The sequence below is a fragment of the Nocardia sp. NPDC059236 genome (genome assembly GCF_042754085.1).
Lineage (GTDB): Bacteria > Actinomycetota > Actinomycetes > Mycobacteriales > Mycobacteriaceae > Nocardia.
Map to the genome: position 1 here is coordinate 731,938 of NZ_JBHZAF010000001.1, position 49,016 is coordinate 780,953.

Consider the following 49,016-nt stretch of genomic DNA (forward strand, 5'->3'; position numbering starts at 1 on the left):
AGCACGCACCTGATGACTCCACTTGAGATCCTCGACTTGCCGATGCAGGACAACGACGCTGACGCCGAAACCATCCGCGGATACCTTCTCGCGCTGTTGCGGGAGCTGTGGGCGGATGGTGAGGCTTTCGGCGGGAAGCGGCCGTTTGGCAACTCGGGCTGGGAATACGAACTGTATGAACCGCTCGCGCGTGCTGGTCTGATCGAGGCGACGTTCGATGAGGACGGCTACTTCGACACCTGCGACGACCAGGCCGGTCACGAGCTGATCGCACAGGCAATCACCGCGCTCGGCACGACCGGGCAGGCCGCATGAGCCGCAAGACCTTCCCCGAGATCCCGTTCAACACTGTCACCGGGCACATGGACGCATTCCCCGGCCGACTCAGCGAATGGCGCCGGAACGAACCGTTCACGGCCAGCCTGCGCATCGTCGGCACTGTGCGCGGCCAGTCCGCTGCCCGCTACATCGCTGAGGACATCGAAACCGGGCGCCAGTACCCGATGTTCATGACCGAGATGCTCGCGATCATCCAGCTCGCCACCATCGACCGCGGCGTCATCGCCGGCACGTGGATCGGCTGTAAACGCGGCGCCAACTACGGCATCCGCCTCAAGTCACAGGAGATCGCGGCATGACCGTCGATGTTGTCAACCACCCCGTTCATTACGGCACGGGCCGATTCACGTGTGAATGCATCGCGATCACACGGCACCTGACCTTCAACGCCGGCAACGCCTTCAAATACGTGTGGCGCCACCAGGAGAAGAACGGGCTCGAAGACCTCCGCAAGGCCGCCGTCTACCTGCGATGGTCGATCGAAGACCAGGAGGAACTGAGCCGCGGCGCAGCCTTGCCCGGTCTCGACGGCTTCGTGCAGGACCTGATCAGCGTGCACGTGCTGCCTTTTGCGGTCGGGCCGTACGAGCCGTTGATCGACATCGCCAAGTCGAACTTCGGTGAAGCGCTGCGCCGCGTCGAGTCTGCGATCCGCGCGTACGAGGTGCAGGCCGCGTGAGCGATTACCGAGCTGAACTGGCCGCCCGAGCCCTGGCCTGGATGAAAGCCAATGATGGTGGCGGCCTTTGCGTGTGGTGGCCGGCGGGCTCGAAACCAGGCGATCCCAATGACGACAGCCGACCGATCATGGCAGTCAACTGGGACAACGGTGGCGTCGGCGAGCTCGGCGTTTTCTACAACAAGAGCAATGCGGCCGCCATGCAGACCATCTGCGACATCTTCAACTGGGCCTTGGACGAACTCGTGCCCAGCGAGCGCGGCTGGTACGGCGAACGCACCTACCTGGAGGAACAAGCATGAGCGACAACGATGTTCGCACGGTCTCCACCCTCGACGAGTGGATCGAACTCACCCCTCTCCAACGCATGGGGCAACAGGTTTGGGCAACTGGCGACCTTGCCGCCCAGGTGCGTGAGCGCCTCGGCGAGACCAGTGACGACCCTGTACGGATCATTTGCTGCTTCGACCTCACCAGGCTCGAATTCGTTCTCAGCCTCGCCTGTGGCCAGCCAGGCACCGATGTCAAAGACATTGCGGTCGCGATGAACACCATCGACGACATCGAACCGGCACGTGCCTGGCTCGAAAACCGGGAACCCGACCCGGAACTCATCAAGCACCTGCCTGTACCGGAACCGATCACCAAGACACTCGCCGAAGCCTTGACCGACGCGATCGCCATCGGCGGTCGGAACCTGTGGGAAGCGATCGAACTGGGGATCTGCCCGGAGCGGGGCATGTGGACCGAATGCAGCGCTGCCCGCCCGCCCGCCGGCATGTACGCGCTGTGGGAGAAAGCCGCAGACCTGGTCTACCCGCTCATCGGCGTGGACGAAACGCAGTTCGAAGACGACTACGACCGGTACTACGCGTATCGGTGCTTCCCCGACCTCGAGGCGTGGTGGGACCGCGACCCTGACGAGGTGATGGCCGTGCTACGCCAAGCGGCAGCTCTCACCTCACAGGGTGACAGCACCGTCGAAGGGCAGGCGGCGTGATCGAGAAGACTGTGTCGACCATCGACGAATGGCTCGACTACGCGGATTACCGATTCGGTCCGAAAGCGGACGCAATAGGTCAACTGGCAGAACAGATCCGTGCACGCTTCGGCGCTAACAAGCACGCCGCGGTCACCTTGTACGAAGCGCGCGCCGATCCCAGCGGCATCGAACTCGTCATCGACTGCTCAGGCCACGAGAAGAGCTTCCTTCTTGCCGATTTCGAACCCAGTGACTACGCCGAGTGGCTGGATGAACCGCGCCGATGGGCCGAAGCCGAACGACGGCGAGCCGCGGAACTCAAGGCAGCGGCCGAGGCGGCCGAAGCCCGCGACCAAGCCCAAATCGACGCCATCACGGGGGCACTCGCCGCCGTGGAAGCCGAAGGCTACCGAAACGACCGCGACTGGCACGACAAGCTCATGGACCGGCTGGGAGTGAAGCACTGAGCCTCGACGAATGGATCGCAGACATGGACGAAAGAGAAAACCAATGAGCATCTTCACCCGCGCGCCAAAGCGTTCCACCGCGAACCTGGCCGCCGAAATCGCAGCAGCACCACGTGCCGTGACCCTGACGAAAGGGTCCGGACCCGCCACGCACCGCGACACCGTCGCCGCTGCCGGCGTCAACCTGGTCAAGAAATTCGACAAAGCCGGAATCAGCCTGTCCAAGGCCGGACTCGACGGCATCCGAGCCGAAGCCGTTCTGATCCTCGACCACTCCGGCTCGATGCGCGGCGGCTACCGCAACGGCATGGTGCAGACCCTCGTCGACCGCGCCCTGGCCTTCGCGTTGCAGATCGACGGCGACGGGAAAATCCCCGTCATCCCGTTCGATTCGCAGCTGTGGCCGACCGTCGAAGTGACCCTGTCCAACTACGCCGACATCGTGAACCGGCAGATCTACCGGCCCAACGACATGGGCGGCACCTACCTCGCGCGGGCACTGAATGCCGTGCTGGACATGGCCAAGACCGCCACGTCCCCGCTGTACGTGGTGATCGTGACCGACGACGATCCGACGGATCGGTCCAAAGTCGTTGCGACGCTGAAGGAACTGAAACGCTACGCGGTGTTCGTCAAGGTACTCACCCTCGTTCCCGCGCCGTTCTGGGACCAAATGGACGACCTCGAGATCCCAGGTTTGATCGACAACCTCGACGCGAAGCGGGTCGCCGACCCAGCCAGCATGAGCGATCTGGCATTCGCGGACGTCATGGTCGACGAGTGGCGGACCTGGGTCGACGCCGCAACAGCGGCAGGCATCCTGCAGTGAACTCAGAGGAGACCCGCGACGAAATCCGGGACAAGGCGATCGACCGGCTCGCACGCTGGAAGTACGAAGCATGGCGGAAAGCCGTCAACGACATGCCACCAATCCGCGGCTGCGAACCCTCACCCGGCCCGCTGTCGTACGACGAAGCACCCGAGCACGACTACACGCGGCGTGCGTACCGGCGAGAAGCCGCGAAAACCGTCGACGCCCTGGGCGATCTCCTGCCGACCGGGCAGGAGCTCCGGGAACTTGAGGACGGTTACGTCGGTCAGAGCATCAGCGCCACAGGCGTTGTCACGTCGGTAGCCAAGCCCTGCACTCGGCTGCAGCGGTACGTGACCGAATGGAAGAACGCGGTATGAACGCAGCCGAGATTCGTGTGCTGGCCATCGAGCGGTTGGCCGTCGCCCAGTTCACCAGCGACGAAGACGAATTCGCGACCCCTGCCGCACCCGCGCGGACCTGGGCGCGCGTTCCGGAGATCGTTCGCGAGCGCTACCGGAGCGACGCCGCGAAGCTTACGGACGCCATCGGTGACATGCTGCCGACCGGGGTCGAGGAGTCCGGCGGCTACGAGGTTTTCAACTTCCAGGGGGATGTCGTCCGCCGAACTCCGAAGCAGCGCAGATGGACCCACGACTGGCAGACCATCGAAAGTGACGCCGCTTGACCCGACACCTCTACCTCGGCGGAGTGCCAGGCTTACGCGCTGGCGACCTCTTCCAACCGCGCCACCGGCGCCGGCGGAACCAGGCCACACAGCACGCCGACCGCGTGTTCGCGACCCCGGACCGCTTGTACGCCAAGCACTATGCGCAGATCTGGAACGGTGATCTGTACCGCGTCGAATTCGTGGGGGAGTGGCAGCCGTCCGTCGAAGACCCGATCGAGTCGTTTCACGCACCCGCAGCGCGCGTAACCGAGGTCATCGACCGCGGCGTGGTCCTCAACCTGGCCGAGCGACGACACCTCTCCCGGAGATGGGAAGCCGCTGAAGAAGAAGCCGCTGCGTGACTTGTTCAGGAAATCCCGGAGCTCCGTACTGCGCGGAAACCAGCAATAGCCCGAACACCGAAGCGTCAGCATGATCTTTCGGCTCCTCGTCACTGGCAGCCGCAACTGGAACGACTGGCACGCCGTCGACCACGCCTTCACCGGAGTACTCGTCCAGCTGCCAGCCGGCTCCACACTCGTTGTCGTCCACGGCAACTGCCCAGACGGCCGACCACGGCGCCCACCCGGACTCGACGCCATCGCCGACCGATGGGCACGTTCCCCGATCATCGCTGCCCGCCACCCCGAATACACGATCATCGCCGAGCCGCACCCCGCCGACTGGGAACGCGACTGCGACAGCGATTGTCGGCACCAGCCGCGGCGGAAGAACGGGCGCTTGTACTGCCCGATGGCCGGCAACCTCCGCAACCAGGACATGGTGGACCTTGGCGCGGACGGGTGTCTCGGCTTCCCACTCCCTGGTTCCCGCGGCACGCGCGACTGCATGAGACGCGCGCGTGCCGCAGGGATCCGAGTAAACGAAATCCACCTCGATGGAGCCAGCCCAACAGCGCAATGAGATGTGGGTTTCTGGCCAGCGCTGGACTCAGCCTTTGTACGTTGTCTTGGACCGCTTGACTTCTACGTCCAAGAAGCCTCTCTGGCCGAGCAACTGTCGGAGAGCTTCCTCTCTCAGGTCCTGGTCCGACCCCGGCCCCACCGTGATTGACCTGATGGCGGACGGGATGACGGTGAGATCATCGACTGGCTGCGGCCTGATCAACCGAATGTAAGGGGTGATTCCGCCGGTTGGTCCTGGCCTGAACCGAAGCGGCGTGTAGAACGTCGGCCTAGACGCAACAATCCGCCATTCGTCCTCTTCGGCGAAGGCTTCATGTTTGAACTGTGCGAGGGAGCTCAGCATGTTGAACAGCGCAGAATCGGGTTCGCCTTCAACGATCAACTTTGCGGCTTCCCGAAGCTTCTCGTCGTCGAGACCGTAGTTCACCTGGACCAACGGGGATCCAATGGCATGTCCGACTACCGCGTCCCCTGCACGGAGTGCTGGCACCAGGAGATACTCAAGGGCACGTGAATCGAACTCGATCGAGTAGCCACCACCGTTTGCCCCGTATCCGCGCCATTGGCTGAGCAAGTCGCCATCCGTGCAGAAGCACGTCACATAGGCCGCCTGCGAGTGCGTCGTGTATGTGACGTCCTCCGTTGTGAAGTCGCCCTCGCGGATACGTTCCGCAACGTGCTGCAGTATCTCTTTCCGCGGCTCGTCGTCGGCCAGATCATCGAGCTGTTCAATAACTGCAGAACCGAGCTCTTTGGCTGCGAAGGTCAGCTCTGCTGAGTCATTCAGGTACCGGGCATCGGTTGCCCACAGGGAGAAGGACCGGACCGACGTCGTCTCGATGGCCAATCCAAGGTCATCTGTGTTTGTCAACGGCTCAAGGATCCCGAGCAAACCGGCCGCAGTTGTGTAGTGGTACAAGGAATCTGGCACGTTAAGAGACTCTACGCGCGAGTGGTGACGCGGTTGGCGTTCCGCTGGTTGCGGCGGGTCGCCTGGCTACCGTCCAAGCCAGAATGGACTGGTAACGCCGACGGGATCTTCGCGAGATGGGTTACGATCCCGATGATCTGAACGTCCAGCTCGACCTCGCCTGAATCAGGTGCTTGCTGTAGCGGAAAGTGCAGGCCGGCGGTGTCCCGCGGATGCTGGGCGGTCGCACTGAATAGTGCGTGTGCTGGACATCACGACCACCGCCCAGCCGCCTGCTCAGTGCGCCGAAGATTCGCTGAACTCATCGTCGCCGAATGGTGAGGTCTCACAGTACATCTCCACGGGCTCACCAGTGAGCACCTCGTAACGGGCAGTGGTTCCGGCGAGCTCAGGTGGGAGCTGACTGTTCGGGCGGAACCGCTTCACGTGAACGACGAGCAGCGTTCGGATGCTCAGGTGCGGCGGATAGTACGACAACTCATCTCCAACTGCGATGTCAGCATCAACATCCAGGCAGACCGCCCCGTTCAGATGGTCTGCCGCCTCAACGATGAACTCGGCGACAGTGCCGTCGTCACGCTTCCGTGTAACCGTCATCGGGATCATCGGTGCTCGCCCGCAGTACAACTCCATCTCGCCTACCACCTCGCATCGCTGGAATGTTGCCCTTACACCGGACCCTACCGACAGGGGGCGACAAGGTGCGTTCTAACATTCGCTGTCAACCAAACTGAGGCGATCAGTGCGGGCGATTACCCCCGAACGAGCCCCGAACCGACGCACGCGGTTCGGGGCTCGATTGGTCTCTGCGTCCAGATCAAATGTTCAGATGCGGTGATGGTTGTCCTCATCGCCTTCGCTACGGCCGAGCAATCGCTGCCTCTCTGCAAGCAATGCACGCTGAGCCTGCATCCGGCGGTAATCGTCAATGACTTCTTGGTCCTCGCGGCGCTGAGCGCGAATGCGGTTTCGATCTGACTGGCGCTCACGCCATCTAACAGGATCGGAACGCCGTTCAGAGACTTCTCTAGCGCAGCGCTCACAAACCTCGGAACCCCCGCCGCGGAAGACCGTTGGCAGCACGACCGACACCAACCGACCGCACATGGCTCGCTCACGAGGACCGTCTTCGACAAAGAAGATCTCCCGAGACTGCATCAACTGATTGAGATGACGGGCTCTTGACCATGATGGAAGGACAGCATGAACCTCTCCAGGTTCGTCCGGAATTTCCGGCTCATGGTGGCCAAGCGTCGGGTGCCGAACGAAGTTGTAACGTTCAACTGCTGCGCGCGGCTCGTCGAATTTCAATCAGTCCAGCCTTCCACGAGTTGGTCCTTCTCTTCCGATGATCGACGATACGAGCGGTCGCTGACATCTTCGGCTTCAGCGCTGGCTTTCGGTCCTGAGCTGGGCCATGATGCCAGCCTCCTCTTCAACATTCGTTCCTTCCGCTGCTCGGGCGTCGGCTCCACCCAGAGGTGCCACTTCACCTCGGATGACCATTGCTGGTAATGCCCCCTTTCGTCGATCCCGCACCAGCGGCAGGCATTCGGCGCCGGCACCTGGTCAGCCATCTCGCTGCCCTGGCTTGTGGTCGGCATTCGGGCGCACCTGCACGACGTGGTACATGACCACCGAATCAATTCGCTCGCCCCGAACACCATCCTGCTCGGCCAGGTACTCCCACTCGACATCGTGGACGCCGATGTAGCTGCCGTGCTTGTGGAACCGCCAGCCGCCCTGTCGCGGCTGATCCTCCCGGCGAACCTCCGTGAACACGACGATCAGATCCCGCGGATCGGTGAACACCCACGCCAGATACGGATGCGCGAGTATCTGTTCAGCCGAGTCCCCGACCCCGTACTCGTCAGGCGGGCAACCAGTCACGTCGAACGGCGGCTCCTCGGCCCCGGATTTGATCGCGGCGAACCGCTCCTGATACCACTCGCGCTTTTCACGCGAGCAGAACCAGTCATCGAATTCGAACTCCGGCCACTGAAACGCCGCCCACCCAAGGTGGCCTTCGTAGCAGCCAGCGAACCCACGGATCGGGTCCAACGCTGTTCCCTCGAACGGCTCCGGCAGCGTCCGGCCTTCGGGAAGATTGATCAAGGTCATTGCCCGTCACGTTCCTTTCGTTCTCGCTCATGCTTCGGTTGCCGTTCGCGCCGCTTGGACGGGATCGGCTGTGCCGCATTCGATCTGCGGATCTCGTGCCGACGTCGCCAGGCGGTGAGATCTGGTCGTTCAGGCTCGGACGTCGTCACGACACGTCACGCGTTCCGATGCTTTCCGCTGCTCCGCCAGGCGCTGGCTTCGCCGGAGGACCGCGAGCCGCTGTCGAGGGCTCAGCCGTTTCCAGGCCCGCCACTTCATGTCTGGAAAGTTCCACGGGTCACGATGCGTTTGTCCACTGCTCACTGGTCATCTCCGAACGGGATGCGCTGCACGAGATATTGGGCCACCCAGTCCTTCCCGCGCGGGGACGCGACCACAAGCTCCGCGTCTTCATAACGGAACAGCAGGGCGGGGTCCTGCTTCTTTACCCACTTCTTGGCGCTCGCCTTCGTCGGCAATGCACGCAACGGCATGTCTTCCTCGTAGCCCGAACGCAGCACCAGCCATACGTGCTTCATCGGGCATCGGGGGCTGCGAACTCGATGGTCAGCCGCAGCTGAAGGGCAGTCGCGACGCGGTCCAGGGTCACGACACTCGGCACGACGCCACCTGCTTCGAGACGGCTGATCGCGTTCTGCTTCATTCCCGACTTCAGTGCGAGCTCGGATTGCGTCCACCCGAGTGACTGGCGTGCTGACCGGACTTGCTCACCGAGCTGGTAGGCGAGTTCGGCTGCGCGATAAGCGGTCTGATATGTGGGGTCTGCCCGGTGGCTCATTCACGACTCTTTCGTGGAGTAGGGGAGTGCGGGCCGGTTCAGTGCGCGGGGGACGTCGTTGGCCCTCGCTCGTTCACGCCGTTGTGCCCGTGAAACGGCCCGCAGGCGCAACGATAGCAATGCACGGCATGCAGTGCAATGGACTGTATGCAGGAAATTTCGAGGTCGGTCCACGTTGTGAGGGTGTCGCACCCTCGCGCTGACCAGTTGATGACGGTTCGGTAACGGCACAGTGCGAGCTATTGAATCCAGCGCAATGCATTGCATAGTGTGAAGTTCATCAAACACCGGCTGGCACCGGGAACCTCAACCGAAAGCGAAACGATGCGAAACCCCACCCACCTCGACCCCTCGCAGTACTGCGAGATGTACGAGAACCGCTACAGCGACGCCGGCCAGCACTGCGGCCACGAAGAGTGCGACACCAGCTGCGAATTCATCTACACCGAAGCCGACTTCGCGAACGAGGTGGCGGCATGATCGACCCCGACACCTTCCAGGTCCGCAGCGTCCTCGACATCCCCGACTGGGCGCCCCGCTTCACCGGCATCGTCGACCGGGAAGCCAAGGAGTTCCGCGATCACCCGGTCTGCGACTGCTGCGACATGTTCGGAGCCGTCTACGTCGAATTCACGGTCGACGACCCCGAGGACGGCTGGATCGTCACCGACGCCATGTTCTGCGCCGAACACGCCTCCGACGAGGTGCGCTGCATCCTCGACCGCGAAGACCGCTCCATCGACCACGACACCGACGTCACCGTCAACTACTGGGCCATCCAGTACGGAGCATTCTCCGCGGCTGAGGCTCGGGCGGTGGCGGCATGAACATCAATGAGCTTCGCGGATTGCTCGGGCTGCCCGACGATGACAAGTACTTCGCCGAAATCGATGTAGACGGATCCGATTTCGCGTATTCGGAGTGCTGCATTGGCGAACCTCACCCCGCGTGCGTCCACATCGACTGGTGGAGTATCGACTACGACCGCGACACCGATGCGGCTCGTTGGGGCAGTCACGAACAGGACGCGTTCTGCTGGGAGCATGCCATCGAGTTCCTCGCCGACATCGTCGAAGAGACCGCGCCGTTCATGTGGGAGTACCTCTACCAGCCTTGGGGTGTCGAACCTGACGACCCCATGGTGAAGGTGGTCGTCAGCCGCACCACCATGCCCCAGCTCGTGGATTCGGTGCCCGCGTGATCACCCGCGAAGACCCCGCGGAGCGCGTCACCTACTTCGGTGACGCGCCCGTGGTAGACCGCGAAGGCTACTCGGTCGAAATCGGCTGCCCCGACAAGGAATCGAGCCTCTGCCTCCTGCGAGTAGCCGCCAACGCGAACGGCCCTGGCCCGAAGCTCCGCGTCGACCTGGCCGCCGGCGGAGTTCGTGAAGTGCTGTCCCGACTGGTCGCGTGGGAAGCCGATCACGACGCCGAGTTCATCCGGCAGATCGCAATCCGCGCCATCGAATGGCTCCGCACCCACGACCAGGACGCGTTCGCCGGCCTCACCCACTACATGCAGTCCTGCCTCACCGAAGGAGCTACGCGATGACCGAGACTGTCACCGAGACAACGCGATACGCGATCGAACTGCCGACCGGCGTGCTGGTGGACGACCTGGGCAGCTGGGACAGAGCGGGCGGTGTCCACAGCATGCTTCCCAATGGGCAATCCGCCTACCTGTGGGATGCGCCCGATGTCGCGCGGTCAGTCCGGATGCAGCTTTCAACCGACCTGACCGGCTACGGCCTCCAGACGCACTTCATGCAGAACTCGCGTGTCGTCGAGGTCCGTGTCCGCACCACTCTGGAGATCCGCCCGGTCGTCGAGGATCACGTCGCGGACGACGGAATCGCGGACGCACCGATCCTCGATGAAGCTGCGCCCGATTCCTCGTTCCTGGCGGCCCGCGTGCGGAGCTTGATCAGCGTCCTACAGGAGGGGGAGTGGCGCCAGCCCGGCGGCCCGATTGATGTGCAGGCGCTGATCGGCGAGCTTCAGCGAATGGTGGGAGACGATGAGCCCATCATGGAGGCCCACGTCGTCGGCCTGACGGAGCCGCGCACCTGGAGCAGCGTGACCGACATCCCGGTCGGCACCCGGTTCTATGACTACGTGCCCAACAACGTCTATGAGCGGCGCGAAACCGATTGCCTCCATCTCGCCAGCGGCTCGATGTATCGGCTCGCCGCTTTCAAGGACGAGCTGAACATCTACACCGAGGTTCTGCCCGAGACCGTCGAGCCGCGCACCTGGCAGACGGTGGCGGAGATCCCGTTTGGCGTTCGGTTCGTTTCCGCTGAGCATCGGGATGGTCCATACAGCTGGATTCGGTTCAGTCTGCACAGCTTCCGCGAGTACATCGACGGAACCGAGAGTTTCGTCGCCGGCATCGACCTGGATCAGCGTTACGGCAACGGCTTCGTGGAGGTGCTGTCGTGAAGCGAGTCTCCGTGTACCGCACGCCGATAGGGGAGTGGGCCGTCTTCAAACACACCGCCCCCGACGCATGGGAATGCCTCGACACCTTCCCGACCTGGCCCGAAGCCCTCGGATACGGCAACCGCATCAGCGCCACCGAACGCGCCCGCTACCGCTGGTGACCCCATAGACCTTCCGGACTGACCGCCGCGACCCACACCGTGACCCGCGCGGACGGCAGCCGTGAAGGAGGAGCGCGGCGCCTGGGATGACCCGCTCTGCCAGGCGCCGCCCCTACCAACCACTTTCACTCGCCCCAGGAGGCACCCAATGATCGAGAACACCACCAGCCGCGACTCCCTGGTCCATCTGCTCGGCGCGATGGCCGACGGCACCGACAAATACATCACCGACATGGAGGCCGCCGGCCAGCAGCAGATCGTCAGCAGCTCCCAGCTTCCGAAGAAGGGACCGTGGCCTGAAGCGGAAGCGTTGGGCTTCATCCGCGGTGACGACGTCCCGGGCGATGACCTGTTCGTATTCGCGACCCTGCCGGACGGCTGGAAGAAGGTCGCCACCGACCACGCCATGCACTCGAAGATCGTGGACGAGCGGGAAGTCGAACGCGTCAGCGTCTTCTATAAGGCCGCGTTCTACGACCGCCGCGCCGACTTCCACATCGTCAACGTCGGATACCAGCTGGCCTCGGATGCGATCTGGGGCGACGGAGCGGTCAAACTCCCCGCCAGCTGGTCGAAGCTGACGGACAACGAGCGCGCCGACTACGCCAACGCATTGGCACGCGGCCTGGCCGACGAGCACGACCATCGCCCGTGGATCACAGGCGCCGCAATCCAGGACTCGGACGAGAAGATCCGCCGTATCGAGGCGCTCCTTGTGCTCATTCCCACTCAGTGCCAGCCCGCGGCAGACCGCGGCTAACCGAGACTAGGTGAACCCCAATGCAACACAACATTCCCCTCATGCGCCGCGTCCACCAGCAGGCGACCGAGAACCCTGAAACCTTCGACCAGTCGAAATGGGCGAACTGCGTTGCCGGCTGGGCGATCCGGCTGAACGGCGGCTACGCGTTCAAACGTGAGCCCGGGAACCTGCGTGACGCCACTGAGGTCGTCAACTTCACCACTCATGAGGTCGAAGACGTCGAGACCGTCGCGGCCCGACTGCTCGGGCTGTGGGCTGAAGAAGCCGCGGGCCTGTTCGCCGCCAGCAACCGGGATGCCCTCGCCTGGCTGGAAGACATTCTCGCCGCGCACGATTCCCGCGACGCTGACCTGGTGAGCGAGGTTGCCGCATGAACCGGCGCGGTGACCACAACTACGGATACGGCAGCCGCCACTACGAACTCCTCGAAGACCTCGCCGAGAAAGCCGACTGGACCGGGCCGAAGGGCAGCGCCGAAGCCAAGAAGGCGCTCGAGGGCTACGTCGAGGGCTTGCATTCGTTGGCTCAGCTCCGCGCCCACGAGGCTGCCGACCAGGATCATTACCTCGAATCCCGTGGCGTCAAAGCCGAACAGGTGCACGCGGAACAGCTTTCAACCGCCGCCGCCTAACCCTCCTGCCGCGCAGCGAACCCGCTGCGCGGCAGATCCATATCTCGCGAGCCGTGCATATGCAGTGCAATGTAGACAATGCAATGCAAGCGATACTATGATCAACACGTGGCCAGCGAACCGGGGGAGAACGCTCAGCCGCCCCTCAACGCTTCACTCCTGAACCACCCGGAGAACGCCATGAAACCGTCGAAACCCTTCGCCCGCATACTCGGCGCAATCGCCGCCATCCCGCTCGTACTCGTCGGCTCGCTACTCGCCCCGATCATCGCTGTGGTTCGCGAATGACCCTCAGAATCAACGACGTCTGGGCCGACGCCGTCTGCCGGCAGCCCTACTACCAGCAGTGGATGCGGAAACGTCGCGCGTCGATGTGGGACTACTACGTCGACGGTGAAACGCAGAAGCAAAAGGACGATCGGCACTTCAAAGCCCGCAATCTCTGCTTCTCGTGCCCGCTGCGAACCGAATGCGATGAGCGTCACGACGAGTTGGTTCGCGCGAAAGGGGAGCGGGTTCCCGGGATTTGGGGTGGGCGGATTTACGTCGACCGGGACCGCGACGACCTTGCCGAAGCCGTATGAGTGACAGGGATTCGACCATGTCGATATATGCATCACACGATGTTGCGCGCGTGTCGTGCGACGAAACCTACGACGAAACCTACGACAGCAGGTGCGACGAATGATGCGACACTACGTCCCCAGTCCCGGTGAGATCGCCGAACACCGCACCGCCGTGCTGGACCGCTACCAGGGCGGCGAACCCGATGCCTGAATTCACCTACGTCTTTAAGCAGTACGCCAGCCACGTTGTCACCGTCGAAGCCGAATCTCGAGAGGCAGGCGAGGACGCCGCGTGGGACCGACTGCCCCCCAGCCTGTGCAACCAGTGCGCCCACGAGTTCGAGATGGCCGGCGATTGGGAGCTGGACGAGGAAGCGACCAAGGAGGCCACCGATGGCGAGTAACCACAACCCTCTGCCCGTACCCGAGCCGTTGACCGACGACCGCCTGCGCCAGCTCCGCGACGACGCGAACGTGTGCGCCAACGCCAACGAGCGGTCCATGGCCGACGAACTGCTCACCGCCCGTACCGCACTCGGCAACCTGCGGCAGACCATGCACCAAAGCCAGGTCATCTGGGACGCCCAGCACCAGCAGGTGTCCGACGAGCGCGACACCGCCCGCGCCGAACTCCAGCAGCTGCACAACGACACCCAGCAGCATTACACCGCCATCGCGGCCAAGCAGCAGCGGTACTCCCGCGACCATGACATCTACCGGGGCGCGCTTCGTGACGCCGCGCGCATGCTCGCCGATCTCGGAGTCACCAACCCGCCGCCGCGCTTCGCCGAAGCGCTTGCCCTCCAGGAGATTCCACGATGACCGGCGACCATCCGGGCATTCATGTCGACGCCCCGAACGTAGTGCTGTACAGCAAGCCGGGCTGCGGCCAGTGTGTCGCTACCTCGAAAGCGCTTGTGGCTCGGGGGATCCCGTTCGTGAAACGTGATGTGAGCAGCGACGCGAACGCTGCTGAACGTGTGCGGAACCTGGGCTATCAGTCCCTGCCCGTCATCGTCGCGGGCGACATGCACTGGTCCGGGTTCCAGCTCACCAAGATCGATCAGCTCGCCAACGCGCTGCGGAACTGGACTCCCAGCGCACCCGTAGAGGAGGCCGACCATGCCTGACCGCACTATCACCACCGACACCGGATCGATCGTGACTCTCACCGAACGGGACGGCGACATCGTGGTGCTGCTCGACCACCCGAACGCACCAGCCGATATGCGCGGCGTCGAGGCAGGGCGAGTCATCGACGGTGGATTCCAGCCCGCGCTGTTCGCGCCGTGGGGGCTCACGCCGCCGACCCTGCGCGCGCTCGCCGATCTCATCGAGGAGAACACCGATGCGTGACGAAGGAACCGATTTCGAGGCGGCCATGTCTGCGCTCGGCGCGGTGTGGAAGTCGCGGCGGCAGGTGCAGGAGCAGGTTGCGCAGTTCCGTCGCGCCTGCAAGACGCTGGGCGTCATCATCGAGCGCCAGTGCCGGGCTGCCCTGGACGCTACCGGTTTGCACGACATCATCGACGAGACCGGTGACGGTGACTGGCAGGTGGTGTGGGAACGCGTCGCCGAGCTGGGGGCAGATCTCGCCAAGGCCCGCGCGCGCATCGCCGAGCTGGAGGCGCGGCAAAAGCCGATCGGGTACGCAGTCGCGGTATACCCGGGTGCCAACCTTCCCCCGTTGATCGAAGACGTGCACCCGACCCTTGAGAGCGCCGAGGGAGAGGCCGCCGAGCTGCGAAAGATTGACAGTTCCGCCGTCGATCGCCGCGTCTACGGGCTGCGGGAGGTGAACAACCGTGCCTGACAACACGATCCGGGCTCTTCTCGAAGACGCCTGGGATGACGGCAACGCCGCGGGCCTGGATGGCTGGGTCGGTCCGGGGCGCGGCACCGAGCCGGTTGATGAGGACGCGATCCTCCGGCGTGGACGAGCGACGAAGAACGCGCTGGCAAATCTGGAGGGGTGGCGTCCACCCGCCCGCGTCATTGACACCACCGAGATCGAGGCGATGCCGACCGGCACTCTCCTCCGGTCCGCAGATGGCGACGTCGCCTCTGTGGACCACGGAGGCGACGGTGAATGGCTCGGTCACAACACCAAGGTCCATTTCCTTGGCTTTGTGACGCGTTGGTCGGAGTGCGTCATGCATTTGCCGGCCGACCAGTGGACCGTGCTGTGGCAGCCGGAGGTGAACGACCATGCCTGAACGCATCCAACGCAAACGCACCGCTGGATGGCGCTCACCCGAAGGGGCTGTGTACGTCGGTCGCCCGACGAAATGGGGCAACCCATTCACGCTCGGCGGCTCGAACGGGCTCGCGTGCGTGCCCGGTGCGGTCACCGGTGCCGACTGGGAGTACGAAGACCGGATCTCCGCAGCGGGGATGCGTCACGACTACTTCCACGGCGGCGACCGCGTCACCCGTTGCGAGATCCGCAATCTGACTCGCGCCGAGGCGGTTGCCTTGTACCGAGAGGTCCTCACACGCGACGCCGTGCACCTGCGCGACGCCCGATGGATCCGCCTCGAGCACCGCGGCCAGCCCGTCACGATCGAGGACGTCCGCACCGAGCTGGCCGGCCGCGACCTCGTCTGCTGGTGCCCGCTCGATCAGCCCTGCCACGCCGACGTGCTGCTGAAGATCGCCAACGCTGAGCCGGAGGTGAGCGGCCGTGGCTGAACCTCTCGCGAGCATGGTCGGTCCCGTCGTGGCTGGCATGTGGGGATGCGTCGGCTGGCGTGCCATCGGCGAATCCATCCGTACCGAACTCGACGCGTCAGAGGTGACGAACCGATGACGCGCACTCACAACACGAACCGCCAGTGGGTGATGTTGTGCGACGAAATCGGCTGCCCCACAACGAGCGAGGCATTCCCGAAAGAACCACCGCTTGACTGGTTCATGGACCGCGGCTGGTTCATCGCCGAGAAGTTCGGCGACGTGTGCCCCATGTGCTTGGCGAAAGGCGTTCAGCCGAAGGTGGAGCCGTATCGGCGGGTGAGTGACCGATGAGCACTGCGACGAAAACCATGCACGGGTACATCGTGCTGGTTCGGGGTCTCGAAACGAAGAACGAGTGGGAGGCCGCCTACACCCTCGTCTTCACCAACAAGAAGAAGGCTCAGCGCGAGCTCGCTCTGTGCCGTCGCAATAGCAGGCACGAGTACCGGCTGGGCGTCGTGACGTGGGAGGCGAGCGCCTGATGCCTGAGTTGGTTTCCCACCACCGCCCGCGAGCGCGCAAGGCCCATCAGTGCATGATGTGCGCCCGCCGCATCGACCCAGGCGAGGTCTATCACCGCCAGTTCGGCAGGGACGGTGGGGACGTCTGGACGTGGAAAGAGTGCCAGCACTGCACGGCCGCGACGAAAATCCTCGGACTCTGGCAACTGCATTCGTACGAAGAAGGCATCGGCCCCATCGATTTCGAGGAGTACGAGCCAGGCACGGCCGAGCAGGTCCGGCTGATCGCTGGCTGGCGCGCGCAATGGCGGCACGAGGACGGATCGCTGTGGGAGGTGCCAGAAGGTGTCGAATGACTGACGCTCACCGCCTCACCGAAGTCCGGCCAGCAGGCGGCAACTACATCGCCTACTGCCTGTGCGGGCACCACGAAAGCCACAGCGACCGTGGCAAAGCCGCCGCCACCCTCTACCTCCACGTCATCAACTCCGGCCGACCCGAATGCCCCACACCGCATAAAACCCACTACCCCAGCCGGATCCACGCCGAAAACGCGATCCGACATTTCTGGGCCAAACCCGGTGCCGGCCACCGCCCGGTCCGCGCCTACGAGTGCCCGAGCGGGAAGCACTGGCACACCTCGAAGCAGCCGACGAATGAAAGGAGAGCCGCCTGATGGCCACGCAAATCGCGCCCGATATCGACAGCATCGAACACCTCGACCACGAAATGGGGTGCGACAGCCCAGCCCACGATGGCGTGCCGCCGCCCGCCGACTATTGGGTGGATGTTCACAACGGCTGCTCGGAACATCTGCTGTGCGCGGGCTGTGTCCAGTCGGTGCAGAACTATCTGGAGGACGAGCTGCGTAACGGCATGGACACGCGATGCAACTACTGCGACGGCTTGGTGCGCTCGTTCACCGAGTTGTACACGCGGGTGGTGCCGCTGTGACCGCGCTACCCGAGCTGCCAGACCCGTTGTGCGGCAGCCTGGTCCACCTCTTCGGGCCGTGCGGTCCGGCACCGAAAGCCGACTACTGGGCGAACTGGCACAACTGCTCAGAGAACTTCACCTGCGCCGCATGCCTCCAACTCGTGCAGGCCGAGTTCGAACGGAAAGCCGCAGGCAACACCGTCACGTGCCCCAAGTGCCGGCGCGAGTTCCACACCTTCAACGACTTCGTGAAATGGCAGCAACTATGACCAGCTACGACACCGTGATCGGACTCGACCTATCGCTCACCGCTACCGGCATCGCTGTCTCCACACCCGGACTGGCGCCGTGGTGCGCAGTCATCGAATCCACCGGCAAAAAGCGCGATTCATGGGCGACGCGATACAAGCGGCTCGGCGCCATCGCCTACCGCATCCTGCCCGTCATCCCGGAAAGCGCACTCGTAGTTATTGAAGCGCCCTCCTACGGATCGGTCGCCGGATCCCAGCACGACCGGTCCGGACTGTGGTGGATGATGTACGACCTCCTCGCCGGCACCACCCGCACCGTGCTGCCAGTCGAACCAACCATCCGCGCCAAATACGCGACCGGTAAAGGCAACGCAGGCAAAGACGCCGTGCTCGCTGCCGCGGTGCGCCGCTACCCGCACATCGACATCAACACCAACGACGAGGCCGACGCCGTGATCCTGATGGCGATCGGACACCGCATCATCGGCGCACCAATCGACGACCCGATGCCCGCCGCGAACCTCGCTGCGCTGGACAAGCTGTCGCTCCTGGAAGGCATCAAACGTGCCGCCTGACAATCATGACTACGAAGCTGAACACCGCGAAGCCCGCAAGAACCTGACCGAAGTCGAAAAGGACGCCGTCCGTGACACATTCGCCCTCCTTCGCGCCGCGCGGGACAGTGACGAATCCGGTGCACGTGTTATCGCGGAGAACGCCCGGCCGGTAGCGACTCTGACCTGCCTGGCCGCGCTGACGGTGTCGATCGCGAAGTTCGCAGGCTTCGACATTGACGACTTCATCGAGTGGGGTTTCGGCAGCATCAACGAAGTCGAGGACGCTGCATGACCAGCCAGAAGGAAGCGTGGGACCTCGTCCGCCGCGCCAAGAAGATCGGCTGGGAATACGTCGGACGCTCAGGAAAAGGCCACCACCGCCTCAGATGGCCAGCCACAGGGCAAGTCCTGTCTGTGCCCTCCAGTCCGAGCTTCCCGGTCTTCAACGCCGAATCAGACCTGGCCCGTATATCCGGACCCCTGAAACCGCGGACCGGAAAACGCAAGCACCCCAACCGAATCAAAGAGAAGAAGTGAGCGAAACCAATGGCTGACCTGTTGAAGGTGGCAGTCGTCATCTGGGAAGACCGGAATTTCGACACCGATATCGACGTGTTCCTCGACGCTGACCAAGCCGTTGCATATGCGCGTGAAAAGGCCCGCAAGTACGGCCGGCACGGCGACCTCGACGAAACCCTCACACCCGCCATGGTCGAAGAGGGCTGGCTGTACCGCGGCCGCTACTCCTGCGAAGGCGACAACATCCGCGTCGTCACCCGAAAGGTCAAGGAATGAACCCGCACAGCACAAGCGAATTCGCCGCGATCCGCGACTACTACGACAACCACAGCATGGCCGACGAGATCGCCAACAACTACCTGTGGCCCGTCGACCCGACCAGCAGCAACCCCCACAGCAGCCCCCGCAACGCGCTCACCGCGGCGCACAACACAGTGCTCCTCGGCCAGGTCGGATCCGGGCTGCACGGCGTCACCACCGGCGGCGACGACCGCGACGAGATGGGCGTCTGCATCGAGCCACCCAGCATGACCATCCCGGTCACCACGAACGGCCAGGCGCTGTTCGAGCAGTACATCTACCGCAGCCAGCCCGAAGGCGTACGGTCCGGCGCCGGCGACCTCGACCTCACCGTGTACAGCCTGCGGAAGTGGTCGGCCCTGGCTGCACAGGGCAACCCGACCGTTTTGCTGCTGGCCTTCATCCCGGAGCAGGAGATCGTCATCGACAGCGACATCGGCGCCGACCTTCAATCCCGCCGGCATATGTGGCTGTCACGGGAAGTAGCGCACCGGTTCGCCGGTTATCTCGTCAGCCAGCGTGACCAGCTGCTCGGCGTCAAGTCGAAGAAGCACACCAACCGGCCAGAGCTGGTCGAACAGTACGGATTCGATTCAAAATTCGCCTACCACATGGTCCGGCTTGGTCTCCAGGGCGTGGAGTTGCTGACCACCGGCCGCATCACCCTGCCCATCCCGGAGCCTGACCGCACCTGGCTTCAAGAGCTGCGCCGCGGCGAACACACCAAGGACGAGGCGCTCGACCGCGCCGCCCATCTGCTCGCAGAGCTCAATCACCTCGCCGTGCACGCGGACCTTCCCGAGCACCCCGACCGCGCGGCCATCAATCGGTGGCTGACCGACACCTACCAGCAGTGGTGGGAGACCAACAACCTCTTGGGGGGATCCAATGGATGACGTCACTCCGTATCAGGCCCGCTTGTTCAAGGCCGTCCTGTTCGGCGAACGCCATGCCCGTATGCGCGCGAATCGAGCGGTAGTGCGCCTGTGGAGGTCTCGCCGCTTGTGGCAGTCCCGTGCGCTCGGCAGCGAGTCCGAGCTGGGGGTGATTCGGCGGCGCCGAGACACCAATCGAGACAAGCGCGTGGCACAGTCCCGTCTGCTCGACCACGTGTGGAGGTCCCGCCGCGGCTGGCAGGCGGAAGCACTGGAGAGCGCCCGTCGCCTGAAACTGATCGAAGACCTGTGCTTGGCGGAGCAGGCGAAGCGGCAGTCCCCAGTAGTGCCGATCAGCAGCGACATCGTGCTGTACGCCTGCGACCCATCGTTCTTCTCGAAGCCGGACGGTTGGGACGAAAGGATCGCGCTGATTCAACGCGCATCCAAACGCGGCGGGCCAGAAGAACTTTCAGTGTGACCGATCAAGGCTAGGAGAATCGAAATGGGCCACAGCCCGAGCGCTGACCTGTATTGGGGTTACGACCTCGGCGACATGACAGACCACGACACGTGGGAGTCCCTCGCGCCCCGATGGTGGCAGGAATCAGGGGACTGGAAAGACGAACTCGCGCGCCGTCTGGGCTGGGAACATGCGGAGCTGCCTGACGACTATCCAGCACGATCGGACCACCAAGACCTCTCATTCATCGACTGGCGAGTTTTCGTCACCGAGTATGAACAGAACTCGGAGGCATACCAGGTCTACGCCGCTAATCGGAATCACCGTGCTGCGTTGCTTGCGAGCGTGCCCGTCGAGCTGGATCAGTACGGCTACTCCGAAGGTGACCCGACGTGGGCGGTACGCGTGAAAGCATCCGTGCAGCGCGTCAGCGATTGGGGATCGATCCAGCTGGCGCCGCTGGAGTTAGCGCCAGAGTGGTCGGAGCATCTCGCGCGGTTCATCGAGGTTCTTGAACTGCAGGTTCCCGACGGTGGACCTGCCTGGCACATGAATTGCTCGTACGGATAGTTCAGCAACTCAAAGCGCGGCAACGTTATTGCGTTGTCGCGCTTTCTGGTTTGACCCCGCCGATAGCCTCTGATCAACATCGGCAAGGAGTCGGCAAATTGAAGTTGAACAGCGAAAGCAGCGACTTCGGTGAACAGCGTCCCGACCTGTTCTGCAACCTGAAACGCACCACGGCGGTCTTCTCCGATGACTACGACTCGGAGGACGAACCTGATGAACCGGATTGCAATTAGCTGCGCCCTCGCGGTGGTGGTGGCGTGGCTTCTGGGCGCGCCGGCGCTCCTTCGCTGGCTCACCGCCGGCGGTGAAGGAATCGACGATGCGTAGCCGCTCCCAGATGCAGCACATCCACTGTGTTTCCCACGGATGCGAAATGTGGTCAGGGCCGCCACTCGTCGATTCCGACATTCGCGCCCTCATGAACGTTCATGCGTTGCAGCACTTCAACCGGCCGATCACACCCGCCGACCTCGGATTCGGCGACAACCCAGGGAGCGCAGAATGAGCTTCGTCGACATCGTGACATTACTGTTGGCCATCGCGATCCTGGCGTGCAGCGGACTCACGGTCTACTACCTCCGACGCGCTGACCGAGCGCGGAACGCACCGAAAAGCATCGCCACGCCGTCGATCTCGCTGAACGCGTCCGTTGACGAAGTTGCCAAGATCGCCGCCAAGATCGAGAAGACACGGAGAGAGGCACACATTGCACGCTGACCGCACGATTTACGCCTACGACACCGAATTCGTTGAGAACGGCAAGACGATCGAGCTGATCTCCATCGGCATCGTCGGCCAGGATGGGCGCGAATACTACGCGGTCAACTCGGAGGCACCCTGGGACGCCATCCGCAACGATAACTGGCTCTGCAGTCACGTCGTATCCACGCTGCCGCTGATCGGCGGCCAGCCTCTTAAGCCCTCCACGCTTACAGGCTTCCGGTGGTCCTTCGCCATCGACAAGACGTCGACCCTCGTGAAACCCAAGTGGGTGATTGCAAACGAGGTGCGCGAATTCCTGACCGGCTCAGCGCAACCTGAACTGTGGGCCGACCATTCGGCCTACGACCACGTCGCCCTCTGCCAACTCTGGGGATCCATGATCCACCTTCCCGCTGGCATACCGATGTGGACCCACGACCTTCAGCAGGCACTCGAACTCACACCCGAGTTTGTGCCGCCCGAGCAGACCGAAGGCCAACACAACGCGCTCGAAGACGCACGACACGTGATGCGCGTCCTGAAGGCGCGAGAGGTGTACCTCCACGGATGACCGAAGCGACAAGCGAACTACTCGCCGGCGCCCAGGCCGCTCTCGCTGATGCTGTGCACGCGCTCATCGGACTGCGCCCCGACACCGTCGAACGTGACCACGGCCCGGAGCGCATCGTCCGCGGCAGCCTCTACACCGAACTCCTCGAAGCCCGACACGGCGAACGGATCGAGGACACGTTCATCCGGCCCGCTCCGGCATCGACCGCGCCCGGCTGGACGGACGCGATCTCGCTCGTCATCCGGATCGATCAACGCGTAGCAGTGTGGTGGCCCGAAATCCCCGCCGAGCCAGCGTCTCTCCCGCTCACCGCGCGTCGGCTGTATGCGCTTGTCGACTACAAGTGGCGGCCGCAAGACGTGGGGGAGTTGCGGCGGATGGAGCGTGAGGTCCTGGCGTGGGTGGAGCGTGCCCGCGTGCTGCTGCCGACCGAGGTGACGCACATGTGGGAACTGCGGGCGGCCTGCCCAGCGTGTGGCGAGACGATGATCCATGCTGACGACGGGTCGGGGGAGCAGGTGCGGCGGTATGTGTTGCAGGCTGACCGGTCTTCGGCGCGCTGCATCGCATGCGAAACCACGTGGGCGCCTGAGCATTTCCAGATGCTCGCCGAGCTGATTGGCGCCGGTCTGCCTGAGGGTGTGTTGGAGTAGACACGCGCGAGTTGCATGCATTGCATCTAGTAGTGTAGAGTGCACTAAGCATCGAATCCCGGTGCGAAAGCGGACGGATACTTCACTTCCAATGAAACCCGCCGTCCACGACCTGACCTCGGGATACAACTTCACAGGGCGCTGGTCCGATAGAAGTGGGTTACTTCGCATTGGGAGCCGGTGGTTGCGGGTTCGAATCCCGTCACACGACACGGTCGGGTGTAGCTCAATGGCAGAGCACCGTAAACGTCACCTACTTCGCCCTTGATGTCAGCGCCTCCTGTGATGCCTCCCAAGGCAACCCGGGACGATCCGGGAGAACTTCAGAACGGGTGCTGGTCCGAAGACGTGGGTTACTTCTTTGGATGAAACTCCCAGCTACAACTGGGAGCCGCGGTTCGAACCCGCAAATACCTACCTCAACTTGATGTCAGCACCCTAATCTGACTGCCTCCCAACACAAGCCAGGAACCGTTGGGAGGCATTTTCGTGTCGAAATACAACACCACCCGCGTGCGCGCAGCGAATACCGCAGTCGGCCCGATCAAGACGAAGGCCGGCAAAAAGCCGATCACCACCCATGAAGGCGGCGAAGGCGCCCGCCGAGACAACCGCTCTGAGCTGTACTTGCTCGCGGTGTCGAACATGGTGGGCGAGGCGACCACCTACGAAGACGCGCTCACGCGAGATGACCGCTACCGCGCCCTGATCCGCAAGATGGCCGTCAAGGATGGCGAATGGACGCGCGGACTGCTGTGGTGGCTGCGAGGTCCTGAAGCGAACCTGCGCTCGGCATCTCTGGTCGGAGCGGCCGAGTACGTGAAAGCGCGCATCGACGCCGGAATCCACGGCGGCAACCGGGAAGTCATCCGGTCTGTGCTGCAGCGTGCCGACGAACCGGGGGAGATGCTCGCGTACTGGACCTCGAACTACGGGCGCCGACTTCCCAAACCTGTGATCCGCGGTGTGGCCGATGCGGTGCAGCGCCTGTACAGCGAGTACGCGATGCTGAAGTACGACACTGCTAGCCACGGTTGGCGATTCGCCGATGTCATCGACCTCGTCCACCCGTTCTCGAACGACAAGCAGCAGGGCGATCTGTACGAGCATGCCCTCGACCGCCGCCACAACCGCGCCAAAGATATCCCCGCGTCGCTGCTGATGGTGCGCGACAACGCTGCCCTGCGCGCGTTGGGCCCGAAGCGGGCTGAGGAGTTCCTGTTCGGTGTCCACGACCTCCACGGCAGCGCGGCTGATGCTCTCAACGCGGCGGGCATGACGTGGGAGGCGCTGCCGTCACTGCTCGGTGGCGCGTGGACGGCGAAGCGGTGGGAGGCGATCATCCCGTCGATGGGCTACATGGCCCTCCTACGTAACCTCCGGAACTTCGACGAAGCGAAGGTGTCAAACGCGCTCGCCGCTGCGGTAGCAGCCAAGCTTGCCGACCCGGCCGAGGTTGCGAAGAGCCGTCAGTTGCCTATGCGCTATTTGTCGGCCTATAACGCGGCGCCGTCGTTGCGGTGGGCGTGGGCGCTGGAGCAGGCGCTCGATGCGTCGCTTGCGAACATCTCTGCCTTGCACGGCCGTACGTTGATCATGATCGACACCAGCGGCTCGATGGACGAGACGTTCTCGAAGGACGGCACTCTCCAGCGGTGGGACGCGGCAACCGTATTCGGTCTCGCTGTCGCGCGCCGCGCCGCAAACGCTGACGTCGTGTCCTACTCGGCCGCGTTCCGCGGGTACGCGCCCGGCCCGAAGGGATACGGGTACTACGACATTCCGCTGTCGAAGACCTTTCCCACGAAGGACGGCGAATCACTGCTCAAGGCTGTCGAGCGGTGGAAGGCCGGCGGCTACTTCCTCGGCGGCGGCACCGACACCGCTGGTGCTCTGCGCGCGCACTTTAAAGGCCACGACCGCGTCATTATCCTGACCGATGAGCAGACGCACGCGACTGGCAACGTGGGCCGCGCGCTGCCCGAGAAGACACCGCTGTACACGTGGAACCTCGCGGGCTACAAGGCAGGGCATGCGGCGAGCGGCCCGTACCGGCACACGATCGGCGGCCTCAGCGACGCGAGCTTCAAGCTGATTCCGCTACTCGAAGCCGGACACGACGGAGCCTGGCCGTGGCTGATGGCCAGCGAGGTAGCAGCGTGATCTCACTCTGGTGGTCCTTCGCGCTGACGACGATCGGCGTGACTGGACTCATCCTCGTCTACCGCTCGCAATCGCTGGTAGGCCCGTGTATCGGGCTCGCAGTCCAAGCGCTCTGGATCGCGTACGCCATCGCCACGCGGCAATGGTGGTTCCTGCTGTCCGCCTTCACCTACGGCGGGGCGAACATCTATGGGCTCATCAAGCGTCGGCAATCCGGAGCGAGGGGAGCATGACGTTCTCCGGACGAATCCGACAAGACCTCCAGTGCTACCTGGACAAGAAGGTCGGCGATGAGGTCGTATTCAAACTCCACCACGGCGAACCCGGCCCAGGTCTCGACCAAAATCTGCTCTTCGGCACTGGACTGCCTCGGACATACCGATTCTCGGAAGGCGGGACGGTTGTGTGGCATTTTCCGATCCTCGATCCCGTGCCACCCCGCCGTGTTCCCATTGCGCGCCGATGGTGGCAACTCCGGCGGCGATACAAGGAGGTCCATCAGACCCCAACGGTCAAGATTTACGCCGTGAGCATGTGGTCAGCTGGTAAGCCGCTCATGACAGTCGAGACCGAACCTTCTGGCCGCTACACCATGCAAGCAGGTAGCAGGTTCGATTTGACGCCGAATGGGAAGCCGGCGATCTGGTGATCCGCGAGAACCGATTCGCGCTGTCCCGCAATTCAAATCTGGCGAGGAGCCCGCGTGATCACTGTTCGTGAAGACGTCAAACTCACCCCGAAGCAAGCCCAGCTGGCCTCAGCCATCGACGACGGGCTGAAAGCGGGCCGCTGGGAATGGATTTCCGGCGGCCACTACATTCTGTTGCGGCACGGCCAAGTCGTAGACACCCCCGACTACCTGCGCCGCTACCACGACGAACCCACCATGGAACGGCTGTTGTTCCTCGCGATCACCACAGGTCGCAAATGGAGCATTACGCTCACTAACTCGCCGGCGCCAAACGCCCAATCCCAGGACTCGACGATCTCGATGACAAAAGCCCTCGCAGTGTTGGCGAACCCGCGCAGCGTGTGGGGCGAGGAGTGAGTCGTGTCCAAGTCCGTTCGGTGCGCGGCATCTACGGGCACACACAAGGTTGGGCGGTCCTGCTCACGTTGCCGGACGGGCGTACGCACGAGTACGCGTTCGTGGGTACGTGGGCGCGCGCGATGGACATTGCAGACGGCCTGGTCCGTGACCTCGCCCTGGAGGCGGCGTGAACTGGAAGCCGAACGATGTGTTCTGGGACGGCATCTGGGATCTGGTCGCCAAGTACGACATCGCCGTCACCAACAACGAATCCAAGCCCGGCCTGCCGCACATCGGCGAGTTCGGACAGGACGTTCTGCGCCTTGTCCCGCTCGTCGAGCCAATGGCCTCTGGAGGAACCAGTGAAGATCGTCAGCAAGGCTGAGCTGATGACGATGCCGAAAGGCACGCCGTTCAAGGCCTGCCCCGGCAGAGGAAGCGGCTGGCCGCAATCGCTCGACATCTTCGCTGGACCTTGCGGATATATCGACGACTTCTACTATCGCAGCACCGACACACCTGACGCCCGCAGCTCGGAGGAGCTCTTCGAACGTGAGCGCGCTATGGATACGACCGGGGTCTCCTACCCCGTCGACCTGGACGTAGACCGCGAGGGCTACTACGACCCCGACACCCGCTACCTGGTTTGGGAACCCGATGACGTGCGCCGCATCGTCCACCTGCTGCTCGGCGGCGACAAGGATGAACAGGACGACCGTGACTGACTGGTCGGCACGTTATGAGCGAGATCCCTGCTGGCGCAGTGTTGTTCACACTCGGCTAGCATCTCTTGGATGCAGAGTGCGCCAGTTTGGCTTAGCTACGCATCGCCGGCCGTTTCGTTGCTGGCTCTCTTCGTTGCCTCGGCTACCTACCTGAGGGCAGGGCCGCGGGTGCGGGTCTCCGCGTCGATTCCGAGACGCCAGCGCTACGAAGATGGCAGGGCCGAAGCGACGGTCATCGTTCGAAACGCGGGCCTAGCCCCTGTGCAGGTCGTCGGAATCCGACTGTGCTTCCTGGTGCCCCCGATGAACCCCGCCGTGATACCTGCCTTGGTCTTTACAGATGAAGATCGATACTCCGGGCCGGAACTTCGGTCGACGCTGGCCGCGGGACATCAAGAGACTTGGAAACTCGAGATCCGAAATGCGCTCAAGCGTGCCAAATCCGATGCGCTAGGACCTCTGCGAGAGACGCTTGAAGAAATGAAAAAGGGAGGTATTGTTGCCTTTATCTTTTTCTTTCGCAGTGTGATTCGTCTGCGGAGTTTCCTGGCCGTTTTCCGTGGCCACATCGGTGCCGTGATGGTGGTCGAACTTGGCAACGGCACCCAGGTCGTAGCGCCGATGAGATGGCTGACGTGGCAGCTCTACAAAGCTGCCCGCACGAGTCCGCAGGAGTCTCCAGTTGAGGCGCAGCGTGAGGTCGAACCTCCTACGATGTGATTTGCCCATCGTCTGGAAGACGTTCTGACTCTACTTGTTTCATCGGCAGATGCTTCGTCAGGTCGACAGGGTTGGGGGTCAATCCGAGCTCGTTGAGCGCGCTGATTGCAAGCAATCGATCCCGCAGATCATCGTCCTTGATCTTGTCGATCTTGACGGCCGCACGGTCATTCGCTTGGTCCTTCTTCTCTTGCTCGCGCGCTTGCTCCCTCTGCTGCCTGTCGTAGGCCAGGTCCTCTTTCAGGTCCTCGTGGACCTGTTTGACTTGTTCCTTCGCATGTTGGCGAGCCTTGTTCGCTTGAACGGAGAAGGCGCCGCCGCAGGTGGTTATGATCACTCCGGAGAGGCCCGTGACGACACCCGTGTAATTGACACGTTGCTCACCAACGTGCCTCAACGCCATCGATGCCCCGAGAAGCAAGATGACCGCGCCCGCTGTGGTGATGATCATGCTCAGCGCGAACGTGATGGTCGACTGCCACAGTGAGTGATTCAGAAAGCGGAAAGAGAACTGAAGCTTCTGTGCCGCAGCATCTACGGGAGGTTTGGGCCGCCGGAGCAGGGCTGCCAGCGACGATAGGAAGCCGGGGCCGCGAAAGTAGTTGACCTGATAGCCGGAGCTCCCAACGATCACCGCATGTCGAGGCTCCTGTGCCGGGAGCGGCTGGTCCGCTCGGTCATTCGGCAGGTCGTCCATGGCTTCCCCCCGTGGCGTTCGAGTTGTAGGAATCCTAGGCCGAAGCATTGCCCTCGGGGGAGATTTCACCTCGACAGTGCAATCCACTGCACTGTATTCTGTGTAGCGTGAATGTCGATTCTCCTGTAAACGCGAACTACGCCGCCGTGGTCGACCTCGAAGCCGTAAGGGCAGCAGCGTGACTGAGGAGTGGCGGCCGGTCGTTGGATGGGAACACCTTTACGAGGTCTCGAGCGAAGGGCAGGTGCGGTCCTGCGACAGGACCGTGATCTTTCGTGATGGCAGGCGCCGTCCATATCGTGGGCAGATTCTGAAGCCAGCCATCATGATCGGCGGCTATCTCGCTGTCTCCCTGCAGCACAGCGGGCGAGCACTCAAGCGGAACGTGCACCTCTTGGTCTGCGCGGCGTTCCATGGCCCTCGTCCCGATGGCAAGGTTGCTCGACACTTGGATGGGAATCCGCGGAACAATCGGGCGGCCAACCTGACATGGGGCACACAGGCCGAGAACATCTCTGATCAAGTGCTGCATGGCACCCATCCACACGCGCGGAAGGCTGCTTGTCCCCGCAACCATCCCCTGGAAGAACCCAATCTGGTTCCCTCGGCAATGAGGTTCGCAGAACGCAGGGGAGGCTCCCACCGTGCGTGTTTGGCATGCTCCCGGGCCAATTCCTACGTGTACTACCACAAGGACCTGATGCCTGACCTGGACCGCATCGCAGATTCCTACTACGAACGCATCATTCGTGATGCCGAGACCAAGGCGGCCTGATGACGAAGTGCAAGGAGATCAATCCGCAATGACTCTCACAACTGTTTCTGTCGCTACAGCGGACTTCGGATATTTAGAAGTCGTCGGCGAAATGTTCGGCGACTATCTCGCAATCACTCCCGAAGTCGGGAAGGTCAACGGCGGCGATAAACCCGTATTCACTGGGAAGATGACCATCGTCCACGTCCCATCTGGACGATCCATCCAACTTCCCGGCCCTATCCGCGAACTCGCCACCAGGCTTGCTGAAGCCCCGATCGACTGGTCGGCAACCGCACTGACACTCGGTGAGGAAGAGCAAGCGGTCCTGCGCGAGATTGTCGCCGAGCTCACCGAGCCCGCCGCAGCAACCATCACACAGGTCATCTGATGGCGAAATGCACTGAGTGCAACCAGGTCCTGTCTCTGGGTGCGGTGGTCGACGCTGGCCGTCTGGAGGCGCATCGCCTCTGGAAGCACCCGACCGCTACCGACATCGCTGTCGTCCAGCACGAGATCGGCGCGCTCGGCACACAGCTGCAGCTGGCATTCGATCGCGGCGACTGGCCGGAGATGCGCGAGATCCTGAACACCCTGCACGAACGTGTCCTGCGCGCGATGACGTACGCGGACCTCGAAGCGACGAAAGCGGCGGCCTGAATGACGATCTGGACAGATGTCGCGGAATTCGGAAAGGCGTTCGGCGTCGCGATGCTCGACACGCCAGGCTGGCCGGCGGACGAGGACGTCGACCTCGCGCTGCGGTTGATCGCCGAGGAGGTCGCTGAACTGTGCTCCGGCCTTGAGTCGCGGGACATGGTAGCGACGGCGGACGGCATCGTCGACGTCATCTACGTGACGGCAGGGTTGGGATTGCGGATAGGTTGTATTCCAATCAAATTGGGTCGAGTCAGCCTGCTTACCGACGTGCCTGGAACGCCTACCTGGGACATCTACGTCGATACGCCGCAAGTGCCACGCCCCGACGACTTCACCCGCTTCTATGCGCGACTGGTCGAGATGGTCGACGACCGCTACATCGAGTTGACCGAAGCGTATGTCGCAACCCTGATTAGCGCGAGTCTCGCTCTCGCCGCGGCCCTGCAGTTGCCGTTGAAGTCGCTGTGGAAGGAAGTCCACGCCTCGAATATGCGGAAATTGGTGGACGGCAAAGTGATCCGTGACGAAGGCGAGAAGGTGCTCAAGCCAGCCAGCTGGTCGGCGCCGGACGTTGCGGGCGTGCTCGCTGGCCACGGATTGGTGGCCGCAGCATGACCGATGACTACGTGACTGTCGACATCGGCTTGCCGTTGCCGATGGACGTGTTCGCGACCCTGTTCAAAGTGATCGACATCGCCTACCCGGGCGCTGTTGTCGAAACGAACGCTGGGCCTGCCGGTTACGGGCCCGAGGTGATGCGGATACGGATCCCCGAAGCGGCCCGGTACAAGAATGTGCGTGCGCGCAAGAAGATCGAGGCCGCGAAGGCGCATCTGGAGACCGAGCGCGAAGGGATGCTCACGAGCCTTCGTGACGGCATCTCGGTAGCGACGCCCGAGGAGATCAAGCAGGAAGTCGGGCTACTGGCAACCCGCATGTTCGCGGACAACCCGAGCGCGAAGAACTACCTCGAAATGGAGATGTGGGTTCGCGACCCCGACACGGGGGAGCGGTTCGTGTTGAATGTGCGGCGTGCCAGCGGGAAGACACCGCACCAGCTGCGCGAAGAAGCGGAAGCAGAGGTCGCTCGCTTGCGTGAGCGCGTCGAGGATTTGGAGAAGGCGGCATGACCAGTCTTGGTGACCGGATGAAGGCGTACGAAGCGCCGTACAATCAGAAACTCACACCGCGTTCGTGTGTGATCATCCGCGTGGACGGTAGAGCCTTCCACACATTCACCCGCGGCATGAAGAAGCCGTTCGACCACACGCTGATGGACGCCATGGTCATGGCCGCAGTCGGAACCGCGCGGGGGATGCAGGGTTTCAAGCTCGGCTACGTGCAGTCCGATGAGGCGACGTTCCTGCTCACCGACTTCGAGACCCATGACACCAAGGGCTGGTTCGGGTACGAGCTGAACAAGCTTGTGTCCCTGTCGGCCTCGCTGTTCACCGGGCATTTCAACATGCAGATGCACTACCATTCGGGGCTGGCTGCGTTCGATTCGCGGGCGTTCGTGGTGCCGCGTGAGGATGTGCCGAACATGTTCGTGTGGCGGCAGCAGGACTGGGAGCGGAACAGCCTGCAGATGTTGGCGCGAGCGCACTTCTCCCACAAGGAATGCCACGGCAAGAACCGTCAGCAGTTGCACGACATGCTGATGCTGGAGAAGGGCGTGAACTGGGCTGATCTGTCTGGTCAGGAGAAGAACGGTTCGATCATCTTGAAGAACAAGACGGTTCGGCATGACCGGTTCACGTACGAGACGATCGATCGGTACCTCGACGCTGTGATTCGCGACGGTGAGACGGGAGTCTCAACCCTCGCGGGTTGAGTGTTATCAATTCGTTATGAACAGCGGGCGATTTCAAGAAATCGGCTGCTACCGTGAGGTCTTGCCAGAGTTCTATCCAAAATCCGGTCGGCGTCCCGGCTGAGGGGTGTTCTGCGGCAACAACTTCAAAGTTCCCGGCTAGCTCATTGGTAGAGCGCCCGCCCAAACGCGGGATGTACCTGGTTCGATTCCAGGGCGGGGAGCAAAGCACGGCCTAGCTAGCTGTGCTGGTGGTGACAGAGTGAGCGGCTACCTGCGTGGTCGGGCCGCGAATGTGTGCGATGTCGGGAACCTGACGGCCAAGTGGCTGATAGGGGAGGGCTTAGCGGCCTGAAACTGATGCCTCAGCGGGCAAGTCGCAGCACCGGGTACCTATCCTTACGGTCCGTGCCCCGGTCGGAGCCTAGGAAACTCCCCACCTCTCTACTTCGCCTCGGGTAACGCTGGGCTTCGGCCTCCCCCTGAGGACATTGGAAAGAGCTTGAGGGGCGCGTCTCAAGTCCGCCGCAATTGCGGTGCCCGAGTTGATCGCCGGGATAACGCGCGTGCTTTGCTGGCCTCTTCGCGGAGGGGCCGGAAGCGGGATACGGGATCACTCGCTCAGGCGAGGCTCGTAGCCTGCGAGACGGGTTCGGCAGCCATCCGGACGGTTGGTGAGCCGAACCCGCGAATGGACGTAGCTCAGTGGCAGAGCGGCGGTCTCCAAAACCGCGCGTCGGAAGTTCGATCCTTCCCGTCCGTGCAAGTGCGGTCCGTCGACAGAGAGTCGTCGGGGCAACAGTGGCATACACTCCACGCCGCGCACGTTATTGCGGGGGCCTAGACACCCCGAGCAGTGAGGTCAAAGCTCACCAGTCCATCTCGATGGGCGACTACATGGCGGTGTCGCCGGACGAGAATGAACGTCCGGCGCTCGCTTCGAAATTCAGTTGCTGCGCTGCCCAGGTTCTGCGAACGTTGTTGTATCGCAAGCCCAGGCAGGGCGACGATGATGGAAGGTTCCGGCCTGTGGGGGCCAGCCGGTCTTGAAAACCGGAGGCGGGCATTGCGTCCCGGGGGTTCGACTCCTCAGCTTTCCGCAACCGGTAAGGCGATAGGCCATCGGCAATGTGTAAGTCCGATCTATGCGCGACCGGGTAAGGAAGACAAACCGGTAAGGGAGCCGGAACCCGTTGCTAGCGGTGTTGAGCCTTCGGGCTTGGGATTCGAGTTCTCTGTATTCCGCAACCGCCATGGCATCTGACGGCAAATGCGATGCCAGGTTGGCAACCTGATCGGAGCGCGCCCGGTCGAATAGCCATGATGGGGATGTAGTGTTAGCGGCTTAACACGTCAGGCTTCCACCCTGAAACCCCGGGTTCAAATCCCGGTATCCTCACGCATTGCGATGTGGAGCAGTTCGGTTAGCTCGGGAGTCTCATAAACTCTAGGTCGCCGGTTCGAATCCGGCCATCGCATCGACCGGTTGAGCACATGGTGTGCACGGAGGCTGTAAACCTCCCGCCTTCGGGCACAGGTGGTTCGATTCCATCCAGCCGGACCGAGCCCTTCTGTCCCAACGGGTAGAGGAGCCGCTCTCAAAAGGCGGTAGTTCCGCGTTCGAATCGCGGGAAGGGCACCCGCGCGTAAGTGGCGAAAATGGGATACGCACTGGATTTAGGCTCCAGCGCCTTCGGGTTTGAGGGTTCGACTCCCTCCTTACGCACTCATGACCTCGTGCTGTGTTGGTAAGGCACCCTGACTTTCACTCAGGGCCACGTGGGTTCAATTCCCATCGAGGCCACTGTGCGCTGTTGCACTGTGCCCCATTCGATCCCGAGTGGTCTTCCCCTGATCTAGGAGTCCCGTAATGCTGTCTACTCTGTCTGCTGCCTCGTCCGCCATCGACTGGGTCGGCGTCGCTGAACTGGCCGGCAAGGTCCTTATCGCCGTGCTGACCGCTGTGATCGGCTGACGCTGCACGAACAACTATGCCCGCCAAGGCTGGAGCGGAAGCTTCCAAACTTCGGCGGGCTTCTTTGGGTGTCGTCCAGCTTGGCCTAGGGCACTCGCTTTGGGAGCGAGATACGTGGGTTCGAATCCCGCCACCCGAACAATATGACCAGACGACTGTAGAAGCCAGTCGGTCAACAGAGAGCTGGGACGCCCTGCTGGTGGGTAGGTTCGGTCTGAGTAGAGGTCGCTCGGGAATTCGGCCTCACACACAGTTTTGGCCCGGATGGATGTTCCGGCAACACTTTTCAGGAGCATCTATGAAGAACATCCGCGTCGAACGGTACGCACACCCATCGATCACCAGTGACTGGTCCGGCCTCATTGAGGGCGAACGCAGCGACGGCTCTCGATGGATTCTGTTCCTCGACGAGAACGGCAGCCCAGAGCTTTTCTGGGCGCAGCGCGAGGACAACGGAGCCACGATCGGTGATCCGATCCAGTTGTAGCGCAACCTATTCCAAGCCAGGAGAAGCCAGTGACCCCTTCGGTCGGTCGAATCGTCCATTACCAGTCCTACGGCACTCCGGGCGGCGAGTATCTATCCGAACCGCTCGCTGCCCTCGTGACTGGCGTTGGAGGCCCCGCGCATACCGGCGCGGATTACGTCGACCTGTGCGTGTTCTATCCCAACGGCGCGTCGTTCAAGACCGTCGTTCGGCGTGCCGATGAACCGACGCCCGGCCACTGGAACTGGCCTCCTCGCGTCTGACCCTTCCTTCTCCCGCCAGGAGCCTCAATGGATTTCGCTGCCATCATCCGCCTGTTCTGCCACCAGCCGATCCGCACCCTTGAGTTGCACATGGAAGCCCCGATCGGTGTTTGGTCGTGGTGAATCTCGACCAGTGCCGCGATCGTCCGTGGGTCGTGTACCGCGACGGGCAACCGGGGTCGCAAGAGTTCCGGATCGACCGCGCGCAGTCGATCGTTGTGTACCTCGGCAGCGGTGGACGGTCGCGGTGGTCCCGGATCCAAAACGCGATCCGCGGTTTCCTTTTTCAGATGTATTCGCCCTGAACACCACTGAAGCCGCCCCTGTCGGAGCGGCTTCAGGCAGGATCTGCTCCGGGACTTGGAGCGAGTGTGACGTCTGACCTACCCGGCTGCTTGGACCCGGATCAGCCAGTACCGCGAGCATATCGCGCATCACCAGCAGGAGCCGGATGTCAGGCATGATGCGCTGGTCGTGTTCGCGCGGCTGCTGCGTCCGAGGCGGCCGGAGCCGCGAGAAGTGGGCGTTGGCCCGATGGCGCGACGAGTACGAGACGGACCCGGTCAACCTCAGCGCTGCTGCCCGACCCAGTCGCGCAGCTTCAGAAGCAACTCGTCTGCGCTGTCTTGGTGGGCGGGACCGTAGCCAAGTGTGATCGGCGTGGATGAATCGCGGAAGTGAAGCGTCACGTCGCCGGAGAGTTTGAAGGATTCCTCAGTTCCAGTGGGGTACCCCTGGACCTGGCCGTAGGTCAGTCGGTCGATGGAGTCCAGCGAGCGGTACCAGCTGCAGACCTGCGTAGGTTTGCTATATCGTCCGAGGCTCTGATCACGCTCGCGGATAGCGGTCCATTGCTGTTCCCGATACGTGACGCTGACGTGAGCGAGGCCGCCGCCGATGATCCACAGCCCGAACCACTCCGTGCTCTTTCCGTTTGGGGTGTAGCGGATGTAGCTGGCCTCGACGTCTCGATCTCCAACAAGAGCTGCGACGGCACAGACGACATCGCTGGGTGCCTCATTGGAGTGCTGCCCACTCTGCGTCGTCGCGAGCTTTGTGAGCTGGCGGTACCTGTCCATTGTGATTTCCACGTGCACAGGGTAGCCGCAATGGGTCACAAGTCCGCGAAGGTGTGACGAGGCTCAGGACGAAAACCCTTGGCGCTGAGCTAGATCCATCGAGGTGGTTTCAACCGCGAAGGAGGCGACGAGTCGTGGTCGATCAACGACCTGGCACGGTTGGTGCGTCGAAGGACCTCAACGAGTACTGGTTGGCGGGTCCAGGTCTCGCCAAGTGGGCCGACAGCCCCACACCGTGGCGGACCTTGAGAATGCAACTCCTGCAATACATGTCGATCGAGAAGGCGAACGGGTTGGCGACCGAGTACTTCTACGAGGTCTTCCATTACTACCCAGGTTCGGCTCAACATAGGAAGCAAGGCGGCAAGTGAACGAGATTCCCGATTGCGTTGACATCGAGATCATCGAGAAGACCTCCCGCGCGAACCGCGACGGTGCCGGCGGCATCGTGGTCCCGAACGAGATCCGCCTCAACGGCAAGCGCGTACTCGCGCCCGCCGACGATCCAGTGATCGTGCACGGCGTCACTGTGAATGCAGAAGAGCCAGTCAAGGTGACGCTTACCCTCTTTGCCCGCGTCGTGAAGATCGGGCACGAGATCAAGCCCCACCAGGCGATTCGCCGTTTGTGGGACAAGGATTTCAACCTGATTCACACGTTCGCCGAGGGTGAATCCTGGACCGAACTGGCGACCGACCACCCTGCCACGAAGCACATCCTCAATGCCTTCGTTGATCGTGGGGAGAACGTCCACCTCACAGTGGACGAGAACGGACAGCGGTCGTCATTGACGCTCTCCGAGCTGGTGTATCAACCTGAGACCGCGATCGCCGTCGTCGGCGCCCCAGGCGAAATAAATTCGATCACAGTCAGCTGGTCTGACTTCTCCGACCAGCGCAACAAGTCTTAACTGCGCGATACGCGTAGTGCGACCTCGTGCATCGAGGTAACGCAGTGGTAGTGGCGGTGCTGCCCAGAGAACACCTACCGCAAGAAATGGCGAAGCCCCAGTGCGCATATCTCGCGTGCCTTTTTGACAGAGGCGCAGTAGAGGCGAGTTCGCTTGCGTAACGCAGAGGCGAATTATCACTGGGGCGTTCAGCCAAAAGCTTAACAGATTTCGCCACCACCCTCGTGCCCCATTCGGCAAGGGGCCACCCGCATCACGACGGGTAGCAGGGTCTCTAGGTGGCGGGTCGCAGGCAGCCATGGGCGCCGCGACCAGCCCGCCGCGCCGGCCCGCTACCCCGCGCCGCGGCGGGCCTCAAACAACACCCAGCAGCAACGCCCGGAGGCTTCCAATTATCGACGATCCAATCGCGGAGGCCGTTGGGCGACGCCTGATGCCGGAGATCACTGTCTATAGCCGTCCGGACTGCCAGCCGTGCAAGGCGACCATTCGCAAGCTGGACGCGCTCGGTGCCGAATACCGGAAGGTCGACGTCACTGAAGACGACGCCGCTCTCGATTACATTCGCAGTCTCGGCTACTCGCAGGCACCGGTTGTTGTTGCGGGAGAAGACCATTGGACAGGTTACTCGCCGGACAAGCTCACCAAGGCAGTTGCCCTTGGCACGGAGTTCCCATGAAATTTCGACTGAAGTTCCTCTGGTTCGAACTCCACATCGAGACACCCGAACCGGTCCAAGTCTCAGCCACCGATCTGGTCACCGCTCTCTGGTCGGCGATCTCTCAGAATCCGATGCAGCCCATCGTGCTTGTCCCCGAGGACGACTCGGAGGAGGGATGAGCACCTTCCGTGCCCGGATCAAATCCGGTGACCTCTGGCTCGCTGTCGGAGCGGCTGTGATCGGCGCAGAACTGATCGCGCCACCCGGTGAACTGCTATCCGAAGGTGTCGACCGCGCGATCCAACACAGACCGGTCATGACCCGAACCGCGATCGCGGTCACCGCCCTTCACCTCGCGAATCTCATACCCCGCCAGGTTGATCCGTTCACCATTCTCCTGAGAGTCTCAACGTCTTGCCTCAGACTTTTGCGTTCGGTCGTCTCCCACACGACCCACGCCCCGCACGCCTGACGATCACCGCCGACCACCTCCGCGGCTACACCCCACCTGCCTCTGCGGACTGGCTGTCCAAAGTGCCGTCCTGGCCCATGTCGCTGAACGACAGCCTGGGCGATTGCACCGCGGCCGGCGCCGGACACGTCGCCCAGCAAATCAACTGGTACGGGCAGCACCAGGATGCGCCCGTCGCTGACGCCGATGTACTGACCATGTACGAGGCCATCTCCGGATACCGGCCTGGCCAGCCGTCAACCGACGTCGGCGCCACCCTCCAGGACGCGCTGAAGTACTGGCACACAACCGGTGTCGGCGGTAACCGGATCGCCGCGTACGCGCAGATCAAGGCCACCGACTTGGCTACGATCCGCGCCTGTATCAGCCTTTTCGGTGCCGTCTACACCGGCATGAACTTCCCGGCCAGCGCGATGGATCAGTTCAACGCGGGCAAGCCGTGGACTGTGGTCCCTCGGTCCCGCATCGAGGGCGGCCATTGCGTCCCGATCGGCGCCTACGACGCTTCGAGCTTCACCTGCGTCACGTGGGGCAAGACACAGAAGCTCAGTGTCGACTTCTTCCAACGCTACTTCGATGAGGTCTGGACGGTTCTTGACCTGGATTGGTTGACTGCACAGGGTGTTTCACCCGCTGCGATCGACGGTGCCAGCCTCAACGCGAACTACCAGGCGCTGACCGGGCAGCCCGGCCCATTCCCGACCGTGGCGCCCAGCCCCGTACCAGCGCCCACGCCGGCTCCCTCCGATGCTGCTGACGCTGCCCTGGTGGCGGCGTTCAAGACGTGGGAAGCCGCCAAAGGCTTTGCCGCCTAACTCGTTCTGATGATTGGTGACGGCCAATGCGCCACGAAGTGCTTGGATCCAACGACCTGGTGACCTTCGACGGCCGCGGCCGTTACCGCATCACCCGCATCGAGCGTGGACGTGCGCTCATCACGTCACTCACCAACGGGCACGCCCTGATCGTGCCCGTTTCCCGGCTTGCCCAGGTGGCAGCCGTTCCCACCACCTGATCGCGGACCGGCCAGGAGCCGCCGCGCATCCTGGAGGTTCCGCCGAATGGCACGTAAGAAAACCAAGCCTGTCGAAGAAGTGCACGACGTTCAGCAGCGCCGCAAACGCGCGCTCGAACTGCGCCTGTCCGGGCTGAATCAAACTCAAATCGCTGAGGAAATGGGACTGCACAAGTCGACCATTTCCGACTACATCCAGCACGCGCTCGCCGACATCACCCGCGAGAAGGCCGACGAATACCTGCAGATCGAACTGTCCCGCCTCGACGCGATGTGGGCAGGCATCTGGAAAGACGCAACCCACGGCGACACCTGGAAGATCGACCGCGCCCTCGCGATCATCGACCAACGCGCCCGGCTTACCGGCAGCTACAAGGCTGCTGAACTCAAAGCCGTCGCTGACGCCAAGGGCAACGTCAGCGGGGAAGCCAAGTCGATGGTCGGCCAACTGGTCGACGTATTGCACGCCCTCCACTCGGCGCACGAGGCTGCCGACAGTGAGGCCGCTGAATCCGACGAGGCCGATGCTGCGTGAACCTGGCAGAACTGCCTATCCCCATGTCGCGCAAACAGATCGCATCCATCGTCGGATGCGAGACAGCGTCGATCACGATCTGGACCGGCGCAATCCGCTCCGGAAAGACAATCGCCTCCATCCTCGCGTTCTTCATCGCCGTCGAGTCCGCCCCGGAAGGCGCTCTCATCCTGATCATCGGGCGGACGTTGCAGACGATCGAGCGCAACATCCTCGAGGTGATGCGCAACGAGAAGCTCTACGGGCTGCTCGCCAAGGAAGTGCACCACACGCGAGGCTCGAGCACCGCGGTCATTCTGGGCCGCGTCGTGCACCTCGTCGGCGCCAACGACGAAGCGGCAGAAGCGAAAATTCGAGGCTCCACCGCGTATTTGGCGATGGTCGACGAAGCGACCCTGATTCCGGAGAACTTCTGGACACAGTTGCAGGGCCGCTTGTCTGAGCCCGGAGCCCGCTGCCTGGCGACGACGAACCCGGACAACCCGGAGCACTATTTGAAGAAGAAGTTCATGGACCGCGCGGGCGAGCCTGGGATGGACGTCAAGGTCTTCCAGTTCTACATGGACGACAACCCCCAGCTCGGTGCCGACTACATCGCACGCAAGAAGGCCGAATTCACCGGAGTGTTCTACAAGCGGTTCATCCGCGGTGAATGGGTGGCAGCCGAAGGTGCGGTGTTCGACAGCTTCGATCCCGACCTACATGTGGTCGCATGGGAGGATCTGCCGCAGATGCGGTGGATTCTCGGCATCGGAGTCGACCATGGCACAACCAATCCCACCCATGCGGTGATGATCGGCCACGGCGTTGACGACGTCCTGTACTGCATGGACGAATGGCGGTATAAGGCGTCGAACGAATCCGTGCGATGGTCCAACGTCCAGCTGTCGCAAGGTATTCGGGACTGGATCGACACCGCCCACCATCCCAGCGACGACCCCGACAACCCGCCTCGTCTGACCGGATCGGTAGTTGTCGACTCCTCAGCCGCGGACTTCCGCGTGCAGCTTAAACAAGACGGTCTCAGTTCGCTCAAAGCCAACAAGGATGTCACCTACGGGATCCGCACGATGATCGCCCTGATCGGTGCGGGCCGGCTGAAGTTCACTGACCGCTGTCCGGAGCTGCTGAAAGAGATCCCGGCATACGTTTGGGATGGGAAGGTCAGCGCCGAGGGCAAAGACCAAGTGATCAAACTGAACGATCACGGCATCGACGCCACCCGGTATCTACTTGTCACTGCCGAACGTAAATGGCGCCGGCACATCAAACTGGGTACGCTACCTGGCCGCCAGCTCCAGGACCCCGATCTGGACGCGGCATAGCAAACAGCGAAATTGGCGGGTTTGCGTCCGCAAATACACTGTGCATGAACCGAAACGAGGAGAGAACCACGTGTCCCTCGCTGACGACATGCGCGAAGCAGCACTCGAAGCAAATCAGAAGCAATTCTGCAAGACCGGTGCTTGGATCGAAACACTGGACGACCGGGACCGAGCAGCCATCGTCGAGTTTCTCGCTGCTGGCAAGCCTGTCTCCCATCTTCATGGCCTGGCCGTCCGTAACGGATGCGGCGCCGCGGAAACCCGTTTCCGGCAGCACTTCCGGCAACGCTGCTCCTGCTTCAAGTTGGAGCACGCCGCGTGAGCCTGGCAGACGCACTCGCATCTGATCCGGCTCGTGAGCCGATCAACAAGGGTTCGATCGACGTCACCAGCGACGGAGCGACAGTCAACAACGTCGTTGTCGATTCACCGATCAATGACGACTGGACCACGGTCTTCGCGCTCTTCAACCTGAACGCGGACGAGTTCGAGGTCGTCGACGACACCGTCCGCATGTCGACGTGGCAGCAGTCCAAGGCACTCGAAGACGGCAGACGCGACCTGGTGCAGCTGTACTCCTACAGCGCCCGATTCCGCCGTCGACGATCCACCGACATCTCGCCCGCCATCGTGGACATGTGGCGGCACGAACTGGCCTCGAACCCCCTTCCCGCCGCTGAACCCGCCTCGGGCGGTGGCACTTACGTGCTTCTCGTCGCGGATCCGCAACTTGGGAAGAAGGGCACCGAGCAGGCCGTCCACAACTGGCGATTCGGAGTACGCGCCCACCTAGTCGCTGCCAAAGCACTTCGAGCCGAACACGACATCACTGGGATTCACGTCGCTTTCATGGGCGATGAGACCGAAGGTGTCTGCAACAATTACGGCAACCAGCCCCACACGATCGAGTTGAACCAGTCTCGACAGCTTGAGCTGGACTTCGACCTGCGGGTGTGGACGATCAAAGCGGCCGCTCGCATTGGCCTGCCCGTGACGGTGTCCTCGGTGATCAGCAATCACGGCGAATGGACTCGCAACGGCAGCAAGGAGCCCGTCACCTCGCAGGGCGACAACGCATCGACGCACATCGCTCGGCAGGTCAAGAAGCTGTTCGACGAGCTCGAAGCCCACGGCGTCGGTCCGCACATCGACTGGCACATCGGCTCTGGGGACCCCGCGGTGACGCTCAACCTCTCCGGCGTCGACTGCTACTTCTCCCACGGATACATCGAGAAGGGTCGCGGATCCTCAACCGAAGTCCGCACCCGCAACGCCATCGAGCGCCAAATCCTGGGCCGCACTGAAGAGCTCGGCGCAACCTCGCTGTTCTTCACCGCGCACTATCACCACTTCTACTGCCAGGAATTCGAAGGGCGGACGCTCTTCGGCTGCCCCGCTCTCGAAGCTGAGCGGTCCTCCGAGTACATGCTCAACCAGTTCGGTGTGTGGTCACCCGCCGGAATGCTCGGCCTGCTCGTCGGTGAACACCACCAGCGAGGCTGGTCGAACCTCAACGTTTTCTAACTTCACAGCGCCGCAGCCGAGTTCGCGCGCTAACCCATTCCTTGGAGGCGCCCTGTGGCGATGCCCGACTATGCGGGGGTATGGCCTCCCAAGCCGCACGACACCGCCTACGACGACTACGGCGTCTACAGCTCATGGTGGGCCGGCGACACGATCGCCCTGCAAACGATCTACAGCAACCCCAACTATCTGATCCCTGCACCGCGGCCCTCGCAGCTGCGCGGCGGCGTGGTCGGGATGCTCAGCCGCTTGTGGTGGGGCCGCCCAGTCCTGCAGGACACCAAGCGTTTGCATGTGCCGGCCCCGGCTGACATCGCGACCACATCTGCGGATCTGCTATTCGGGCAGCCGCCGAGCTGGTTGTTCAGCGAGGGCGACGCGACCGATCTTGAGGGCGCTCAGGCGCGGCTCGACGACCTTTTCGATGACGCTGATACGGTTTCCACCCTTCTGGAAGCTGCGGAGATCCAAGCAGCTCTCGGTGGGGTTTTCCTCCGGTTGTGGTGGGATACCACCGCATCGGACAAGGTCATGCTCTCCGCGGTCGCACCGGATGGTGCGATCCCGATTTGGCGGTATGGGTGCCTGCGTGAGGTGACGTTCTGGAGCGTCGTTGGCAAGGACAAGTCCGGTACCTGGCGGCACCTGGAACACCACTCACCCGGCCGTATCGAGCACGCGCTCTACGTCGGGGACGACGGGTCCATCGGCAGACGAGAGCCACTGACCGCCCTCGACGCCACCGCCTGGGCTGCCGACCTGGTTGATGAGGAAGCCGGAATCGATACGGGCGTCGAAGGTTTGACCGCCGCCTACGTGCCCAACGTGAAACCCGCGCGGAAATGGCGGAATGCCCCTCAGTTGAGTGCGCTGGGTCGTAGCGATTTCGAAGGTGTCGAGCAGCTGTTCGATTCGCTCGACGAAGCGTGGTCGAGCTGGATGCGCGATTTGGACATCGCGAAGGGCCGCCTTTTTGTCGCCCAAGAGCTCCTCCACGATCAAGGCCCCGGCAAGGGAGCCGCTTTCGATCCGGAGCAGCATATCTTCACCGGGGTCCCCTCCGATCAGATGGAACTCAACGACGGTGCATCCAAGCAGCTCGTTCAGGCGCAGCAGTTCCAGATCCGTGTGGAGGAGCACGCGAAGACGTGCGAGAAGCTGCTCAAAGAGATCTTGCGCGCCTGTGGGTACTCGGCTGCTGATTTCGACGACTCTGACGCCGCGGCGATGACCGCGACGGAAGTGTCTGCGCGCAAGGACAAGAGCAACCAAACCCGCAATCGCAAGATCCTGTATTGGCAGGCTGCGATGCAGCCGCTGGCGACCACTGCCCTGCAGCTGGACGCCGTGGTCTACGGCGGGGGACACAACTATGGGCTCACTGCGGATCCGGAGATGAAGTTCCCGGTCCGCGTCGACCAGGATCCCGTGTCGCTGTCGACCGCGATCTCGAATCTCCGTGCCGCTAAGGCGATTTCCACGGAGACCGCAGTTCGGATGTACAACCCGAACTGGAGCAACGACGAAGTCGCTGACGAGGTCGAGCGGATCCAAGAGGAGAACGCTCGGGAGAACACCGTGGTCGACACACCAGGTGACTTCGGAGCCCAATCCGATCCGCAACCCCCCGATGACGCTGGCCAGGGCGACCAGATGGACGGGTTGCAGGAGGCGGCCTGATGCCGCTCACACCCTCCAACGGCGACGGGCATATCGGTCCGGTTCGCCGCGCCTACGAACGCACCGAGGAACTCGTGTGGCGCGCCCTGTCACGGATTCTGGTGGGGGAGCGGTGGAAAGGGCTGCCGTGGCCCGTGCGAATGTTGATGAAGCTGCCGGGTTTCCGCAACACGATCACCAACACGATGACCGGGTTCACTGCTCGAATCGCTGTCCTGATCCTCGCGATCCTGACGAAGGCATTCAAGCGCGGCGCACGCCAGGCTGATACCGACCTCAAACTCGAGATCCCAGGCGGACAGACACTTCCGGGCCACATCGGCACGCTGGTCGATTCCCTGCGCAGGCGCGGAACCCTCGACGACAGCGCGATCGAACAGCTCGCACATCAGGTCATCACGACCCTCGACAAGGTGCACCGGCAAGTACCTGTCTCCGCCGAGGCCGTCTACCGGGGTGTGGTCAATGAGGTAGCCCGCCAACAAGACCGCATCACCGACGACGCCACACTCGACCAGCTGCTGCGGCAAGCCCTCACCCGCTACGCCCGCCAAGGGTTCACTGGTCAGGTTGATCCGCAGGGCCGCCGCTACGAATTCGTCTCCTACGCCGAAATGGTTGTCCGGTCCGCGATCACCCGCGCCGAAGTGGACGGCTACTGCGCGCATGTGACCGCGGCTGGTCACGACCTGGTCATCGTCTCCGACGTGCCCGGTTCTTGCGCGCTGTGCACGCCTTTCGAGGGTGCCGTGATCAGCATCTCCGGTGCGACCACCGGCACAGTCGAGTTCACGAACAGCCTCGGGCGTCCGGTCACAGTGACCGTGAAATGCTCACTCGCTGAAGCGCGGGCGGCCGGCTTGTTCCACCGCAATTGCCGTCACACGATCCGCGTATGGACTGCCGATAGCCCGAACCCGCCTGGAGCGGTCCGATTGTCGGAAGCCGACCGTGCCCAACGTCGGGACGCGAACAGTAGGCACCGCCGCAACCGGATCCTGCAACGGATCGGGTTCGTCTCGACGACATAGTTTTTCGCTCGTGGTGTAACGGCAGCACGACTGAGTTTGGTTCAGTCAGTCCAGGTTCGAATCCTGGCGAGCGATCCGATTCTCAATTGAATCCCCGCCGCGTTGAGCGGCTTCACGACCCCCAGTTCCGGCCTGTTGCCCTGGGGGTTTCGTCATTTCAACGCCGTATCCGGCCAGGCTGCCGTGCGGTGTTTCTGCGTGTCCAGGAGGCACATTCATGGCTGACGAAGCCGACGCCCAGGAAACCACAACTGAACACGACGCTGAGGTCGTTTCCGATTCGACGGAAACCACTTCGGAGGGTTCGACCACGGACACCGGTGCCGATGTACAGGGCACCGAAACCGAGGCCGACACCAGCAAGACCATCGAACCCGATCCCGAGATCGCGCGCCTGAACCGCGAGGTGGACAAGCTCCGCAAGGAGGCCGCCGCCAACCGCGTCAAGGGCAACGAGAAGGCTGAAACCGCAGCTCAGGAAGCCGCGAAGAAGGCCACCACTGAACTCGTGGAGAAGCTTCGGGAAACGCTCGGCCTCGACCCGGCCGAACCCGACCCCGCCGAGCTGCTCAAGGCCGCGGAGAAGCAGGCAGCCGATTTCGCTGCCGAACGCGACTCCTACGCCGAGAAGCTCCGCAACTACGCGCGCAAGGACGCCGTCACCGACGCCGCCAAGGCTGTCGAAGGCGACCTCGACGCCATTCTCGATTCCCGCAAGATCGCGGGCGCAATCGAGAAGCTTGACACGACTGCCGACGATTTCGCAGCCCAGGTGGCCGAAATCGTCAAGAACGCAGTCGATTCCAATCCGAAGCTCAAAAAGGCGCCCGCCCAGGCGGCGGCTCCCCGAAGCGGCGGAGATCTCACCGGCGGTAACGCGGCCCCCAAGCCCGGTTCGCCGAAATCCGTTGACGACCTGATCCGGGAGGCGCGCGAGCGTCGTGCCCGTGAACGGTCCTAATTCTTTGGAGCCACCTCTCCATGGCTAATACCCTTCTCACCCCCAGCATCATCGCGCGCCAGGTCCTCGCGAACCTGTACGCACAGCTGTGCATGGTCCCGACCGTGTACACCGATGTGTCGCAGGAATGGACCGGACGCAAGATCGGCTCGACGGTCAAGATCCGCAAGCCAGCGACCTTCGTGGCCAACACTTTCGATCCGGCCTCCCCGTCGATCACCGTTCAGAACGCCACGGAAACCAGCGTGGACGTCACCCTGGACACCCACAAGGACGTGTCGTTCGCGATCACTTCCCAGGATCTGACCCTGCGCGTCGAGGACTTCGACACCCAGTTCCTCGGTCCCGCGTCGGAGGCGCTCGCCCAGGCAGTCGACCAGGCCATCATCGCCAAGATGAAGGCAGGCTTCACCCAGGTCGCCGGTACCGGTACCGGCACCGAGTGGAACAAGCCCGAGGTTCTGATCGAGGCCAAGCGACTGCTCAACCTGCAGTCGGTTCCCGCCACCGAGCGCTCCACCGTGATCGGCCCGACCGCCGAAGCTGCGTGGAACAACACCGACTGGCTGAAGTTCGTGCAGAACAGCGGTTCCACCGACGTGCTGCGTGAGGGCTACCTGGGCCGTCGCCTCATGGGCTTCGACCCGTACATGACCCAGAACATCGTGCAGCCTGCGGGCTCGCCGACCACCGGTCAGCCCACCACCGAGGTCGGCCTGGCCTACCACCGGACCTCGACTGCCTTCGCGTCGGCGACCCTGGCTCTGCCTTCGGACAACACCTGGGCGGCCATCGAGTCCTACAAGGGTCTGTCGCTGCGTCTGGTCAAGCAGTACGACATGCAGCTGAAGTCGGACGTCATCAGCTTGGACATCCTGTTCGGCGCCAAGGTCCTCGACGCCAACCGCGGCGTCCTGCTGCGCGGCGCCCTCGCCTCCTGATCGTCACCCCGCCGGCCGGTCATTGATCGGCTGGCGGGGGAGATCGACTTGCCCCCAATTCTTTTGGAGTATCTCTGTGTCGTATTTCTACGACTATCTAGGCACTGACCAAGATCTCTTGGTCGAATCCGACGTGCCGCGACCCGACCTGCTGGAGTGGGCGTACTGGCGTCAGATCACCGAGCAGGAGGCGGAGGCCAAGCGGCCCAAGCCTGTGGAGGTGGTGCCTGACGTGAACCCGGAAACGCCGCAGGAGAATTCGAGCCCACAGGCCGATGATGCCCCGGCTCCGGAGTCTGCGCCTGTACCGGCGACGAAGGCCCCAGCTAAGAAGGCTGCCTCCAAGGCGGCGGCCTAGCCGATGCTCGTCTACGCCACTCCGGACGATCTGATGGACGGCTGGCTGGACGAACCGCCGGAGACCGCTGAAGCGCTACGCCTCATCCGCGCGGCATCACGGTTGGTGCGCAAGGCAACCCGCTGCGATCTCTACCACGTGGACCCCAGTGGACTGCCCACCGACCCCGACATCATCGAGGTCATGCGTGACGCGACGTGCGCGCACGCAGCGATGTGGAAACGTGCTGGCATCAACCCCGACGCTGGCACGGCAGGTCGTCAGATCGCGATCAAGGCGCAGACCGCAGATGGTGGCGCTGTCACTTACGCGGACGGCCCGTCCGCGGCGGAGATCTCGGCGTCGCTGTCGCGCTTGTCGACCCAGGCGCTCGACATTCTCCGCGAGGCGGGCATGGCTTCTGCGAGGCCGCAGACATGGTGAACTACGCGACACCCAAGTACCCGCATGGAGTCATGCTGACCGTGGTTCGCCGCGGTACCGCCAATGCCCGGAACTGGGAAGGCGATTACGCCGACGCGGCTGTCGCCCGCCATCAGATCGGGCCGTGTGACCTGAAGTGGCTCAAAATCACCGAGGACAACGAGTCGGGGGAGATCCTCACCATGCTCGGCCAGGTCACTGCACCGGTCAGCGACGACGTCCTCGCCACGGACAGCATCGAAGTCCCCGGATACACACACGAATTCGCCATCGATGGAACGGTCACTGTCACCCCGAACGGGTTCACCGGCTGGGCGTCCGGCAAGCGATTCCGCATCGCGAAGGACGGCGCTCATGGAGTACGACAGTGATGATTTCGACCTCGAACGCATCCTGGTCGATAGCGACGAACTACGAGCATTCCTCCAAGAGGTCGCGGAGCAGGGCGCGGACCGGTGGGCACTCCGTTCGCGGTGGAGGACCGGATTCAATGCCACCCACGTGGAAGCGGGCGTGATCCCTGACGAAGGCATTCTCACCGGAATCGTCTACGCCTCAGGCTATTACGCGCGTTTCCGTGAGCACGGTACCCGCTGGAACCGACCCGAACACGTCATGCACGACTTCATTGATGATGTGAGTGATTGATGAGCTTGCCCCCATTTCCCGAGTTCGACGAAGTGCTGAAGGCTTTGCTCGGCGACATCGCGCCCGTCGTTACTTTCGAATCGGATGAGATCCCGCCGCCCTACATCTACATCACCAGGGTCGGGGGAGCAGCCAACGAGATCATGGACAGCCCGGTTGTCGATGTCGAGTGCATCGACAACGACCGAGCCGCGTCGAAGATCCTGAAAACCGCTGTATTGGAACGTATCCGCTTCGCAGGCAACACCGAACCCGGCGGATTCCTGATCGACACCGCCAGCGAAAAGACCGGCGGCCAGTATATCCCGCCTTTCCGTCGCGATGCTCGCGGCGTCACCGCCACCGTGCAGCTCTCCTACCGGCGGCCCCGCGCGTAGGCGCAACTCTTCTTCCTCCCACACCACCCGGAATGCCTTGCGGCGCCGGGTTTCTGGGTGTGGCTGAACCAAGGAACCCTCTTCATGACTGCTGTCACTTTCGAGCAGATCGCTGAATGGCGTCCCGAGCTGATCCGCCGGCCCAATAAGGGCTTCGCGTTGATCGGCGACGAAAACGCCACCATCCCTGCTAGTTTCACCTCCGGCGTGTCCGCCGATTTCCAGGCGCTGACTGATTTCACTTCGCTGGGCATGATCGGCAAGGACAATCCGCCGTCGTTCAAGCCGGATGTCAAGAGCTCCGATGTCGAGGCGTGGGGTGCGCTCGAGCCGCCTCGTACCGACATCCTGACCCGCAATCTGAGCGTGTCCATGACGCTCATCGAGACCCGCAAGCGGACCCTCGAACTGTATTCGGGCATTGATCTGTCGAACAACACCGCAGACGCGACCACCAACGAACTGCAGTGGAACGACCCGACTTCGCCTGAAACCCGCTACAACCGCGTCATTCTCGGCATGATCGACGGCAGCGGCACCAAGGCCATCTACTACCTGCGGATTCTGCCGCGCGCCACGGTCACCGAGGTCGGCGAGCAGTCGTGGAGCCAGGAGAAGGCTCTCGAGTACAACATCACCTTGCACGCGAAGATCGATTCGACTCTCGGCTACAGCGTGAAGAACGTATTGTGCGGTCCCGGCGTCGGGCCGCTGCTGGCCAAGATGGGCTTCACCGCGACCGCCTCGGTCCCGGTCATCAGCTCGTACCTGCCTGCCGGGTCGCTTGCGACCGCTGGTGGCGAGAGCGTTGTCCTGCGCGGCCAGCACTTCACGGGCACCACTGCGGTCACGGTCGGCAGCACCAACGCGACCGACTTCACCGTCATCGACGACCTCACCCTCGCGATCAACACCCCGGCCAAGACCGC

The 49,016-nt window shown here is 62.9% G+C and carries 91 protein-coding genes, 9 tRNA genes and 1 pseudogene (1 of these 101 running past the window's edge); 91 read left to right on the top strand and 10 right to left on the bottom strand.

Features of this window, described 5'->3' with window-relative positions; genetic code table 11:
- Positions 1–12: 12 nt before the first annotated feature.
- Genes ACFXIV_RS03680 through ACFXIV_RS03720 form a run of 9 tightly spaced genes read left to right on the top strand, consistent with a single transcriptional unit; the run spans position 13 to position 3,966 of the window.
- Positions 13–315: a hypothetical protein gene (locus ACFXIV_RS03680; RefSeq protein ID WP_379400370.1), complete on the top strand. Its 303-nt coding sequence runs from the start codon at positions 13–15 to the stop codon at positions 313–315.
- Entirely contained in the window at positions 312–638 is a 327-nt protein-coding gene (locus ACFXIV_RS03685) for a hypothetical protein (RefSeq protein ID WP_379400369.1), read from the top strand. The genes ACFXIV_RS03680 and ACFXIV_RS03685 overlap by 4 nt, the downstream gene beginning before the upstream one ends.
- On the top strand, positions 635–1,018 hold the full coding sequence (locus tag ACFXIV_RS03690; protein WP_379400368.1) for a DUF3310 domain-containing protein: 384 nt from the start codon (positions 635–637) through the stop codon (positions 1,016–1,018). Before ACFXIV_RS03685 ends, ACFXIV_RS03690 begins: the two co-directional genes overlap by 4 nt.
- Positions 1,015–1,320 (top strand): hypothetical protein, encoded by a 306-nt coding sequence (locus ACFXIV_RS03695; protein WP_379400367.1) that lies wholly within the window; start codon positions 1,015–1,017, stop codon positions 1,318–1,320. Before ACFXIV_RS03690 ends, ACFXIV_RS03695 begins: the two co-directional genes overlap by 4 nt.
- Complete coding sequence (locus ACFXIV_RS03700) at positions 1,317–2,018, top strand: hypothetical protein (RefSeq protein WP_379400366.1); 702 nt, start codon at positions 1,317–1,319, stop codon at positions 2,016–2,018. Before ACFXIV_RS03695 ends, ACFXIV_RS03700 begins: the two co-directional genes overlap by 4 nt.
- Positions 2,015–2,467, top strand: coding sequence for a hypothetical protein (locus tag ACFXIV_RS03705; protein ID WP_379400365.1), 453 nt, complete (start codon positions 2,015–2,017; stop codon positions 2,465–2,467). Before ACFXIV_RS03700 ends, ACFXIV_RS03705 begins: the two co-directional genes overlap by 4 nt.
- Before the next feature lie 43 nt (positions 2,468–2,510).
- Positions 2,511–3,296, top strand: coding sequence for a VWA domain-containing protein (locus tag ACFXIV_RS03710; RefSeq protein ID WP_379400364.1), 786 nt, complete (start codon positions 2,511–2,513; stop codon positions 3,294–3,296).
- A complete protein-coding gene (locus ACFXIV_RS03715) occupies positions 3,293–3,658 on the top strand; it encodes a hypothetical protein (protein WP_379400363.1) in 366 nt (121 codons plus the stop codon). Before ACFXIV_RS03710 ends, ACFXIV_RS03715 begins: the two co-directional genes overlap by 4 nt.
- Complete coding sequence (locus tag ACFXIV_RS03720) at positions 3,655–3,966, top strand: hypothetical protein (RefSeq protein WP_379400362.1); 312 nt, start codon at positions 3,655–3,657, stop codon at positions 3,964–3,966. The genes ACFXIV_RS03715 and ACFXIV_RS03720 overlap by 4 nt, the downstream gene beginning before the upstream one ends.
- A gap of 32 nt (positions 3,967–3,998) precedes the next feature.
- Here ACFXIV_RS03720 and ACFXIV_RS03725 read toward each other — a convergent pair whose 3' ends face one another.
- Positions 3,999–4,382, bottom strand: coding sequence for a hypothetical protein (locus ACFXIV_RS03725; protein WP_379400361.1), 384 nt, complete (start codon positions 4,380–4,382; stop codon positions 3,999–4,001).
- Between ACFXIV_RS03725 and ACFXIV_RS03730 the strand changes: the two genes are divergently transcribed.
- Positions 4,381–4,872, top strand: coding sequence for an SLOG family protein (locus ACFXIV_RS03730; protein ID WP_379400360.1), 492 nt, complete (start codon positions 4,381–4,383; stop codon positions 4,870–4,872). The genes ACFXIV_RS03725 and ACFXIV_RS03730 overlap by 2 nt on opposite strands.
- A 27-nt stretch (positions 4,873–4,899) precedes the next feature.
- Here ACFXIV_RS03730 and ACFXIV_RS03735 read toward each other — a convergent pair whose 3' ends face one another.
- The 7 genes from ACFXIV_RS03735 to ACFXIV_RS03765 form a co-directional block, all read right to left on the bottom strand.
- A complete protein-coding gene (locus tag ACFXIV_RS03735) occupies positions 4,900–5,805 on the bottom strand; it encodes a DUF2971 domain-containing protein (protein WP_379400359.1) in 906 nt (301 codons plus the stop codon).
- Between the two features lie 276 nt (positions 5,806–6,081).
- On the bottom strand, positions 6,082–6,438 hold the full coding sequence (locus tag ACFXIV_RS03740) for a hypothetical protein (protein ID WP_379400358.1): 357 nt from the start codon (positions 6,436–6,438) through the stop codon (positions 6,082–6,084).
- A 192-nt stretch (positions 6,439–6,630) separates the two neighbouring features.
- Positions 6,631–7,116, bottom strand: coding sequence for a hypothetical protein (locus ACFXIV_RS03745; RefSeq protein ID WP_379400357.1), 486 nt, complete (start codon positions 7,114–7,116; stop codon positions 6,631–6,633).
- Positions 7,113–7,409: a hypothetical protein gene (locus tag ACFXIV_RS03750; RefSeq protein ID WP_379421209.1), complete on the bottom strand. Its 297-nt coding sequence runs from the start codon at positions 7,407–7,409 to the stop codon at positions 7,113–7,115. The genes ACFXIV_RS03745 and ACFXIV_RS03750 overlap by 4 nt, the downstream gene beginning before the upstream one ends.
- Positions 7,375–7,926 (bottom strand): hypothetical protein, encoded by a 552-nt coding sequence (locus tag ACFXIV_RS03755; protein ID WP_379400356.1) that lies wholly within the window; start codon positions 7,924–7,926, stop codon positions 7,375–7,377. The genes ACFXIV_RS03750 and ACFXIV_RS03755 overlap by 35 nt, the downstream gene beginning before the upstream one ends.
- Positions 7,927–8,225: 299 nt before the next feature.
- On the bottom strand, positions 8,226–8,444 hold the full coding sequence (locus ACFXIV_RS03760; RefSeq protein WP_379400355.1) for a hypothetical protein: 219 nt from the start codon (positions 8,442–8,444) through the stop codon (positions 8,226–8,228).
- Positions 8,441–8,704, bottom strand: coding sequence for a multiprotein-bridging factor 1 family protein (locus ACFXIV_RS03765; RefSeq protein ID WP_379400354.1), 264 nt, complete (start codon positions 8,702–8,704; stop codon positions 8,441–8,443). Before ACFXIV_RS03765 ends, ACFXIV_RS03760 begins: the two co-directional genes overlap by 4 nt.
- Before the next feature lie 324 nt (positions 8,705–9,028).
- Here ACFXIV_RS03765 and ACFXIV_RS03770 point away from each other — a divergent pair, with 324 nt between their 5' ends.
- From ACFXIV_RS03770 to ACFXIV_RS03975, 42 genes are all read left to right on the top strand, one after another.
- Positions 9,029–9,184 (top strand): hypothetical protein, encoded by a 156-nt coding sequence (locus ACFXIV_RS03770; protein WP_379400353.1) that lies wholly within the window; start codon positions 9,029–9,031, stop codon positions 9,182–9,184.
- The gene (locus tag ACFXIV_RS03775; protein WP_379400352.1) at positions 9,181–9,531 is read left to right on the top strand and encodes a hypothetical protein; all 351 of its coding nucleotides are present in this window, start codon (positions 9,181–9,183) and stop codon (positions 9,529–9,531) included. Before ACFXIV_RS03770 ends, ACFXIV_RS03775 begins: the two co-directional genes overlap by 4 nt.
- Positions 9,528–9,905: a hypothetical protein gene (locus ACFXIV_RS03780; protein WP_379400351.1), complete on the top strand. Its 378-nt coding sequence runs from the start codon at positions 9,528–9,530 to the stop codon at positions 9,903–9,905. The genes ACFXIV_RS03775 and ACFXIV_RS03780 overlap by 4 nt, the downstream gene beginning before the upstream one ends.
- Positions 9,902–10,258: a hypothetical protein gene (locus ACFXIV_RS03785; protein WP_379400350.1), complete on the top strand. Its 357-nt coding sequence runs from the start codon at positions 9,902–9,904 to the stop codon at positions 10,256–10,258. Before ACFXIV_RS03780 ends, ACFXIV_RS03785 begins: the two co-directional genes overlap by 4 nt.
- A complete protein-coding gene (locus ACFXIV_RS03790) occupies positions 10,255–11,148 on the top strand; it encodes a hypothetical protein (protein ID WP_379400349.1) in 894 nt (297 codons plus the stop codon). The genes ACFXIV_RS03785 and ACFXIV_RS03790 overlap by 4 nt, the downstream gene beginning before the upstream one ends.
- The gene (locus ACFXIV_RS03795) at positions 11,145–11,309 is read left to right on the top strand and encodes a hypothetical protein (RefSeq protein ID WP_379400348.1); all 165 of its coding nucleotides are present in this window, start codon (positions 11,145–11,147) and stop codon (positions 11,307–11,309) included. The genes ACFXIV_RS03790 and ACFXIV_RS03795 overlap by 4 nt, the downstream gene beginning before the upstream one ends.
- 148 nt (positions 11,310–11,457) lie before the next feature.
- A complete protein-coding gene (locus tag ACFXIV_RS03800) occupies positions 11,458–12,069 on the top strand; it encodes a hypothetical protein (RefSeq protein ID WP_379400347.1) in 612 nt (203 codons plus the stop codon).
- Positions 12,070–12,089: 20 nt separating this feature from the next.
- The gene (locus tag ACFXIV_RS03805; RefSeq protein WP_379400346.1) at positions 12,090–12,446 is read left to right on the top strand and encodes a hypothetical protein; all 357 of its coding nucleotides are present in this window, start codon (positions 12,090–12,092) and stop codon (positions 12,444–12,446) included.
- Positions 12,443–12,703: a hypothetical protein gene (locus ACFXIV_RS03810; protein WP_379400345.1), complete on the top strand. Its 261-nt coding sequence runs from the start codon at positions 12,443–12,445 to the stop codon at positions 12,701–12,703. Before ACFXIV_RS03805 ends, ACFXIV_RS03810 begins: the two co-directional genes overlap by 4 nt.
- Before the next feature lie 108 nt (positions 12,704–12,811).
- The gene (locus ACFXIV_RS03815) at positions 12,812–12,991 is read left to right on the top strand and encodes a hypothetical protein (RefSeq protein ID WP_379400344.1); all 180 of its coding nucleotides are present in this window, start codon (positions 12,812–12,814) and stop codon (positions 12,989–12,991) included.
- Positions 12,988–13,287 (top strand): WhiB family transcriptional regulator, encoded by a 300-nt coding sequence (locus ACFXIV_RS03820; RefSeq protein ID WP_379400343.1) that lies wholly within the window; start codon positions 12,988–12,990, stop codon positions 13,285–13,287. The genes ACFXIV_RS03815 and ACFXIV_RS03820 overlap by 4 nt, the downstream gene beginning before the upstream one ends.
- Before the next feature lie 185 nt (positions 13,288–13,472).
- On the top strand, positions 13,473–13,673 hold the full coding sequence (locus tag ACFXIV_RS03825; protein WP_379400342.1) for a hypothetical protein: 201 nt from the start codon (positions 13,473–13,475) through the stop codon (positions 13,671–13,673).
- A complete protein-coding gene (locus ACFXIV_RS03830) occupies positions 13,663–14,091 on the top strand; it encodes a hypothetical protein (RefSeq protein ID WP_379400341.1) in 429 nt (142 codons plus the stop codon). The genes ACFXIV_RS03825 and ACFXIV_RS03830 overlap by 11 nt, the downstream gene beginning before the upstream one ends.
- Entirely contained in the window at positions 14,088–14,399 is a 312-nt protein-coding gene (locus ACFXIV_RS03835; protein WP_379400340.1) for a glutaredoxin family protein, read from the top strand. Before ACFXIV_RS03830 ends, ACFXIV_RS03835 begins: the two co-directional genes overlap by 4 nt.
- A complete protein-coding gene (locus tag ACFXIV_RS03840) occupies positions 14,392–14,625 on the top strand; it encodes a hypothetical protein (protein WP_379400339.1) in 234 nt (77 codons plus the stop codon). The genes ACFXIV_RS03835 and ACFXIV_RS03840 overlap by 8 nt, the downstream gene beginning before the upstream one ends.
- Positions 14,618–15,082 carry a hypothetical protein gene (locus ACFXIV_RS03845; protein ID WP_379400338.1) on the top strand — a complete coding sequence of 155 codons (465 nt, stop codon included), beginning with the start codon at positions 14,618–14,620 and terminating at the stop codon, positions 15,080–15,082. Before ACFXIV_RS03840 ends, ACFXIV_RS03845 begins: the two co-directional genes overlap by 8 nt.
- Positions 15,075–15,485: a hypothetical protein gene (locus tag ACFXIV_RS03850; protein WP_379400337.1), complete on the top strand. Its 411-nt coding sequence runs from the start codon at positions 15,075–15,077 to the stop codon at positions 15,483–15,485. Before ACFXIV_RS03845 ends, ACFXIV_RS03850 begins: the two co-directional genes overlap by 8 nt.
- The gene (locus tag ACFXIV_RS03855) at positions 15,478–15,960 is read left to right on the top strand and encodes a DUF4326 domain-containing protein (RefSeq protein WP_379400336.1); all 483 of its coding nucleotides are present in this window, start codon (positions 15,478–15,480) and stop codon (positions 15,958–15,960) included. The genes ACFXIV_RS03850 and ACFXIV_RS03855 overlap by 8 nt, the downstream gene beginning before the upstream one ends.
- A 114-nt stretch (positions 15,961–16,074) precedes the next feature.
- Positions 16,075–16,293, top strand: a complete 219-nt coding sequence (locus ACFXIV_RS03860; protein ID WP_379400334.1) for a hypothetical protein — start codon at positions 16,075–16,077, stop codon at positions 16,291–16,293.
- On the top strand, positions 16,290–16,484 hold the full coding sequence (locus ACFXIV_RS03865) for a hypothetical protein (protein ID WP_379400333.1): 195 nt from the start codon (positions 16,290–16,292) through the stop codon (positions 16,482–16,484). The genes ACFXIV_RS03860 and ACFXIV_RS03865 overlap by 4 nt, the downstream gene beginning before the upstream one ends.
- Positions 16,484–16,819, top strand: a complete 336-nt coding sequence (locus tag ACFXIV_RS03870) for a hypothetical protein (RefSeq protein ID WP_379400332.1) — start codon at positions 16,484–16,486, stop codon at positions 16,817–16,819. The genes ACFXIV_RS03865 and ACFXIV_RS03870 overlap by 1 nt, the downstream gene beginning before the upstream one ends.
- A complete protein-coding gene (locus ACFXIV_RS03875) occupies positions 16,816–17,139 on the top strand; it encodes a hypothetical protein (protein ID WP_379400331.1) in 324 nt (107 codons plus the stop codon). The genes ACFXIV_RS03870 and ACFXIV_RS03875 overlap by 4 nt, the downstream gene beginning before the upstream one ends.
- Entirely contained in the window at positions 17,139–17,417 is a 279-nt protein-coding gene (locus ACFXIV_RS03880) for a hypothetical protein (RefSeq protein WP_379400330.1), read from the top strand. The genes ACFXIV_RS03875 and ACFXIV_RS03880 overlap by 1 nt, the downstream gene beginning before the upstream one ends.
- Entirely contained in the window at positions 17,414–17,668 is a 255-nt protein-coding gene (locus ACFXIV_RS03885) for a hypothetical protein (protein ID WP_379400328.1), read from the top strand. The genes ACFXIV_RS03880 and ACFXIV_RS03885 overlap by 4 nt, the downstream gene beginning before the upstream one ends.
- The gene (locus ACFXIV_RS03890; protein ID WP_379400326.1) at positions 17,665–18,225 is read left to right on the top strand and encodes a hypothetical protein; all 561 of its coding nucleotides are present in this window, start codon (positions 17,665–17,667) and stop codon (positions 18,223–18,225) included. Before ACFXIV_RS03885 ends, ACFXIV_RS03890 begins: the two co-directional genes overlap by 4 nt.
- Positions 18,215–18,499, top strand: a complete 285-nt coding sequence (locus ACFXIV_RS03895; protein ID WP_379400325.1) for a hypothetical protein — start codon at positions 18,215–18,217, stop codon at positions 18,497–18,499. Before ACFXIV_RS03890 ends, ACFXIV_RS03895 begins: the two co-directional genes overlap by 11 nt.
- On the top strand, positions 18,496–18,744 hold the full coding sequence (locus tag ACFXIV_RS03900) for a type II toxin-antitoxin system HicA family toxin (RefSeq protein ID WP_379400324.1): 249 nt from the start codon (positions 18,496–18,498) through the stop codon (positions 18,742–18,744). The genes ACFXIV_RS03895 and ACFXIV_RS03900 overlap by 4 nt, the downstream gene beginning before the upstream one ends.
- A gap of 9 nt (positions 18,745–18,753) precedes the next feature.
- Positions 18,754–19,002 (top strand): hypothetical protein, encoded by a 249-nt coding sequence (locus ACFXIV_RS03905; protein WP_379400323.1) that lies wholly within the window; start codon positions 18,754–18,756, stop codon positions 19,000–19,002.
- Positions 18,999–19,922 (top strand): DNA polymerase beta superfamily protein, encoded by a 924-nt coding sequence (locus ACFXIV_RS03910; protein ID WP_379400322.1) that lies wholly within the window; start codon positions 18,999–19,001, stop codon positions 19,920–19,922. Before ACFXIV_RS03905 ends, ACFXIV_RS03910 begins: the two co-directional genes overlap by 4 nt.
- Complete coding sequence (locus ACFXIV_RS03915) at positions 19,915–20,382, top strand: hypothetical protein (RefSeq protein WP_379400321.1); 468 nt, start codon at positions 19,915–19,917, stop codon at positions 20,380–20,382. The genes ACFXIV_RS03910 and ACFXIV_RS03915 overlap by 8 nt, the downstream gene beginning before the upstream one ends.
- A gap of 24 nt (positions 20,383–20,406) precedes the next feature.
- Positions 20,407–20,934: a hypothetical protein gene (locus ACFXIV_RS03920; protein ID WP_379400320.1), complete on the top strand. Its 528-nt coding sequence runs from the start codon at positions 20,407–20,409 to the stop codon at positions 20,932–20,934.
- A 98-nt stretch (positions 20,935–21,032) separates the two neighbouring features.
- Positions 21,033–21,167 carry a hypothetical protein gene (locus tag ACFXIV_RS03925; protein WP_379400319.1) on the top strand — a complete coding sequence of 45 codons (135 nt, stop codon included), beginning with the start codon at positions 21,033–21,035 and terminating at the stop codon, positions 21,165–21,167.
- A gap of 268 nt (positions 21,168–21,435) precedes the next feature.
- Positions 21,436–21,651, top strand: coding sequence for a hypothetical protein (locus ACFXIV_RS03930; protein ID WP_379400318.1), 216 nt, complete (start codon positions 21,436–21,438; stop codon positions 21,649–21,651).
- Entirely contained in the window at positions 21,641–22,207 is a 567-nt protein-coding gene (locus tag ACFXIV_RS03935; protein WP_379400317.1) for a hypothetical protein, read from the top strand. Before ACFXIV_RS03930 ends, ACFXIV_RS03935 begins: the two co-directional genes overlap by 11 nt.
- Positions 22,204–22,860 carry a hypothetical protein gene (locus ACFXIV_RS03940; RefSeq protein ID WP_379400316.1) on the top strand — a complete coding sequence of 219 codons (657 nt, stop codon included), beginning with the start codon at positions 22,204–22,206 and terminating at the stop codon, positions 22,858–22,860. Before ACFXIV_RS03935 ends, ACFXIV_RS03940 begins: the two co-directional genes overlap by 4 nt.
- A 489-nt stretch (positions 22,861–23,349) precedes the next feature.
- The gene (locus tag ACFXIV_RS03945; RefSeq protein WP_379400315.1) at positions 23,350–25,023 is read left to right on the top strand and encodes a TROVE domain-containing protein; all 1,674 of its coding nucleotides are present in this window, start codon (positions 23,350–23,352) and stop codon (positions 25,021–25,023) included.
- Positions 25,020–25,256 (top strand): hypothetical protein, encoded by a 237-nt coding sequence (locus tag ACFXIV_RS03950; protein WP_379400314.1) that lies wholly within the window; start codon positions 25,020–25,022, stop codon positions 25,254–25,256. Before ACFXIV_RS03945 ends, ACFXIV_RS03950 begins: the two co-directional genes overlap by 4 nt.
- Before the next feature lie 470 nt (positions 25,257–25,726).
- On the top strand, positions 25,727–26,071 hold the full coding sequence (locus ACFXIV_RS03955) for a hypothetical protein (protein WP_379400313.1): 345 nt from the start codon (positions 25,727–25,729) through the stop codon (positions 26,069–26,071).
- Positions 26,068–26,244: a hypothetical protein gene (locus tag ACFXIV_RS03960; protein ID WP_379400312.1), complete on the top strand. Its 177-nt coding sequence runs from the start codon at positions 26,068–26,070 to the stop codon at positions 26,242–26,244. The genes ACFXIV_RS03955 and ACFXIV_RS03960 overlap by 4 nt, the downstream gene beginning before the upstream one ends.
- Positions 26,241–26,438 carry a hypothetical protein gene (locus tag ACFXIV_RS03965; protein ID WP_379400311.1) on the top strand — a complete coding sequence of 66 codons (198 nt, stop codon included), beginning with the start codon at positions 26,241–26,243 and terminating at the stop codon, positions 26,436–26,438. The genes ACFXIV_RS03960 and ACFXIV_RS03965 overlap by 4 nt, the downstream gene beginning before the upstream one ends.
- Positions 26,416–26,778 carry a hypothetical protein gene (locus ACFXIV_RS03970; RefSeq protein WP_379400310.1) on the top strand — a complete coding sequence of 121 codons (363 nt, stop codon included), beginning with the start codon at positions 26,416–26,418 and terminating at the stop codon, positions 26,776–26,778. Before ACFXIV_RS03965 ends, ACFXIV_RS03970 begins: the two co-directional genes overlap by 23 nt.
- A gap of 303 nt (positions 26,779–27,081) precedes the next feature.
- A complete protein-coding gene (locus tag ACFXIV_RS03975) occupies positions 27,082–27,498 on the top strand; it encodes a hypothetical protein (protein ID WP_379400309.1) in 417 nt (138 codons plus the stop codon).
- On the opposite strand, the gene ACFXIV_RS03980 is transcribed toward ACFXIV_RS03975, so the two are convergent.
- Positions 27,488–28,195: a hypothetical protein gene (locus ACFXIV_RS03980; RefSeq protein WP_379400308.1), complete on the bottom strand. Its 708-nt coding sequence runs from the start codon at positions 28,193–28,195 to the stop codon at positions 27,488–27,490. The genes ACFXIV_RS03975 and ACFXIV_RS03980 overlap by 11 nt on opposite strands.
- Positions 28,196–28,373: 178 nt before the next feature.
- Here ACFXIV_RS03980 and ACFXIV_RS03985 point away from each other — a divergent pair.
- From ACFXIV_RS03985 to ACFXIV_RS04065, 17 genes and pseudogenes are all read left to right on the top strand, one after another.
- Positions 28,374–28,694 (top strand): annotated as a pseudogene (locus ACFXIV_RS03985) (NUMOD4 motif-containing HNH endonuclease); the annotation flags it as partial.
- 153 nt (positions 28,695–28,847) lie between these two features.
- A complete protein-coding gene (locus tag ACFXIV_RS03990) occupies positions 28,848–28,970 on the top strand; it encodes a hypothetical protein (RefSeq protein WP_379400499.1) in 123 nt (40 codons plus the stop codon).
- A gap of 28 nt (positions 28,971–28,998) precedes the next feature.
- Positions 28,999–29,340 carry a hypothetical protein gene (locus ACFXIV_RS03995; RefSeq protein ID WP_379400307.1) on the top strand — a complete coding sequence of 114 codons (342 nt, stop codon included), beginning with the start codon at positions 28,999–29,001 and terminating at the stop codon, positions 29,338–29,340.
- Entirely contained in the window at positions 29,340–29,609 is a 270-nt protein-coding gene (locus tag ACFXIV_RS04000) for a hypothetical protein (RefSeq protein ID WP_379400306.1), read from the top strand. The genes ACFXIV_RS03995 and ACFXIV_RS04000 overlap by 1 nt, the downstream gene beginning before the upstream one ends.
- On the top strand, positions 29,610–30,224 hold the full coding sequence (locus ACFXIV_RS04005; protein WP_379400305.1) for a hypothetical protein: 615 nt from the start codon (positions 29,610–29,612) through the stop codon (positions 30,222–30,224).
- Entirely contained in the window at positions 30,221–30,739 is a 519-nt protein-coding gene (locus ACFXIV_RS04010) for a hypothetical protein (protein ID WP_379400304.1), read from the top strand. Before ACFXIV_RS04005 ends, ACFXIV_RS04010 begins: the two co-directional genes overlap by 4 nt.
- On the top strand, positions 30,736–31,443 hold the full coding sequence (locus ACFXIV_RS04015; protein WP_379400302.1) for a tRNA(His) guanylyltransferase Thg1 family protein: 708 nt from the start codon (positions 30,736–30,738) through the stop codon (positions 31,441–31,443). Before ACFXIV_RS04010 ends, ACFXIV_RS04015 begins: the two co-directional genes overlap by 4 nt.
- A gap of 132 nt (positions 31,444–31,575) precedes the next feature.
- Positions 31,576–31,646, top strand: a tRNA-Leu gene (locus ACFXIV_RS04020).
- A 467-nt stretch (positions 31,647–32,113) separates the two neighbouring features.
- Positions 32,114–32,185, top strand: a tRNA-Trp gene (locus ACFXIV_RS04025).
- A 562-nt stretch (positions 32,186–32,747) separates the two neighbouring features.
- Positions 32,748–32,821: transfer RNA gene (locus ACFXIV_RS04030), tRNA-Gly, on the top strand.
- Between the two features lie 5 nt (positions 32,822–32,826).
- A tRNA-Met gene (locus ACFXIV_RS04035) sits at positions 32,827–32,901 on the top strand.
- Positions 32,902–32,987: 86 nt separating this feature from the next.
- Positions 32,988–33,061, top strand: a tRNA-Leu gene (locus ACFXIV_RS04040).
- A gap of 5 nt (positions 33,062–33,066) precedes the next feature.
- Positions 33,067–33,148 (top strand) — tRNA-Leu (locus ACFXIV_RS04045).
- Positions 33,149–33,153: 5 nt separating this feature from the next.
- A tRNA-Glu gene (locus tag ACFXIV_RS04050) sits at positions 33,154–33,226 on the top strand.
- 235 nt (positions 33,227–33,461) lie between these two features.
- A tRNA-Pro gene (locus tag ACFXIV_RS04055) sits at positions 33,462–33,536 on the top strand.
- A 159-nt stretch (positions 33,537–33,695) separates the two neighbouring features.
- Positions 33,696–33,884 (top strand): hypothetical protein, encoded by a 189-nt coding sequence (locus ACFXIV_RS04060; RefSeq protein ID WP_379400301.1) that lies wholly within the window; start codon positions 33,696–33,698, stop codon positions 33,882–33,884.
- Positions 33,885–33,913: 29 nt separating this feature from the next.
- Positions 33,914–34,147 (top strand): hypothetical protein, encoded by a 234-nt coding sequence (locus ACFXIV_RS04065; RefSeq protein WP_379400300.1) that lies wholly within the window; start codon positions 33,914–33,916, stop codon positions 34,145–34,147.
- A 569-nt stretch (positions 34,148–34,716) separates the two neighbouring features.
- On the opposite strand, the gene ACFXIV_RS04070 is transcribed toward ACFXIV_RS04065, so the two are convergent.
- Positions 34,717–35,238: a hypothetical protein gene (locus tag ACFXIV_RS04070; RefSeq protein WP_379400299.1), complete on the bottom strand. Its 522-nt coding sequence runs from the start codon at positions 35,236–35,238 to the stop codon at positions 34,717–34,719.
- A gap of 122 nt (positions 35,239–35,360) precedes the next feature.
- Between ACFXIV_RS04070 and ACFXIV_RS04075 the strand changes: the two genes are divergently transcribed.
- The 22 genes from ACFXIV_RS04075 to ACFXIV_RS04180 form a co-directional block, all read left to right on the top strand.
- Positions 35,361–35,597, top strand: coding sequence for a hypothetical protein (locus ACFXIV_RS04075; protein ID WP_379400298.1), 237 nt, complete (start codon positions 35,361–35,363; stop codon positions 35,595–35,597).
- Entirely contained in the window at positions 35,594–36,136 is a 543-nt protein-coding gene (locus tag ACFXIV_RS04080) for a hypothetical protein (protein WP_379400297.1), read from the top strand. The genes ACFXIV_RS04075 and ACFXIV_RS04080 overlap by 4 nt, the downstream gene beginning before the upstream one ends.
- Before the next feature lie 433 nt (positions 36,137–36,569).
- Positions 36,570–36,815 (top strand): glutaredoxin family protein, encoded by a 246-nt coding sequence (locus ACFXIV_RS04085; RefSeq protein ID WP_379400296.1) that lies wholly within the window; start codon positions 36,570–36,572, stop codon positions 36,813–36,815.
- Complete coding sequence (locus ACFXIV_RS04090; RefSeq protein ID WP_379400295.1) at positions 36,812–36,976, top strand: hypothetical protein; 165 nt, start codon at positions 36,812–36,814, stop codon at positions 36,974–36,976. Before ACFXIV_RS04085 ends, ACFXIV_RS04090 begins: the two co-directional genes overlap by 4 nt.
- On the top strand, positions 36,973–37,269 hold the full coding sequence (locus ACFXIV_RS04095) for a hypothetical protein (RefSeq protein ID WP_379400294.1): 297 nt from the start codon (positions 36,973–36,975) through the stop codon (positions 37,267–37,269). The genes ACFXIV_RS04090 and ACFXIV_RS04095 overlap by 4 nt, the downstream gene beginning before the upstream one ends.
- 77 nt (positions 37,270–37,346) lie before the next feature.
- On the top strand, positions 37,347–38,084 hold the full coding sequence (locus ACFXIV_RS04100; protein WP_379400293.1) for a hypothetical protein: 738 nt from the start codon (positions 37,347–37,349) through the stop codon (positions 38,082–38,084).
- A gap of 26 nt (positions 38,085–38,110) precedes the next feature.
- The gene (locus ACFXIV_RS04105; RefSeq protein ID WP_379400292.1) at positions 38,111–38,284 is read left to right on the top strand and encodes a hypothetical protein; all 174 of its coding nucleotides are present in this window, start codon (positions 38,111–38,113) and stop codon (positions 38,282–38,284) included.
- Positions 38,285–38,330: 46 nt separating this feature from the next.
- A complete protein-coding gene (locus ACFXIV_RS04110) occupies positions 38,331–38,819 on the top strand; it encodes a helix-turn-helix domain-containing protein (RefSeq protein ID WP_379400291.1) in 489 nt (162 codons plus the stop codon).
- Positions 38,816–40,144, top strand: a complete 1,329-nt coding sequence (locus tag ACFXIV_RS04115) for a PBSX family phage terminase large subunit (protein ID WP_379400290.1) — start codon at positions 38,816–38,818, stop codon at positions 40,142–40,144. The genes ACFXIV_RS04110 and ACFXIV_RS04115 overlap by 4 nt, the downstream gene beginning before the upstream one ends.
- A 70-nt stretch (positions 40,145–40,214) precedes the next feature.
- Complete coding sequence (locus tag ACFXIV_RS04120) at positions 40,215–40,466, top strand: hypothetical protein (RefSeq protein ID WP_379400289.1); 252 nt, start codon at positions 40,215–40,217, stop codon at positions 40,464–40,466.
- Positions 40,463–41,668: a hypothetical protein gene (locus ACFXIV_RS04125; RefSeq protein ID WP_379400288.1), complete on the top strand. Its 1,206-nt coding sequence runs from the start codon at positions 40,463–40,465 to the stop codon at positions 41,666–41,668. Before ACFXIV_RS04120 ends, ACFXIV_RS04125 begins: the two co-directional genes overlap by 4 nt.
- Before the next feature lie 60 nt (positions 41,669–41,728).
- On the top strand, positions 41,729–43,348 hold the full coding sequence (locus tag ACFXIV_RS04130; protein WP_379400495.1) for a phage portal protein: 1,620 nt from the start codon (positions 41,729–41,731) through the stop codon (positions 43,346–43,348).
- The gene (locus ACFXIV_RS04135; RefSeq protein WP_379400287.1) at positions 43,348–44,379 is read left to right on the top strand and encodes a phage minor capsid protein; all 1,032 of its coding nucleotides are present in this window, start codon (positions 43,348–43,350) and stop codon (positions 44,377–44,379) included. The genes ACFXIV_RS04130 and ACFXIV_RS04135 overlap by 1 nt, the downstream gene beginning before the upstream one ends.
- 4 nt (positions 44,380–44,383) lie before the next feature.
- Positions 44,384–44,454, top strand: a tRNA-Gln gene (locus tag ACFXIV_RS04140).
- A 142-nt stretch (positions 44,455–44,596) separates the two neighbouring features.
- The gene (locus tag ACFXIV_RS04145; RefSeq protein WP_379400286.1) at positions 44,597–45,340 is read left to right on the top strand and encodes a hypothetical protein; all 744 of its coding nucleotides are present in this window, start codon (positions 44,597–44,599) and stop codon (positions 45,338–45,340) included.
- Between the two features lie 20 nt (positions 45,341–45,360).
- Positions 45,361–46,281: a P22 phage major capsid protein family protein gene (locus tag ACFXIV_RS04150; RefSeq protein WP_379400285.1), complete on the top strand. Its 921-nt coding sequence runs from the start codon at positions 45,361–45,363 to the stop codon at positions 46,279–46,281.
- Positions 46,282–46,357: 76 nt separating this feature from the next.
- Positions 46,358–46,639 carry a hypothetical protein gene (locus tag ACFXIV_RS04155; RefSeq protein ID WP_379400284.1) on the top strand — a complete coding sequence of 94 codons (282 nt, stop codon included), beginning with the start codon at positions 46,358–46,360 and terminating at the stop codon, positions 46,637–46,639.
- Positions 46,640–46,642: 3 nt separating this feature from the next.
- Complete coding sequence (locus ACFXIV_RS04160) at positions 46,643–47,062, top strand: hypothetical protein (protein WP_379400283.1); 420 nt, start codon at positions 46,643–46,645, stop codon at positions 47,060–47,062.
- Complete coding sequence (locus tag ACFXIV_RS04165; RefSeq protein WP_379400282.1) at positions 47,056–47,433, top strand: hypothetical protein; 378 nt, start codon at positions 47,056–47,058, stop codon at positions 47,431–47,433. The genes ACFXIV_RS04160 and ACFXIV_RS04165 overlap by 7 nt, the downstream gene beginning before the upstream one ends.
- Positions 47,417–47,710 (top strand): hypothetical protein, encoded by a 294-nt coding sequence (locus ACFXIV_RS04170; protein ID WP_379400281.1) that lies wholly within the window; start codon positions 47,417–47,419, stop codon positions 47,708–47,710. The genes ACFXIV_RS04165 and ACFXIV_RS04170 overlap by 17 nt, the downstream gene beginning before the upstream one ends.
- A gap of 44 nt (positions 47,711–47,754) precedes the next feature.
- Positions 47,755–48,087 carry a hypothetical protein gene (locus tag ACFXIV_RS04175; RefSeq protein ID WP_379400280.1) on the top strand — a complete coding sequence of 111 codons (333 nt, stop codon included), beginning with the start codon at positions 47,755–47,757 and terminating at the stop codon, positions 48,085–48,087.
- 84 nt (positions 48,088–48,171) lie between these two features.
- A protein-coding gene (locus ACFXIV_RS04180) for an IPT/TIG domain-containing protein (RefSeq protein ID WP_379400279.1) crosses the window boundary here: on the top strand, positions 48,172–49,016 show its 5' portion. It continues 70 nt past the right edge of the window; 845 of the gene's 915 nt are visible here — the first part of the coding sequence; it begins with the start codon at positions 48,172–48,174; its stop codon lies off the right edge, out of view.

Excerpts from the sequence above, each read along its gene's own strand:
- ACFXIV_RS03680 (WP_379400370.1), top strand. The coding sequence starts at position 13 with ATGACTCCACTTGAGATCCTCGACTTGCCGATGCAGGACAACGACGCT.
- ACFXIV_RS03685 (WP_379400369.1), top strand. The coding sequence starts at position 312 with ATGAGCCGCAAGACCTTCCCCGAGATCCCGTTCAACACTGTCACCGGG.
- ACFXIV_RS03690 (WP_379400368.1), top strand. The coding sequence starts at position 635 with ATGACCGTCGATGTTGTCAACCACCCCGTTCATTACGGCACGGGCCGA.
- ACFXIV_RS03700 (WP_379400366.1), top strand. The coding sequence starts at position 1,317 with ATGAGCGACAACGATGTTCGCACGGTCTCCACCCTCGACGAGTGGATC.
- ACFXIV_RS03710 (WP_379400364.1), top strand. The coding sequence starts at position 2,511 with ATGAGCATCTTCACCCGCGCGCCAAAGCGTTCCACCGCGAACCTGGCC.
- ACFXIV_RS03720 (WP_379400362.1), top strand. The coding sequence starts at position 3,655 with ATGAACGCAGCCGAGATTCGTGTGCTGGCCATCGAGCGGTTGGCCGTC.
- ACFXIV_RS03730 (WP_379400360.1), top strand. The coding sequence starts at position 4,381 with ATGATCTTTCGGCTCCTCGTCACTGGCAGCCGCAACTGGAACGACTGG.
- ACFXIV_RS03725 (WP_379400361.1), bottom strand. The coding sequence starts at position 4,382 with ATGCTGACGCTTCGGTGTTCGGGCTATTGCTGGTTTCCGCGCAGTACG.
- ACFXIV_RS03740 (WP_379400358.1), bottom strand. The coding sequence starts at position 6,438 with ATGGAGTTGTACTGCGGGCGAGCACCGATGATCCCGATGACGGTTACA.
- ACFXIV_RS03750 (WP_379421209.1), bottom strand. The coding sequence starts at position 7,409 with ATGCCGACCACAAGCCAGGGCAGCGAGATGGCTGACCAGGTGCCGGCG.
- ACFXIV_RS03755 (WP_379400356.1), bottom strand. The coding sequence starts at position 7,926 with ATGACCTTGATCAATCTTCCCGAAGGCCGGACGCTGCCGGAGCCGTTC.
- ACFXIV_RS03760 (WP_379400355.1), bottom strand. The coding sequence starts at position 8,444 with ATGAAGCACGTATGGCTGGTGCTGCGTTCGGGCTACGAGGAAGACATG.
- ACFXIV_RS03765 (WP_379400354.1), bottom strand. The coding sequence starts at position 8,704 with ATGAGCCACCGGGCAGACCCCACATATCAGACCGCTTATCGCGCAGCC.
- ACFXIV_RS03770 (WP_379400353.1), top strand. The coding sequence starts at position 9,029 with ATGCGAAACCCCACCCACCTCGACCCCTCGCAGTACTGCGAGATGTAC.
- ACFXIV_RS03775 (WP_379400352.1), top strand. The coding sequence starts at position 9,181 with ATGATCGACCCCGACACCTTCCAGGTCCGCAGCGTCCTCGACATCCCC.
- ACFXIV_RS03780 (WP_379400351.1), top strand. The coding sequence starts at position 9,528 with ATGAACATCAATGAGCTTCGCGGATTGCTCGGGCTGCCCGACGATGAC.
- ACFXIV_RS03790 (WP_379400349.1), top strand. The coding sequence starts at position 10,255 with ATGACCGAGACTGTCACCGAGACAACGCGATACGCGATCGAACTGCCG.
- ACFXIV_RS03800 (WP_379400347.1), top strand. The coding sequence starts at position 11,458 with ATGATCGAGAACACCACCAGCCGCGACTCCCTGGTCCATCTGCTCGGC.
- ACFXIV_RS03805 (WP_379400346.1), top strand. The coding sequence starts at position 12,090 with ATGCAACACAACATTCCCCTCATGCGCCGCGTCCACCAGCAGGCGACC.
- ACFXIV_RS03810 (WP_379400345.1), top strand. The coding sequence starts at position 12,443 with ATGAACCGGCGCGGTGACCACAACTACGGATACGGCAGCCGCCACTAC.
- ACFXIV_RS03820 (WP_379400343.1), top strand. The coding sequence starts at position 12,988 with ATGACCCTCAGAATCAACGACGTCTGGGCCGACGCCGTCTGCCGGCAG.
- ACFXIV_RS03825 (WP_379400342.1), top strand. The coding sequence starts at position 13,473 with ATGCCTGAATTCACCTACGTCTTTAAGCAGTACGCCAGCCACGTTGTC.
- ACFXIV_RS03830 (WP_379400341.1), top strand. The coding sequence starts at position 13,663 with ATGGCGAGTAACCACAACCCTCTGCCCGTACCCGAGCCGTTGACCGAC.
- ACFXIV_RS03835 (WP_379400340.1), top strand. The coding sequence starts at position 14,088 with ATGACCGGCGACCATCCGGGCATTCATGTCGACGCCCCGAACGTAGTG.
- ACFXIV_RS03840 (WP_379400339.1), top strand. The coding sequence starts at position 14,392 with ATGCCTGACCGCACTATCACCACCGACACCGGATCGATCGTGACTCTC.
- ACFXIV_RS03845 (WP_379400338.1), top strand. The coding sequence starts at position 14,618 with ATGCGTGACGAAGGAACCGATTTCGAGGCGGCCATGTCTGCGCTCGGC.
- ACFXIV_RS03855 (WP_379400336.1), top strand. The coding sequence starts at position 15,478 with ATGCCTGAACGCATCCAACGCAAACGCACCGCTGGATGGCGCTCACCC.
- ACFXIV_RS03860 (WP_379400334.1), top strand. The coding sequence starts at position 16,075 with ATGACGCGCACTCACAACACGAACCGCCAGTGGGTGATGTTGTGCGAC.
- ACFXIV_RS03865 (WP_379400333.1), top strand. The coding sequence starts at position 16,290 with ATGAGCACTGCGACGAAAACCATGCACGGGTACATCGTGCTGGTTCGG.
- ACFXIV_RS03870 (WP_379400332.1), top strand. The coding sequence starts at position 16,484 with ATGCCTGAGTTGGTTTCCCACCACCGCCCGCGAGCGCGCAAGGCCCAT.
- ACFXIV_RS03875 (WP_379400331.1), top strand. The coding sequence starts at position 16,816 with ATGACTGACGCTCACCGCCTCACCGAAGTCCGGCCAGCAGGCGGCAAC.
- ACFXIV_RS03880 (WP_379400330.1), top strand. The coding sequence starts at position 17,139 with ATGGCCACGCAAATCGCGCCCGATATCGACAGCATCGAACACCTCGAC.
- ACFXIV_RS03890 (WP_379400326.1), top strand. The coding sequence starts at position 17,665 with ATGACCAGCTACGACACCGTGATCGGACTCGACCTATCGCTCACCGCT.
- ACFXIV_RS03900 (WP_379400324.1), top strand. The coding sequence starts at position 18,496 with ATGACCAGCCAGAAGGAAGCGTGGGACCTCGTCCGCCGCGCCAAGAAG.
- ACFXIV_RS03905 (WP_379400323.1), top strand. The coding sequence starts at position 18,754 with ATGGCTGACCTGTTGAAGGTGGCAGTCGTCATCTGGGAAGACCGGAAT.
- ACFXIV_RS03910 (WP_379400322.1), top strand. The coding sequence starts at position 18,999 with ATGAACCCGCACAGCACAAGCGAATTCGCCGCGATCCGCGACTACTAC.
- ACFXIV_RS03915 (WP_379400321.1), top strand. The coding sequence starts at position 19,915 with ATGGATGACGTCACTCCGTATCAGGCCCGCTTGTTCAAGGCCGTCCTG.
- ACFXIV_RS03920 (WP_379400320.1), top strand. The coding sequence starts at position 20,407 with ATGGGCCACAGCCCGAGCGCTGACCTGTATTGGGGTTACGACCTCGGC.
- ACFXIV_RS03930 (WP_379400318.1), top strand. The coding sequence starts at position 21,436 with ATGAGCTTCGTCGACATCGTGACATTACTGTTGGCCATCGCGATCCTG.
- ACFXIV_RS03940 (WP_379400316.1), top strand. The coding sequence starts at position 22,204 with ATGACCGAAGCGACAAGCGAACTACTCGCCGGCGCCCAGGCCGCTCTC.
- ACFXIV_RS03975 (WP_379400309.1), top strand. The coding sequence starts at position 27,082 with ATGAACCCCGCCGTGATACCTGCCTTGGTCTTTACAGATGAAGATCGA.
- ACFXIV_RS03980 (WP_379400308.1), bottom strand. The coding sequence starts at position 28,195 with ATGGACGACCTGCCGAATGACCGAGCGGACCAGCCGCTCCCGGCACAG.
- ACFXIV_RS03995 (WP_379400307.1), top strand. The coding sequence starts at position 28,999 with ATGACTCTCACAACTGTTTCTGTCGCTACAGCGGACTTCGGATATTTA.
- ACFXIV_RS04000 (WP_379400306.1), top strand. The coding sequence starts at position 29,340 with ATGGCGAAATGCACTGAGTGCAACCAGGTCCTGTCTCTGGGTGCGGTG.
- ACFXIV_RS04005 (WP_379400305.1), top strand. The coding sequence starts at position 29,610 with ATGACGATCTGGACAGATGTCGCGGAATTCGGAAAGGCGTTCGGCGTC.
- ACFXIV_RS04010 (WP_379400304.1), top strand. The coding sequence starts at position 30,221 with ATGACCGATGACTACGTGACTGTCGACATCGGCTTGCCGTTGCCGATG.
- ACFXIV_RS04015 (WP_379400302.1), top strand. The coding sequence starts at position 30,736 with ATGACCAGTCTTGGTGACCGGATGAAGGCGTACGAAGCGCCGTACAAT.
- ACFXIV_RS04060 (WP_379400301.1), top strand. The coding sequence starts at position 33,696 with ATGAAGAACATCCGCGTCGAACGGTACGCACACCCATCGATCACCAGT.
- ACFXIV_RS04085 (WP_379400296.1), top strand. The coding sequence starts at position 36,570 with ATGCCGGAGATCACTGTCTATAGCCGTCCGGACTGCCAGCCGTGCAAG.
- ACFXIV_RS04090 (WP_379400295.1), top strand. The coding sequence starts at position 36,812 with ATGAAATTTCGACTGAAGTTCCTCTGGTTCGAACTCCACATCGAGACA.
- ACFXIV_RS04095 (WP_379400294.1), top strand. The coding sequence starts at position 36,973 with ATGAGCACCTTCCGTGCCCGGATCAAATCCGGTGACCTCTGGCTCGCT.
- ACFXIV_RS04100 (WP_379400293.1), top strand. The coding sequence starts at position 37,347 with ATGTCGCTGAACGACAGCCTGGGCGATTGCACCGCGGCCGGCGCCGGA.
- ACFXIV_RS04105 (WP_379400292.1), top strand. The coding sequence starts at position 38,111 with ATGCGCCACGAAGTGCTTGGATCCAACGACCTGGTGACCTTCGACGGC.
- ACFXIV_RS04110 (WP_379400291.1), top strand. The coding sequence starts at position 38,331 with ATGGCACGTAAGAAAACCAAGCCTGTCGAAGAAGTGCACGACGTTCAG.
- ACFXIV_RS04130 (WP_379400495.1), top strand. The coding sequence starts at position 41,729 with ATGCCCGACTATGCGGGGGTATGGCCTCCCAAGCCGCACGACACCGCC.
- ACFXIV_RS04135 (WP_379400287.1), top strand. The coding sequence starts at position 43,348 with ATGCCGCTCACACCCTCCAACGGCGACGGGCATATCGGTCCGGTTCGC.
- ACFXIV_RS04145 (WP_379400286.1), top strand. The coding sequence starts at position 44,597 with ATGGCTGACGAAGCCGACGCCCAGGAAACCACAACTGAACACGACGCT.
- ACFXIV_RS04150 (WP_379400285.1), top strand. The coding sequence starts at position 45,361 with ATGGCTAATACCCTTCTCACCCCCAGCATCATCGCGCGCCAGGTCCTC.
- ACFXIV_RS04160 (WP_379400283.1), top strand. The coding sequence starts at position 46,643 with ATGCTCGTCTACGCCACTCCGGACGATCTGATGGACGGCTGGCTGGAC.
- ACFXIV_RS04165 (WP_379400282.1), top strand. The coding sequence starts at position 47,056 with ATGGTGAACTACGCGACACCCAAGTACCCGCATGGAGTCATGCTGACC.
- ACFXIV_RS04170 (WP_379400281.1), top strand. The coding sequence starts at position 47,417 with ATGGAGTACGACAGTGATGATTTCGACCTCGAACGCATCCTGGTCGAT.